Here is a 41,148-nt window from a genome sequence, read left to right on the forward strand (position 1 = left end):
CAGTGCAGCGCATGGATGAGATCTCGTCCTGCTGGACGATGACCGGCGACCACGATTTCCTGCTGCATGTGATGGTGCCGTCGGTGGACGACCTCAACGCCTTCGTCATGCACCGCCTGATGCGGCTTCCCGGCGTGCGCGACGTCCACACCCAACTCGTCCTGCAAAACATCAAGGGGCCGGGCCACGWGCCGCTCAGCCATCTGCGGCGCTGAGCCGGAGTCGCTGCTAGTTCTCAGCGACGAATCTGAAAACAGGGACAGTTCCGGGCGGTTTGCCGGGTATCAAGGCAAATTCAAGTGCGCGCAATGTTGAGCAGTGACATGTCCGGAGATGGCGCGGCAGCCATAGCGTTGCGCGCTTCTCCTCTCTCGAGCCCGGGAGTCTGGCCCGGCATGTCCGGCGCCCGGCTCGTTGCATGAATTGCGTACCGGATGGCCCTCCTGTGACGGTTCGTGCGATCCGTTTACCGCCGGTTAGCAACATTAGTGTCTTATTATGGATCAGGCTTGCCTTCGTCCTTTCGCGGGGACTTGACGGAATTCGCTCGCTCGAACCGCTCATGCGCAGGACGATCGCCAAGGAGCGTTGCATGCAACTGACGGAGGATGTGGCTCAAAAGGTCACCGAAGCGATTTCACGCCCGCCGTGGAAATCGGCGGATCCGATGCTTTTCGCGCTGCTCCTGCAGAAAAAGGCGGATYAGAATCGCAGGGTTGTCCGCTGGGGCATAGCGGGCGCCGTATTGAGCTATATGGCCTACGGCGCCTTCGACTGGTTCCTCTTTCCGGACGTTGCGGATCGTGTCGTACTGACGCGCGTGACGCTTGGATTTGTCTTCCTTRCGCTTGTCGAAATCGTCGCTCGACGCGGCTTCAGCCTCACCACTCYGCACTACGTTGCAGCCTTCGCGATCGTGACGGGCGCAATCGGATGGCTACTGTCGGCGCTCGGGACAACGCATCAGGAAGCGCTTTCCCATTTCATAGTCTTCGGCACCGTGTTTATTCTCGGGGCCAACCTTTTCTTCAATTTCCGGCTATGGCTCTCAGCGCTGTCGTCCGCGACCGTGACAGTCGCCTTCGTTAGCGCCACGCTGTTCTTCCTCCWGGCCGACTTTGCCACCCGCCTGGTGCTTTCAACCTATTTTGCGAACTGCCTGGTCCTGTCGCTCTATCTTTCGTGGCGCCTCAGCATGGAGCGGTTCCAGACCTTCCTGCATGCGCTTCAGGCGCAGATCCAGGAGCAGGTCGCTGTCGAGAACGGTCAAAAGCTCATCGAGATCGCGGACACGGATCCGCTCACCGGGCTCAAGAACCGCAGGGCGATCACACGGGAATTCGCGGAGTTGTGCAAGGAATGGGGCAGGGACAATGACGAAATAGGCGTCATCCTCATGGATGTGGACTATTTCAAGCGGTTCAACGACCGGCTCGGCCATCAGGCCGGAGACGACTGCCTTATCGAACTTGCCCGTACGTTCGACGAGACCGCGGCTGTCAACAATGCCATCRCGGGACGTTACGGCGGCGAGGAATTCGTCGTGCTGTGCAAGGTCGCCGGACGAGACCATCTCCGCGAGATAACCCATCAATTCTGCAGGGCCGTCGAGAAGTTGAAAATCTCCCACCCTGACCGGGACGACAAACTCAACATCGTCACGATCAGCGCCGGCGCCTCGTTGACGCGCGCCGATCAGAGCATAGAACTTCGCATCCTGCTGCAGGAGGCTGACCGCGCGCTCTATGCGTCCAAGTTCTCGGGCCGCGCGACCCTCACGATCTATGACGCGCAGGCCGTCGACCAGAAGCGGGCCAGCCAGAATCTTTCGGAGCTGCTCAAGCACGCTGTTTCGGAGGGACTTGTTTCAGTCGTCTATCARCCGATCCGCGACGCGGCCTCCGGCCAGGTGCTCGGCCATGAGTCGCTGATGCGACTGCGCGACTTCGACGGCAGCGTGATCAGCCCGTCCGTGTTCATACCCGTCGCCGAGYAGACTGGCGGGATCGAGGAGCTCGGACTGTGGCTGATCGATCGGGCCTGCGCCGACATGGTCGAGCATGGATTGGGGGCGGTCGTGTCGGCGAACGTGTCGGTCGTTCAGCTCAAGGCTCCAAATTTCCCGCTGCATATCACCGAGATCCTCGGCCGGCACGGCATGGCGCCTCAGAAGCTGGCGCTCGAGGTCACTGAGGGCAGCGATATTTCCCTCGAGGCGCAGGCCGCCAGAAGCATCGAGCAGCTTCGAGCCCTGGGCGTTCAAATCTGGCTGGAWGATTTCGGAACCGGATTTGYGGGTCTCGCCTGRCTGCGTCGCTTCAAGTTCGACGTCGTCAAGATCGATCGGAGTTTCTTGCACGATTGCCAGACGGTTCGCGGCCTGAGCCTGCTGCAGGACATGGTCAGGCTTCTGYGCAATTTGGGCCACTCGGTGCTTGTCGAGGGCGTCGAGACGAAAGAGCAGCAGAATTTGCTGCAGCACATGGGCATTCAGTCGATCCAGGGCTTCCTCACCGGGCGTCCCGTTCMGATCGAACAGATCGAGCGCACCAGGCAGGAACTCGTCGCCTAGCACGTGTCCCCAAATCCACGCCAAGTTTTGGGGAAGGAATGCATCAAAACAAAGATTTACAGCGCATCGCCTGAATCCGGTTCAGGCGACGCGCTTTGGAGCAATTTCCGGGATATGCCGAACGGCACTATCGCAGCATACGCGCTCCATCCAAAAATCGGGCCACTGTCCGGCCCGACCRCAAATCGAAATGGATTGGTGAGGCTACTATCGCCTACGCCTGCCTTCCGAGATCCGCACGCTTGCGGATCCAGCCGTAAACGATGTTCCTGTTTGATCCGTAATAGACTTCGGCGTCAACGCGGTTCTTGTCCACCGCGGCATTGATGATGTCCCACATATCGCTGGCCGAACGCAGGATGAGCGGCCAGTCCATGAAGGTCTCCATATACCCGTCGGTGGTGATCTCGTCGCTGAAGTTGGCAAAGAGGAATTCGCCGTCCGGCTTGACCAGTTCCATGGCCCGCTGAAGCAGGCGCGCGCCGACCGGGAGCGGCAGATAGTCGTACAGGCCGGACGCATAGACGAGATCGAATGTGCCAAGCGGGTAGGCGCGCCGCAAAAGGCCGCGCACGGACCCGTCCACGGCCTCCACTACGGTACCGGCGAGGTCTCGATTGACCGTGCCGACGCTCATCGGGTCCTGGTCAAGACCGATCCAGCGCTTCAATCTTTTCCCGGCAAGGGCCTCCGAGAGCTCGGCTTCCCGCAGGTGGCCGCAGGCGATTGCCAGCACTTCCGCATTCTCCACCCGCGCCGCCGTTTCGTCGACGGTCTTGGCCAGTACGGCGCGACGTTCGCGCCCCGCCACCGAACTTGCCGCGTCGCTCGTATAAGCAAAGATCTCGCGGCCAAGCTCGCTCGATGAAGCGACGATCTCGTWKGCSSTCKKMTGCTTGWAAWARAWRWCCAGCAGCGTCGCGTCGCCCGAATAGCCGCGCGGCTTTTCGAAGGACCAGCGCGTGAACGGATCCTGTTTCAGGTAGCTCGCCACGCGGTGCTGCTGAGCAATCGGAATCAGCTCCTGCCACAGAGCGGGGGCGACATCGCGGCGCAATTCATGCAATCGCCCCGCCAAGCGTTCGACGATTTGTCCCGCTGGATCATTCCGCACAAAGCCCTGGTAGGCCAGGTCCAGCACGAGAGCGAGTTGGGCAGTTCTCGCCCTGAGCTCGACAGCGTCGASCGTCTCCGCGGACGCCGCCTTGTGCTTCTTGATCAACGTTGATGTAATGAGGCTTGCTTCATCAAGTTTCAGGTCAGGCTTAAGCGCCATATGGGCATTCCTTTTGGTTTCCCAGCAATGATTATAGATGGATAGAGTTTTAATAAAAGTTTAGGCGAAAGTGTATTAGAGATCGCTAAGATATCGCTTTAATGATTTGCGGAAGACCTCGACGCCTACGTTATGCGGCGGCTTCCCGGCATGCGCGACGGGAACGGCGCGCCCGTCAAATCTGTGTGAAAGCTGCGCCGAAACTGCTGAACCGCGCCAAGGCGTATTCGACATCGGCGGCTAGCACCGGCGGACCGGCAAGGAGGTCCGCCCATGAACATCGTCCTGATCAACCTGCCTCACACGRCCATCGGCAGCCGTGTGCCCGACGATCATCTGCCGCCTCTCGGCCTGCTGGCGATCGGCGGTCCGCTGCTCGATGCCGGCCACCGGGTGCGCCTGGTCGATGCCGAATTCGGCCCTATGCCGCTTTCGACGCTGGTCGACGAAGGCCTGGCCGGCGATCCGGATCTCGTCCTTATCGGCCATTCCGGCTCGACCTCGGCGCATCCGACGGCCTTGCGGATCGCGCAAATGTTGAAGGCCCGCGCGCCCGGGGTCATCATCGTGTATGGCGGCGTCTTCCCGACCTATCACTGGCGCGACATCCTGGCCAAAACCGAGGCCTTCGACTTCATTGTGCGCGGCGAGGGCGAGGCGACCGCGGTGGCACTGGTCGAGGCGCTGGAAAGGCGCCGGCCTGCGTCAGGCGTCGCCGGAATAGCCTATCGCGACGATCTCGGCCGGCCCTTGGCCACCCGGGCCGCGATGACGATTGCCGACCTCGACGCGTATCGCGTCGGCTGGGAGCTGATCGACCATCGCCGCTACAGCTATTGGGGCGGCAAGCGCGCGGTGGTCATGCAGTTCTCACGCGGCTGCCCGCATCTGTGCAACTATTGCGGCCAGCGCGGCTTTTGGACCCGCTGGCGGCATCGCGATCCGGTCAGCTTCGCCAAGGAGATCGCCTGGCTGCATCGCGAACACGGCGTCGAGCTGGTCAACCTGGCGGACGAGAATCCGACCTCCTCGAAGAAAGCCTGGCGTGCCTTTCTGGAGGCCATGATCGCGCAGAACGTGCCTGTGCTTATCGTCGGTTCGACTCGTGCCGACGACATCGTGCGCGATGCCGATATCCTGCATCTTTAWCGCAAGGCGGGCGTCATCCGCTGGCTGCTCGGCATGGAGAACACCGATGAGGCCACACTTTCATTGATCCGCAAGGGCGGCAGCACGGCGTCCGACCGCGAGGCGATCCGGCTGCTTCGCCAGCACGGCATCCTGTCGATGGCGACCTGGGTCGCCGGTTTCGAGGACGAGGRCCTCGGCGATCTCTGGCGCGGCTTTCGCCAGCTCATCGCCTACGATCCCGACCAGATCCAGGCGCTTTATGTGACGCCGCATCGCTGGACGCCTTTCTTCCGCATCGCCAAGGACCGCAAGGTCATCCAGCGGGACGTCCGCCTCTGGGACTACAAGCACCAGGTGCTGCATATGACCCGGCTGAAACCCTGGATGCTGTTCTTCGCCGTCAAGCTGATCGAGCTTGCGGTGCAGTCGCGGCCAAAGGCACTGGCGCRCATTCTCTTTCATCCCGATCCCGAGCAGCGGCATTCGATGCGCTGGTACACGAAGATGGGGCGGCGCGTCTGGTTTCGCGAGGTCTGGGGTTTCCTGGTCCGCGACCGCCCCGTGAAAGACGGACCGACGCTTGCCGATTTCTGGGGCGAGCCGCAGGACGCCGAAGAGAATTCGATGATTTTTCAGCGCCCGCCGCGCAGGCCGGCCGTCCCTGCCATCGAAGGGCGTCAGGCATTTGGATAGAAAATGTTAGCCGGATTCCGATCTTTACGGCACGATCAGCGTGCCGGCGCCGTGTTCGGTGAAGAGCTCGAGCAGCACCGAATGCGGCGTCTTGCCGTTGAGGATGACGACGCCCTCGACGCCGCGCTCGATCGCCTCGATGCAGGTCTCGACCTTCGGGATCATGCCGCCCGACACCGTGCCGTCCTTGATCAGCGCCTTGGCCTCGGCCACCGTCAGCTCGTCGATCAGCTTCTTGTTCTTGTCGAGCACGCCGGGAACGTCGGTGAGGAAGAGCAGGCGCGAGGCGCGGCAGGCGCCGGCAATGGCGCCGGCGAAAGTGTCGGCGTTGATGTTGTAAGTGTGGCCGTCGCGGCCGGGCGCCACCGGCGCCAGCACCGGGATCATCTCCGAGCGCGCGAGCAGGTCGAGCAGCGTGCGGTCGACCTCGACCGRCTCGCCGACGAAGCCGAGATCGAGCACCCGCTCGATGTTGGAATCCGGATCGACCATGGTCTTGCGCGCCYTTTCGGCGAACACCATGTTGCCGTCCTTGCCGCACAGCCCGATCGCCCATTCGCCCTCGGCGTTGATCAGCGCCACGATTTCCTTGTTGATCGAGCCGGCCAGCACCATCTCGACAATCTCGACCGTCTTCTGGTCGGTGACGCGCAGGCCGCCCTCGAACTTGGATTCGATGCCCATCTTGTTGAGCATGGCGCCGATCTGCGGCCCGCCGCCGTGAACGACGATCGGGTTGACGCCGGACTGTTTCAGCAGCGCGATGTCGCGGGCGAAGGCCTTACCCAGAGTGTTGTCGCCCATGGCATGGCCGCCATACTTCACCACCACGGTCTTGTTCTCGTAGCGCTGCATGTAGGGCAGCGCTCTGGAAAGCAGCGCGGCCTGCATTTCGGCGGTGGCGGCGATGTCCGTCATCAGTGCGTTCCCCAAGCGGCAAGGATCGCGGCCTCTTAGCGGGAATTGCCGCCGGTCGCAAACGGCTTTGCGGTCACAATAGCGAAATCGTGCTTGGTCTCTAAGCGGGTATCTTGAGCGGCGCGCGCCGCTTCAGCCATCCGGAAAGCTTCTCCATCTGCGCGGCGAGCGACAAAAGCGTCTCCTCGTCGCCCGGCCGCCCGGCGGCCTGGATGCCGAGCGGCAAGCCGCCCGCCGTGACATGAACCGGCAGCGCGATCGAGGGCTGGCCGCTGACATTGTGGATCGCTGGCCAGGGAGTGAACCAAAGGCTCTTGTCCATCAGCTGCCCGAAAAAGGATTTGTTCCTGAGCAGTCCCGTGAGCTGTAATTTGTCGAGCAGGTTCTCGATGAGCTCGTCCGCGCCCTTCGGATCCATGGAACCACAGGCGAGCGGCGGGTGGGCGATGATCGGCATCAGCACGGCATCGAAGCGCGCGGTTTCCCCAATCATCTGCCGCGCGGTGGCGTTAAGCCGCTGCACCGCGTCATAGACCTCGCCGGCGGACAGCAATTCGCCGAGGCGGCCTAGCACGCGTGTCGCGCGCTCGACCTCGCCGGTGACCGGATGGCCGACGCGTTGCGCCTCGGCGCGCATCATGCCTGCAACGGCGGAGGCGACGCTCCGGCAGAAATCGGCGATGAAATCGCGGCCGATATAGGGCAGGTCGATCTCTTCCACCGTGTGCCCGCCCTCGCGCGCCAGCGCCACCGCCGCGTCCAGCGCTTGCAGCGTTTCGACCGAGATCGGCAGGCCAAGGGGCGACTTGCGGTAGACGGCGAGGCCGAGCTTGCCCGGATCGCGCGCCGCGGCGGCCGCAAAGGAGCCCCTCGGCGGCGGCGCCGCATAGGGCGAAAGCGGATCGGCGCCGTGCGTCAGGTCGAGCAGGAGCGCGGTGTCGCGCACCGAGCGGCTGACCGCGTGGTCGACGACCATGCCGTACCAGCTTTCGCTGGTGAGCGGCGTCAGCGGCACCCTCCCGCGCGAGGTCTTCAATCCGACCAGCCCGCTGCAGGCCGAGGGCACGCGGATCGAGCCGCCGCCGTCGGAGGCGTGCGCCGCCGGCACCACACCCGCCGCGACCAGCGCCGCCGATCCGCCCGACGAGCCGCCGGTGGTGTGGCCTGTATTCCAGGGGTTGCGTGTGATGCCGAAGCGCACCGATTCCGTCATCAGCCGCAGCCCGTGCTCGGGCGACGTGCTGGTGGCGATCGGGATCAGGCCGGCGGCCAGATAGCGTTCGACCATCACCGAGTTGAAATCGGCGGTGAAGGCGGGAATGCGGCTGCCGCCATGGATCGGCACGCCCTTGATGCCGATGCCGAGATCCTTGAGCGCGAAGGGCACGCCGGCGAGCGGCAGCTTGCGGTCGATCGCCTTCGCCCGCACCCTGGCGGTGTCATAGAGCGGCGTGGCTATGGCATTGATATCGGGCCGTGTCGCCTCGGCGCGCCCGATCGCCGCGTCGACCAGCTCCTGCGGCGAGACTTCCCCCTTGTGCACGAGCCCGGYAAGGCCGGTCGCATCCTGTTCCCAAAGCACGCGTTCGATCGACATCGCCGTCCTCTCTTTTGCCGAAGGCTATCGCACGAATCTGCAAATCGAAATCGCGATTAGTTTCCTCGACCTGCTATTCAGCAAGATGACCGGATGTGCTGACGTTGCGGAAACCGTTGGTGGACAACACCGCCAGYGCCGTTGCAAATAGATCGCAATCTTCTAATTTGCCTGCATGGGGCCRCAGGACATCAGCAAACTGATCGTCCGGACTTCGATGAAGGACCGGGCTGCGTTCGATCTGCTCTACAARCAGACAAGTGGGAAACTTTTCGGCGTCTGCCTTCGTGTCTTGAGGGACAGGGGAGACGCGGAAGARGCGCTGCAGGAGGTCTTCGTCAAGATCTGGACGAAGGCGGATCGTTTCGCCGTTTCCGATCTGAGCCCGATTTCCTGGCTGGTGGCCATTGCGCGCAACCATGCGATCGACCGCATCAGGGCGCGKCGCGTTCCTTCCGCCGACATCGATGCAGCCCTCGACGTTGCCGATCCGACGCCGGGGCCCGAGGCCATGGCTGTCGCGGGCGGCGAGACCGAACGCATCCACCATTGCCTCGACGAATTGGAGAAAGACCGGGCCGCGGCGGTCCGGGGCGCCTATCTGAACGGCGAAAGCTATGCCGAACTGGCGGAGCGCCACAAGGTTCCGCTGAATACGATGCGGACTWGGCTGCGGCGAAGCCTGCTCAAGCTTAGAGAATGTCTGGAAAGATGACGCTGGGAGAAGACAACGGACCGGAACGCGGAGGCGACGACCTGCTCGCTGCCGAATACGTTCTCGGCGTTCTGACAGCCGACGAACGCCGGATCGCCTCCCGCCGCATCGACACAGAACCGGACTTCGCTCGCCTGGTCGACACCTGGGAGGCGCACTTTGCGCCTATGGCGGGCGCCTATGCCGCGGTCGAGCCCCCGATCTCGGTGAAGGCAGCGATTGACCGGCGCCTGTTTGCCTCGTCCGCGGCCACCTCTGCCGAGCCGCGCGCCGGCCTGTGGTCGAGCCTTGCCTTCTGGCGCGGCCTCGCAGTCGCCGCGATTGCCGCCTTGGCCGTCTATGTCGCGTTGCCCTTGATCAATCCGCCGGCGCCGCGGCCCGAGACCAGGCTGGTCGCCTCGCTCGCCGCCGAAAACAGCAATGTCAAATATCTCGCCGTCTATGACGCGGCCCGCCGCGAGGTCGGCCTCTCGCTCGTTTCCGGCGAGCGCGCCGCCGGCAAGGACTTCGAGCTGTGGATGATCGAGGGCAAGAACGCGCCGGTCTCCATGGGCGTCATCCCGGCCGGGCAGACCGCGCGCATGGCCGTCTCGCCGGCCGTCCAGCAGAAGCTGGCGCAAGGCGCCGTGCTCGCCGTCAGCCTCGAGCCGGCCGGCGGCTCGCCGACCGGCCAGCCGACCGGCCCCGTCGTCGCCGCGGGCGACCTGAAGGGCATCTGATCGTTCTCGCCCGAAACGGCCCCGTGAGGGCGCCGCAGGTCTATCTCCCTATATGCGCACCTGGGATTTTCCTGCACCGGAGAATGATGCGGCTCGAATTCGACTGCCGAACAAAAATCCTGGGCGGCGCGCGAAACTAAGTTTTTTCACGTCCGTATCTCTTCGCGTTCCCAACGACGGGAAAAAACCAGCCCGAGGAGACTGACACCATGCGTAAACTCGCCACCCTTTTGCTCGCCTCAACCATCGGCCTTTCCGCGCTCGGCGCCGTTGCCTATGCCGCCAATCCGATGGTCGGCGGCGCGCCGATGTATGCGAAGAAGAACATCRTCGAGAATGCCGTCAATTCGAAGGACCACACGACGCTGGTCGCAGCCGTCAAGGCCGCCGGCCTGGTCGACACGCTGCAGGGCGCCGGTCCGTTCACCGTCTTCGCRCCCACCAACGAGGCGTTTGCCGCGCTGCCGGCCGGCACGGTCGAAACGCTGCTCAAGCCGGAAAACAAGGACAAGCTGACCAAGATACTCACCTGCCACGTCATCRCCGCCAGGGCGCTTGCCGCCGACGTCGCCAAGATGGCCAAGGCCGACGGCGGCGCGCATCAGGTCAAGACAGTCGGCGGCTGCGCGCTGACACTGAAGTCGCAGAAGGGCAAGGTCACGGTGACCGACGAAAACGGCAACGTCGCCCATGTCACGATCGCCGACGTGCGCCAGTCGAACGGCGTCATCCATGTCGTCGACAAGGTTCTTCTGCCGAAGATGTAACAAAGCGGGTGCGGCCGGCGAAATGAGGTTTGTCCCCGCCGGCCGCACGGTCTCCCTCCCGCGATCCGTGCTGTCGACAAGCGCCGCTCCGCATCGCCAGGGCTTGGGTCGATGCGGGGTGGCGCAGGCGGGCCGTCACCGGCTTTTGATTTTCCGGCGGCGCCACAGTTTGTAAGATCACGTCAGGAGGAACGGTCATGAACCGTCGCGAAATTCTCTGGAGCGGTGCCGCCGTCACCGCACTGATCCTCGGCACCGGAGCGGCGTTGCGCATGGGGGGCACCAAGCCGGCGCTCGCCGGCGAAACCTTCGAGGTCACCAAGACCGACGCCGAGTGGCATGCCATTCTTTCGGACGCCGCCTTCGACGTGCTGCGCAAGCAGGGCACCGAATATCCGGGCACCAGCCCGCTGCTCAACGAGCATCGCAAGGGCATCTTCGCCTGCGCCGGCTGCGACCTGCCGGTCTATCCGTCGGAGACCAAGTTCGATTCCGGCACCGGCTGGCCGAGCTTCTGGCAGGAGATCCCCAACGCCATCGGCAAGACCGAGGACCGCTCGCTCGGCATGATCCGCACCGAGGTGCATTGCCGGCGCTGCGGCGGCCATCTCGGCCATGTCTTCGACGACGGCCCGCCGCCCACCGGGCTGCGCCACTGCATCAACGGCGTGGCGCTGAGCTTCAAGCCGGCAGCGGCCTGAGCGATCTTTCTGTGCTTGCCGCCATCGGGCACAGGCACGCAATGCCTTCGATCTTTCCCGAAAAAATGACCCCGAAAATCGTTGCCGATTTCCGGGGTCGCGTTGAGGACGCCAGGCGGGGGTTCCGGCTTCCTCAATGGCCTCCGCCGCCACCGCCGCCTTGCTCGGCCGGCTTGTTGATGAACAGCACGAACAGCCCGAGCGTGGCGAACAGYGCCGTCAGCATGAAGAACACGTCCATGAAGGACAGCAGCGATGCCTGCTGGTGCACCATGCCCGACAGTTTCGAGATCGCGGCGTTGCCCGCGTCGAGGCCGGCGGTCTGCTGGAAGTTCAGCGTCATGTTCTGCAGCTTGGCCTGGGCGGCCTGGCTTCCCCATTCCACATGCTCGGAGAGGCGTGCATAGTGGAAGGCGTTACGGTCGATCAGTACCGTGTTGATGATTGCCAAGCCGACGGCGCCGCCGAGGTTGCGGGTCAGGTTGAACAGGCCCGACGCATTCTTCAGCCGCTCCGGCGGCAGTGTGCCGAGCGCGATGTTGTTGATCGGCACCATGCACAGCATCATCGAGCAGCCGCGCAGGATCTGCGGGATGAGCAACTCGTAGAAATCCCAGTCGGCGGTCAGATGCGTCATCCACCACGTACCGGTGGCGAAGCCGAAGAAGCCGATCATCATCATCAGCCTCAGGTCCATCTTGCGCGACAGGATGCCGGAGATGGGCGCGGTGAAGAACATCGCCAGGCCGGAGACGAACAGCGCCTCGCCGATCATCATCGAATCGTAGCCGCGGATGCGCCCCAGGAACACCGGATAGAGATAGGTGAGCCCATAGAGGCCGATGCCGATGACGAAGGAGAACATCGAGCCGAAGGCGAAGTTGACGTTGCTGAAGGCGCGAAGGTCGACGATCGGCTCCTCGGCGGTGAAGACGCGCCAGAAGAACWCCACCGCGCCGATGGTCATGATGATGGCGCAGATGAACACCGCCTGRTCCTGCAGCCAGTCATTGTTCGGGCCTTCCTCCARCACATATTCCATGCAGCCGAGGAAGGCGGCCATGCCGGCCAGTCCCCACCAGTCGAACTTGCTGAACAGCTTCAGGTTCGGCTTGTCGAAATCGATCAGCGACCAGGCGGCCGTCGTCACCAGTATGCCCGGCACAACATTGACCAGGAACAGCCAGTGCCAGGACATGGCGTGGCTGATGTAGCCGCCGACGGTCGGGCCGATGGTCGGGGCAAGCGTCGCCACCAGGCCGATCATCGGCGAAACGACGGCGCGGCGCGAGGGCGGGAAGATGGTGAAGGCGGCCGCAAAGACGCTCGGGATCATGCCGCCACCGATGAAGCCCTGGATGGCGCGGTAGACGATCATCTGGTCGATGTTGGTCGCCGTCGCGGCGAGCGCGCTGGCCGCGGTGAAGCCGGCGGCGGCGATCGTGAACAGGACGCGYGTCGACAGCATCCGGCTGAGGAAGCCGGACAGCGGGATCATCACCACTTCGGCGATCAGGTAGGCGGTCTGCACCCACGGAATCTCGTCGGAGCTGGCGCTGAGGCCAGCCTGGATTTCGGCAAGCGATGCCGAGACGATCTGGATGTCGAGGATCGCCATGAACATGCCGAACACCATCGCCAGGAAGGCGATGACGCGGCGGGCCGGCATATGGTCGGCGCTCGCGGCGGCCGCCGGCCGTGCCGGCGCCGATCCTGCGGTAATGGTTGCGGTTGCCATGACATGGCCTCCTGGAAAAAGCGGGGGCGGCGGCTGGGCCGCTCCTGTGCCTAGTTCGTCGCGGCAGGCGCGGTGCGGCTATCGGCGGCGACGACGACGCTCAGGCCCGCGCGCAGCTTGCCGGTCTTCAAGACATCGGCCGGCACGTCGATGCGCACGGGCACGCGCTGCACCACCTTGGTGAAGTTGCCGGTGGCGTTTTCCGGCGGCAGCAGCGAGAACACCGCCCCCGAGGCCGGCGCCAGCGACGACACCTTGCCCTCGAAGGTCTGGCCGTCGATCGCGTYGACGGTGATGCGGACCTTCTCGCCGGGCAGCAGCCGGCCAAGCTGCGTCTCCTTGAAGTTTCCGACGATGTAGAGCTTGTCCATCGGCACCACGACGGCGAGCTTCTGGCCGGGGCTGACGAGGTCGCCCTGCTCGACCGAGCGGTTGCCGACGACGCCGTCATAGGGCGCCTTGAGCACGGTGAAGGACAGGTCGCGCTGCGCCTTGTCGCGCGTGAGCTGCAGCGAGGCGAGCGTGCTGGCCTGCTCCGCCCGCTGGGCTTCCAGCACGCCGATATTGGCTTGCGCCGCGGTGATCTGCGCATCCGCACCGGCAAGCGCTGCCTTGGCCTGGTCGAGCGCCGTCTGGGCGTCGTCCAGCTGGGCCTGCGTGCCGACATGGGTCTTGAGCAATTGCGCGGCGCGTTCCTGGGCGCGTTGGGCATTGTCGGCGGCGGCCTGGTCGGCGGTCTTCTGCGCCTCGGCCTGCGCCAGCGAGGCGTGCGCGGCCTTGGTCTGGGCGTCGATGCGGTCGAGCGTCTTCGACAGCGTRGCGATCTGCGCCTYGGCCTGGGCGACCGCGATCTTGTAGTCGCCGTCATCGATGATGAACAGCGGATCACCGGCCTTGACGTGCTGGTTCTCGCTCACCAGGACCTTGTCGACATAGCCGGATATTTTCGGCGACACGAACGACATGTCGGCCTGGACATAGGCATCGTCGGTGGAGATCATGAACCGGCCGTCGGYCCAGTAGTTGTAACCGTACCAGGAACCGGCGCCGAGGAGGCCGAGCCCGATGATCGGCAGAAGGAGCGAGCGGACCGAACGCTTCTTCTTGGCCGGGGCTTCGACAGGCGCCGCGGGAGCGGGTTGAACGGGCACTTCCGGGGCTTCGGTCGACGGTTGGACCTTGGCGTTGGGAAACGTGCGGACTTCAGCGGTGGCGGACGCGTTCGAAGACATGATAATCTCTCTGGGGTAAGTCAGTCATACTGAACCGTTCGGTTCGAATTGGTGATTGACATAGCGCGGAAAGAGGCCCATATCAAGAGCAAATCGAACCGCGTGGTTCGAAATATTTCGTGAGGTGTGACTTTAATGGTCGAAACGACAGGCGATAGCGATCTGCTCGACCTGCGCAAAGGCCGTCCGGCGGCGGGACAGGATCCGGTCAAGCGGGCCCAGATCATCGAAGGCGCGCGCCGCGTCTTCATTGACAAGGGCTTCGAGGCCGCCTCGATGAACGACATCACGCGCGAGGCCGGCGTCTCGAAGGGCACCATCTACGTCTATTTCGCCAACAAGGAAGAGCTGTTCGAGGCTCTCATCGAGGAAGAGCGCGGCACCATCTTCAAGAACATGTATGATGTTCTGGATCATGCTGACGACCTGCGCGAGACGCTGGTGAAGTTCGGCAAGGTGCTCGTCATGAAGATCACCTCGGCCAAGGTCATCCAGGCGCAGCGCACGGTGATCGGCGCGTCAGACCGGATTCCCGAGCTTGGCGCGCGCTTTTACGAACGCGGCCCGAAGCGCGGCCACGACAAGTTCGTGGTCTTCCTCAACGCCGCCATCGAACGCGGCCTGCTTGCAATCGACGACGTCGACCTCGCCGCCTACCAGTTCACGGACCTTTGCCTCGCCGGCCTGTTCCGCCAGTGCATCTTTTCCTATCGCAGCAAGGCGCCGACGCAGGCCGAGATCGACCATGTCGTGCGCTCCGGTGTGAACGTCTTCATCAAGGCCTACGGCACCGCGACGCTTGCCGCCGAGGAGCAGGCGTCGACGTCGGCCTGACCTAGGCGCCTGCCACGTCGTCACCCCCGGGCGGGCAAGGAGCGAAGCGACGCGGCGCAGACTCCAGGATTGATCTCACTGCAGCTCAGAAATCCGAAACGCTGGCGGGACAGCACCCCCTCTGTCCTGCCGGACATCTCGCCCGCAAGGGGGAGATTTGGCAGCTTAGGCGCCGCCTCCTTCTTTCGAAGTCGACAATTTGCGAAAGCCGCCCGACATCTAATCTCCACGCTTGCGGGGGAGATGGCCGGCAGGCCAGAGGGGGTGCGAAGGAACGCGGCGCTCTTCCAGCTTGACCATCGGTCAGTCTCTTCGCGGAGCTTGTCGGAAGGTCTTGTTAACCATCAGTTCCTATGTCTCGGGACAGGTTTGTTCGACGAGTCTCGAGTATGACATCCATGCGTTTTCCCCGTGCCAATCTTTCCGGTGCTTCCGGCTACGGCAACRACGACTACACTCGTCCGGAGGAGGCTCGGCATCCTGGCGCGGCCCCGGTGCCGCAGGGGCAAACGGGGCAGGTCGTTACGCTGCGAGCTCCGATGGAAAGCGAGTCGAACGCCRCCTCGTTCGATTCGGTCGGCGGTGGTGAGTTCAGCCGTCCGGCCTGGCAGCAATATTTCTTCCTCGCGCCGAATGTGCGTTTCACGCGCACGCCGGATTCCGACAAGCGGCCTGCACCACAGCCGGATGAAGCGCCGGCCAGGACGGCGGCTCCCCAAGGCGATTCCACACGCCCCGCACCGCCGGCGCCTGCGGCGGCCAATCCGGTCCGGYCGATCCCTGCTGCAGCTCCTGCCGCGCCGCGGCGGGCCGGCGCCACGCCGCCGGCCGACGCCACAACCCCGGTGCAGGCTGCCGCTACCGCGCAGAAGCAGAACCCGCCGAAGTTCCGCTGGTCCTATCTTTCCGATGACGCGTTTTTCGAATTCAGCATGCCCTTGCTCGCCGAGCGCCTGGCGCGCGCACGCCTGAACGATCCGCCGCGGCCCGTCGCTCCCGCGCCGGCGCATGTCGTGGGAGCACAGCCGAGCCGTCCCGCCTCCATCGGCGAAGCAACGTCCTTCTACCGCGTCATCGAATGGCGCGCGAATGGGCTGGCCGCAAGCCCTGCCTCGGTTACGGCGCCGACCGTCACGCCCGCCGCCCGACCCGCGACAGGGGAGCCCGCCCCGGCGGATATCGAACCGCCGCAAGCGGCAGCCGCGGCACCGGGTTCCGAGGCAAGGAGTGCCCGGGCCGCAAGGCCCATGCCCTCCCTGCCCGTCGCCGGCAAGGTCGCGCCGCCCTCCGCCACTGCCGGCTACGAGCTTCCTTCGGAGGAACTGCTGCAGTTGCCCCCGGAAGGCCAGGGCTTCTACATGTCGCAGGAGCGGATGGAACAGAATGCCGACCTRCTCGAAAGCGTGCTGGAAGATTTCGGCGTCAAGGGCGAGATCATCCACGTCCGGCCGGGTCCGGTCGTCACGCTTTACGAGTTCGAACCGGCTCCGGGCGTGAAATCCAGCCGTGTGATCGGATTGGCCGACGACATCGCCCGCTCCATGTCGGCCATCTCGGCGCGCGTCGCCGTCGTGCCGGGCCGCAAYGTCATCGGCATCGAGCTGCCCAACGAAACGCGTGAGACTGTCTATTTCCGGGAACTGACCGAATCGGCCGGCTTCCGCAACACGTCCTGCAAGCTGGCGCTGGGCCTCGGCAAGACGATCGGCGGCGAGCCGGTCATCGCCGACCTGGCCAAGATGCCGCATCTGCTGGTTGCCGGCACCACCGGCTCCGGCAAGTCGGTCGCCATCAACACCATGATATTGTCGCTGCTCTACCGGATGAAGCCGGAGGAATGCCGCCTCATCATGGTCGACCCCAAGATGCTGGAACTGTCCGTCTATGACGGCATCCCGCATCTGCTGACACCCGTCGTCACCGATTCCAAGAAGGCTGTCACCGCGCTGAAATGGGCGGTGCGCGAGATGGAGGACCGCTATCGCAAGATGGCGCGCCTCGGCGTGCGCAACATCGACGGCTACAACCAGCGCGCCGCGACAGCCCGCGACAAGGGCGAGACCGTCGTCATGCAGGTGCAGGTCGGCTTCGAGAAGGGCACGGGCGAGCCGCTGTTCGAGGAGCAGGAGATCGACCTCGCGCCGATGCCCTACATCGTCATCATCGTCGRCGAGATGGCCGACCTGATGATGGTGGCCGGCAAGGAGATCGAGGGTGCCATCCAGCGGCTGGCGCAGATGGCGCGCGCCGCCGGCATCCACCTGATCATGGCCACGCAGCGCCCGTCGGTCGACGTCATCACCGGCACCATCAAGGCGAATTTCCCCACGCGCATCTCCTTCCAGGTGACCTCGAAGATCGACAGCCGCACGATCCTCGGCGAGCAGGGCGCCGAGCAGCTGCTCGGTCAGGGCGACATGCTGCATATGGCCGGCGGCGGACGCATCGCGCGCGTGCACGGCCCCTTCGTCTCCGACCTGGAGGTGGAACACGTCGTGGCGCATCTGAAGGCGCAGGGACGCCCGGAATATCTCGATACGGTGACCGCCGACGAGGAAGAGGAAGAAGAGGAAGCCGACACCGGTCCGGTCTTCGACAAGGGCTCCGTCGACGCCGAGGATGGCGACGCGCTCTACGAGGAAGCCGTCAAGGTGGTCAAGCGCGACAAGAAATGCTCGACCTCCTATATCCAGCGCCGCCTCGGCATCGGCTACAACCGCGCCGCATCGCTGGTGGAGCGCATGGAGAAGGAAGGCCTGGTCGGTGCCCCCAACCATGTCGGCAAGCGCGAGATCCTAGCTGGCCGGCGCGACCATGCGCCGGAACGTGACGAGACGGATTGAGTGGGGCGCCAGCGCCGGCAATCTCCTCTCCCCTCGGGGAGAGGTCAGYCGAGCGAAGCGGAGGCTGGGTGAGGGGGAGCGCCACACGCGCCTGCCCCGCTTCAAGACGAGAGCGGCCTCAGCCGCCGCTCGCCACCAGCGCGATTGCCGCGCGCAGCTCGTCCAGGCCGGCGCTCTTTTCCGATGACGTCGCCAACACGGCCGGGAACGCCGCCGGCCGTTTCTTGATCTTGGCCAATGTTTCCTCGATCAGCTTCGGCACGCCGGCCGCCTTGATCTTGTCTGTCTTGGTCAGCACCACCTGGTAGGACACCGCCGCCTTGTCGAGCAGCGACAGCACTTCCTCGTCCTTGGCCTTGATGCCGTGGCGAGCGTCGATCAGCACATAGACGCGCTTCAGCGTCACGCGCCCTTGCAGATATTCGAAGATCAGTTTCGTCCAGGCGTCGACCTTGTCCTTCGGCGCGCTGGCGTAGCCGTAGCCCGGCATGTCGACCAGCGCCATCGGCGGCAGGTCGGCGCCCTCGCCGGAGAACCCGTCCGGCACGAAATAGTTGAGCTCTTGCGTCCGCCCTGGTGTGTTGGAGGTGCGCGCCAGGCCTTTCTGGCCGACCAGCGCGTTGATCAGCGACGACTTGCCGACATTGGAGCGGCCGGCAAAGGCGATCTCCGGCGGCCCCTCCGGCGGCAGGAACTTCATCGACGGCACGCCGCGAATGAAGATCCACCCGCGGGTGAACAGTTCCGGACTTATTGCAGTTTCGCTCATGGTCTTGTCCGGCGCGTTCAAACCGCGGCCTCCAGTCTGGAAATGTCGGCGCCGCGGATGGCGTTGAGGTTGCGGCTGATCTTGTCGACCGRCCAGTCCCACCAAGCCGCTTTCAGAAGCCGCCGCACCGTGAACTCGTCGAAGCGCATTTTTACCACCCTGGCCGCATTGCCCGCGACGATCGCATAGGGCGGCACGTCGTGCGTGACAACTGATTTCGCGGCGACRATCGCGCCATGGCCGATCTTGATGCCGGGCATGATCACCGCGTCCATGCCGATCCAGACGTCGTTGCTCACGATCGTGTCGCCGCGGATCTCCTTCGACCAGGTCTCCTGGTCGAAACCTTCCTCCCAACCATGGCCGAAGATGTTGAACGGATAGGTCGAGAAGCCGGACAGCGCATGGTTGGCGCCGTTCATGATGAAGCGCGCCCCCTCGGCTATGGCGCAGAACTTGCCGATGACGAGTTTGTCGCCGATGAAGGGGTAATGGTGCAGCACGCATTTCTCGGCGAATTTGTCCGGCCCTTCCGGGTCGTCATAATAGGAGAAATCGCCGATCTCGATGTTCGGCGCATTGACCAGCGGCCTCAGAAAGCCGACGCGCGGATGCATCGCAATGGGATGCTTGATGTTGGGATTGGGTCCGGTCATGGGCTGGCTCCGTCCACCCTTGCAGAGACGGCAGCTTATATGGACACGCGCCGGCGCGGTCTACCCGCGGCCGGGGCCCCGTCGCGGGACCCCGGCCTGCCGGACAGCCTCCCAAGCACCGGCGTCGCTGCGCCGGAAGCCATCCGGCTCGTTGGGGAGGACCGGATAGCTACGAGGCAGGCCGCGCCGGAGTTTCGCGAACAAATGCGAATCCCAGGGTGCGAGGTTTCCGTCCGGCACGTCGAAGCACAGCCATCAACAAAAAACCCCGGACGGGCCGGGGCTTTTTTCGTTTCAGGTCTGGCGCCGGCTATTCCGCCGGCGATGGTTTCTTGCGGAACATCGCCGCCAGATTGTCCCACAATTCGATCTTGGCGCCCTGGCGCTTCATGATCACGCCCTGCTGCAGGATCGAGAGAAGGTTGTTCCAGGCCCAGTAGATGACGAGGCCGGCAGGGAAGCTGCCCATCATGAAGGTGAAGATCACCGGCATCCAGGTGAACACCGCGGCCTGCGTCGGGTCTGGCGGCGCCGGGTTCATGCGCATCTGCAGGAACATGGTGATGCCCATGACGACCGCCCAGGCGCCCATATGCGGCAGGAAAGCCGGCGGGGCGAAAGGCAGCAGGCCGAACAGGTTGAAGATCGACGTCGGATCGGGCGCCGCAAGGTCATGGATCCAGCCGAAGAACGGCGMGTGCCGCATCTCGATGGTGATGTAGAGCACCTTATAGAGCGAGAAGAAGACCGGGATCTGCAGCGCAACGGGCCAGCAGCCGGCCAGCGGATTGATCTTCTCGGTCTTGTAGAGCTCCATCATCGCCTGCTGCTGCTTCATCTTGTCGTCCGCGTATTTCTCGCGGATCTCCAGCATCTTCGGCTRCACCTTCTTCATGTTCGCCATCGACRCATAGGACTTGTTGGCGAGCGGGAAGAAGACGGCTTTGACGAGGACGGTGGTGGCGAGGATCGCCAGCCCAAAATTGCCGAAGAATTTGTACAGCGTGTCGATCAGCCAGAACATCGGCTTGGTGATGAAGTGGAACCAGCCCCAGTCGATCAGCAGGTCGAAGCGCTTGATGTGGCGGTCTTCCTCGTAGGCATTGATCTTGGCGACTTCCTTGGCGCCGGCGAAGACCTCGGTCTCGACGGTCGCCGACTGGCCGGCCGCGACATTGATCGGGTCGGTCAGGAAGTCGGACTGATAACGGTGGCGGCCATCCTCGAAATAGGCATAGCGCGGCTGGAACGGCTGCTTTTCGGTCGGCACCAGCGTCACCGCCCAGTATTTGTCGGTGATGCCGAGCCAGCCGTCGGTCGACTTGCCCGGCTGGTACTGCTTGTCCTTCTCGACCGCCGCGTATTTGTGCTCCTGCAGGCCTTCGCTGCCGGTATAGCCGATCRGGCCCTCATGCAGCACATAGGTGCTGGCAACGGTCGGCTTATCGTAGCGGGTGACGCGGCCGTAGTTGAACAGCGAGACGGGGGCGCTGCCCGAATTCTGCACGGTGTCGGAGACCGTGAACATATAGTCGCTGTCGACCGAGAAGGTGCGCTTGAAGGTCAGGCCCTTGTCGTTGGTGTAGGTGAGCGTCACCGGTGTCGTCGGCGTCAGCGTCGGGTTGCCCTCGACGCTCCACACCGTGTCCGCGCCCGGTACCGCTCCGGTCTTGTCGTTGCCGACGAAGCCGATCTCGGCGAAATAGCCAGTGGGCAGCGACGAGGGGTTGAGCAGCTGGATTTCGGGCGAGTTCTTGTCGACCGTCTCGGTGTAGTGCTTGAGCTTCAGGTCGTCGAGGCGCGCGCCGGTGAGGTTGATCGAGCCTTCCAGGCTCGGCGTGTCGATCTTGACGCGCTTCGACGCTGCAATCGCCTGGTCGCGGCTGGCCGCTGTCACGGTCTCGCCGCCCGGCGCGTTGGGAATGGTGCCCGGCGCCGGAGCCTGCGTGCCTGCCGCGCCGGAATTGGCGGCGCCGCCCGCTTCCTTCTTCTGCGCTTCGGCGCGCTGCTGCTCGATACGGGCCTGCTCGCGCTGCTGCTCCATGCGCGGGTTCATGTAGAACACCTGCCACAGCGTCAGGATCAGCACCGACAGCGCGATGGTGATGAAGAAATTCCGGTTGTTTTCCATCGAAAGCCTTGGCCTATCGTGTTCCGCGCAGCCGGCGGGAAAGTTCGGCCTTCAGCTGGCCGAACGGAATGGCAAGCACGTCTTCGCGCCCGACGATGACATAGTCATTGCCAGGCGCCATGTCATCGGCGGCATGCGTGCGCACGGCTTCCCTGAGCCGCCGCCGGACGCGGTTGCGCACCACGGCGTTGCCGATCTTCTTGGTGACAGTATAGCCGACGCGTGGCGCACCATCGTCGCCACGGTCGAGAACCTCGACGAGAAAAAGCCGCCCGCGGCGCTTTTCGCCGCCGCGCACAGCCAGGAAATCCGCGCGTTTCAGAAGCCGCCCGGGAGTTTGTCCCTTTGGCTTGCCGGTTGCGGGCAACGATCTCGTCTTTCGTTCAGGCGCTGAGCCGCTTGCGGCCGCGGTTGCGGCGGGCGGCAACGACGCCGCGACCACCCTTGGTGGCCATGCGGGCGCGGAAACCGTGCCGGCGCTTGCGGACGAGTTTGGACGGTTGGTAGGTACGCTTCATTTGTTTTAATACCGCGGCGTGCGGCCCTTCTTGATTCTGTCACTCTGTAACAGGAGCTTTGYCGGGCCGGTTTTAGGCGCGATYGAAACCGCGCCGGGACGAATGGCCCGAGCGTGAGCGGGCTTATAGAAAGAAGGTTTTTGGAAGTCAATCCGGGCCCGCCGCGGGGCATTTTTTCACGCGGCCGGGGACGAAATTGGCAAAAAAGCCGCAAATCGCATAACCTTGTCCGATCAAGCCTTCGTGAAGACTGCGTCATGACGAATGAAGTCCTGTCCACGGATGAAAAGGCACGCCCGGCCGCGGTGAGTTCGCCGCGCCGGGTGCCGCTGTCGCGCGGCCTGTCGACGAAGCTGCTCTTCCTCACCATCGTCTTCGTGCTGCTCGCCGAAGTCCTGATCTTCCTGCCTTGGATCGCCAGCTACCGTGTGAGCTGGCTGAAGGAGCGGCTGAGCACGGCCGCCGCAGTGTCGATCGTCTTGTTGCAGGGCGAGCCCAATTCGCTGTCGCACACCGCCCAGAACGACGTGCTGATGGCGATCGGCGCCAAGGCGATCGCGGTCCGCGACGGCGGCGTCTCGCGGCTGCTTGTCGTGGCCGACATGCCGCCGCAGGTCGACAAGCATATCGACATCGCCAATGTCGGGCTGGTCAGCGGCATGACCGGCGCGCTGGACACGCTGTTCTTCGGTGGCAAGCGCATGCTGCGCGTCTTCGGCCCGGTCGGCGAGAGCGACAAGGAATTCGAGCTGATCATGCCGGACCGCAGCCTGCGCGATGCGATGCTGCGCTATTCGCGCAACGTCGCCGTCGTCTCGCTGCTGATCTCGCTCGTCACCGCCATGCTYGTCTACGCGGCGATCGACCTCATCATGATCGGCCCGATCCGCACCATGACGCGCTCGATCCTGTCTTTCTCCGAAGCGCCCGACGACCCCGGTCGCATCATCCGCCCCGCCGATCGCGCCGACGAGATCGGCGTTGCCGAACGCGAGCTGTCGCAGATGCAGGAGCGGCTGCAGAAGATGCTCACGGAGCAGAAGCATCTCGCCGACCTCGGGCTCGCCGTGTCGAAGATCAACCACGACATGCGCAACATCCTCGCCTCCGCGCAGCTGATGTCGGACCGCCTGCGCCAGGTGAAGGACCCGACCGTGCAGGCCTTCGCGCCGAAGCTTTTGCGCGCGCTCGACCGCGCTGTCGCCTATTCGGAAGGCGTGCTCGCCTATGGCCGCACGCAGGAGCCGGCACCCTCGCGCCGCCGCCTCAGGCTGCGCCAGCTCGTCGACGACGTGCACGGATTGCTCGACATCGAGGAAGGCATCGAGTTCATCAATGCCGTCGATCACGCCTTCGAGGTCGACGCGGATTCCGACCAGCTCTTCCGCGTGCTCAGCAATCTCTGCCGCAACGCGGTTCAGGCGATGGCCGCCGATACGGAGAGCGCAGTGGTGCGCCGGCTGGCCGTCTCGGCCGAGCGCCAGGGCAGCGTCAGCCGCATCACCGTCACCGACACCGGCCCCGGCCTGCCGCCCAAGGCGCGCGAGAACCTGTTCGCGGCCTTCCGCGGCTCGGCGCGCAGCGGCGGAACCGGCCTTGGCCTGGCGATCGCCTATGAGCTGATCCGCGCCCATGGCGGCACGGTCGAGCTGGTCGAATCGATCGGCGGCCGCACGGTCTTCGCCGTCACCATCCCCGACCAGCCGGTGCGGCTCGACCAGGCGCGTGGAAATTTGCGCCGACCGGCCTGATCGCGCGGTTATAGCAAGGCGGCTCCCATGAGGGATTCCGCGGTAAGGAGCCCGGCCGGAAGGTCTGCCTGAAACACCTGCGACAAAACTTTTGCCGGATCGGCTTGCTTTTCCGAAATTCAGTCGTTAGGGAACACTCCACATTTCGCGGCCGGTCGCCTCGACCAGGTCGCGGGGCCATGTTGCACACGRCCTGATGCGCGCCCGTAGCTCAGCTGGATAGAGCACCAGACTACGAATCTGGGGGTCAGGAGTTCGAATCTCTTCGGGCGCGCCATTCATCCCTGCATCAAATGAAAACCGGGCTTTGACGCCAGAACCTGCCGCTCGCGCATGGGGCACAATAGCCGCGCCCTAACCCTCAGCGTTGCGGCCGAAACTGGGGATACGCTCGGCGACCGCCGGCAGCGGCGCGAACGGTTTGTGCGGCTCGGCCTGGTACCAGAAGGCGACCGACGAGATGTCGTCGGAACGTCGGTTGGCGTRGCCGTGCTCGATGCTGACGCGGATGYGTTGGCGGAAGATCACCGGGTCCTCGATATGCCAGCGATAGAGCGTGACCGGCTCGCTCCAGTTCGTGCCTCCCGCCGCGATGACGCCGTGATAGGGCGCCGAATAGTCCTGCGTGGGGCACCAGGCGGTGTTGAAATAGTCCTCCGTGCCGGTGCCGTGCAGCGTCGGCGGCCAGGCATCATTGGCACCCGGCGCGCTCTCGTCGCGCGRCTCGATGAACGCCACCTCCTGGCCGATGCGCCGGTCCGGCCTGCGGTCGAACACCGAGAGGCCGGGCTCGCCGTCGATGAAGATCATGTCGTCGCCCTCGCCGTACCAGTCCCACTGCGTGGAGCGCCGGCGCGAGCAGACGCTGAACAGCACGCCRACATAGTGGCCGCGGCCCTCGGCCTCGAGGATCGTATAATTGTCCTTGCCGTCCGTGTTCTCGCCGGCGAAGAGGAACTGCTCGTTGGTGAGGCCGGTCTCCRCCATGCCTTCGGGCCGCGCCTGGCGGTACTGTGYGTGGAAGCGGCCGAGATCGTCCTCCAGCCCGTCATGCAGTTCGAGGTCGATATAGTAGTAGAGCACCAGCTCGTGCTCGGCCTCGTTGGTCACCGTCATCTTCATGCCGGTCGCGAAGGGCATCGGGAAATAGCAGTTGAAGCCCTTGCCGTCCTCGGGGCTTGCCTGCACGGGAAGGCTGGCGAAGTTCTTCGTGCGGGCGTGGCCGATGCCGAAGAAGTCGCCGATCGGCGTCTCCACGCTGGGCTGGTCCTCGCCGTCCCAGTAGGCGCGCAGCACGATCTTGCGCAGAAAGCTATCGCTGTCGCACGCCAGCGTCGCCCAGATATGGGTGACGATGCCGGCGCCTTCATATTCGGCGATGACGACGGTCTCGCCCGGCTCGATGTGCAGGCGGTCGTCGTTACCGCCGGTGCGGTCGTAGCTCGAGAAGCGTCGCGTCCTGGCATCGCGCAGCTTGGCGAGGCCGCGCAGCGGTGAGAGTCCGGCTTGGTTCATTGATTGCTCCTTTATGTGTATCCCCTCTCACTTGGGGCCGCCGCCCGATTCGGCAATCTGCCGCTCGAAGAACGGGACGAGCGCGGGCAGCGCTTCAATCGCAATTTCCAGGAAAGCGCGCAGCGGCTTCCGTTCGGAAGCCAGCCGCCTAGCTGGATGGAGCCGCCATCGGCTGTGGAAGGCGGCTGATCCGGTGGAATGACCAGAGAAGGAGAGGACAGAGAAGGAGGGCGGCAGCGCCGAAATCGAGCGCGACGGTCGCGGTCCCGGCCCACGTCGCAAGTTTGCCGCCGATCGCCGGCGCGGCCAGCATGCCGGCATAGTAGACGGTGTAGAACACTCCCATGCCGACCGATCGCGTCCTCTGATCGAGCACGCGGGTGGGCAAGCTCATGATCGCGCCGGCAGGCAGGCCGCATACGATTCCGATCGCAATGGCGAGGGYCAGCGCCGGTCCGCTTCGCGACAGAAGGATGATCAGGAAGGCGAAGCCGACACAGCCGGCGGCGAGAACCGCGCCGCTGCGWTTGGTGCGATCCGTCAGCAAGCCGCCCAGCGGGACCGAAAGCGTGGTCAGCCAAAGCACGACGCTGATCGTCGATCCGGCCGCCGCGTTCGACCACCCGCGCTCGACGAGCATCGACGGACCGAAGCTGAAGACCATTGCGAAGCCGACATTGTAGAAACACCAGATCAGGCCGGCGGTGATAAGGGCACAGGATGTCCTGGCCGAAATGCCCGAGCGCTCGACGCTACCGGCGGGCGGTAGCTCCGGGGCGCGATAGATGAAGTGCACAAGGCCGATGCTGACGACAACCGGGACCGAAACGGCGATACCGACAGCGGTCATCCCGAACATCGTTCCGATTGCCGGCAGCAGCATGAGCGCGATAGCGATGCCCGCCGGCCACGAGTTGATGTAGATGGCCATGGCGGTTGCGATTTCCCGGCCGGCAAACCAGTCGGCGACCATCTTGGTCATCAGGACGTTCAGCAGAACGCCGCCGGTGCCACCAATCAGTCGGCCGCCGATCTGCAGGCCCCAGAACGTCGACACCATCATCAGCATTTCGCCCGCGAGCATCATCAGGAGACCGGCGAGAACAGTTGCCTTGTCGCCAAAGCGCTTGCCGATGGTCGCGCCGGGCAGGGCCAATGCGACCCCAGGTGCAAGGTAAAGGCCGATCAGAATGCCGATGTCGGCAAGGCTCGCACCGAGCCGATCGCTGACAAGGGGCGCGACGGCGGCAACGCTCTGAAACTGAAACGCCATTGCGGCGCGGGCGGCGAAGAGCACAGCAAGGATCGTCCAGCGACTGCGCACGGTGCCCCCACGATTGCAAATTATCCAGGCCGGATATTCTGGTTCAATCGGAAGAAATTGGTCGGGTCGTATTGCGTCTTGATGGCGGCGAGGCGGGCATAATTTCCGCCGTAAGCATCACGCACGCGCTCGTCACCCTCATCGCCGAGATTGTTGGCATAGACACCGCCGGTGGAAAATGGTCTGACTGCATTCCACAGTTCGCGCGCCCAGYGGATATTTGCTTCGTCGTCGGCCGGATTGTCCCAGATGGCGATCGGGAAGCAGTCGAAGGCCGCATCGCGATTGGCATAGGGCGAGTGCGACGCGGGCACGCGGGCGATTGCCCCGCCGACCTGCTGGAAAACCAGTAGGGACGAGTAGTTGGGAGCCCTCGCATAACTGTCGAGCAGCGCCTCGATCGCACCATCGCTGATCTCGTGCAGGAACTGCGCCTTCCAGTAATAGCGTCGTCCGCGTGGAAAGAGACTGTCGCCCGCCGACTGGATCTGGAGATAGGGAACGGCTTGAAGGCGGCTTTCGATAGGAGATCCGAACTTCAGCAGCGGTGCGATGACGGATTCGCCCGCTTCGGGGGACCCGATATAGCAAGCCGAGATGCTGAAGGCACGCTCGCCCGAGGGCAGTGTGACGAGCGCGGCGTCGACGCTCACCTCGTCCGAAGCGTCACGCGAGAATTTGTTGTAAAACCGCATGGCCTCGCGCGCCTGGTCGTAGGCGTGAAGCACCGAGCCCACGAGAAGGGCCGAACCGAGCGGGTGCAGCCGGTATTCGAACGCCGTCACGATGCCGAAATTGCCGCCGCCGCCGCGCAAGGCCCAGAACAGGTCGGGATGCTCGCCGGCGCTTATTCGCAACAGCCGTCCGTCGGCCGTGACAATTTCAGCCGCGATCAGATTATCGCAGCTCAGGCCGTGCTTTCGCCCGAGCTTGCCGAAGCCTCCTCCGAGTGTGAGGCCGGCAATACCCGTGTCGCTGTTGACGCCCATGGTCGTCGCAAGACCGTGGGCCTGTGTGGCTGCGTCGAACTCGCCGAGATTCAGGCCAGCTTCTGCCCGGGCGATGCGGCGCACAGGATCGACCGCGATCTTCTTCATGCGGGACAGGTCGATCACCAGCCCGTCGTYGCAGACGGACAGGCCGGCGACGTTATGGCCGCCGCTGCGAACCGCCACGAGAGAGCCTTGCGACCTGGCACAGGTCACGGCGCGGATGACGTCATCGGCATCGGCGCAAAAGACGATTGCGGCAGGGCGTTTGTCTATCGCCCCGTTCCAGACCGCGCGCGCCTGGTCATAGGCAGCGTCCGTCGGCAATACCACTTCGCCTCGCAAACTCTGCCGCAGCTCTTCGATCGCCACGCTCGAAGAATGGGATCGGCCCAATAGCGCATCGGTCTGTCGTGGAAGCTCCATCGACGTCGCCCTCCGTTCCGGCATGACCATGGTCTCACGGGAGGGCGAGCTTCTGCAAAAGCGAAATTCTTAGCTGCTGGATGAGAGGAATTCATCTACGCTGCCGGGATGAAAACCCGCCCGCCGCTCCGCGCTTTGCATGCCTTCGAGGCTGCCGCGCGGCACARCAGCTTCAAGGCCGCAGCGGCGGAGCTCGGCGTGACGCCAACGGCGATCAGCCACCAGGTTCGCCTGCTGGAAGAGATATGCGGCTGCAAGCTGTTCCAGCGCCGGCCGCGCCCGCTGGTGCTGACGGGGGCAGGAGCGCGGCTGTTTCCCATCCTGCGCAACGGCTTTGATCTTCTCGCCGGCTCCCTTGCCGCGGTGGCCGAGCCGGATGTTCAAGCGCCATTGCGGGTGACAAGCCCGAACGCCTTCGCCAGCAGATGGTTGGTGCCCCGCTTGCCGAAATGGCGAGAGGCCAACCCCTCCGTGCCGCTGGAGATCATCGGGACGGACGCGCTGCTCGATCTGCGCGCCGGCGCGGCCGATGTGGCGATCCGCTACACGCGACGCCCGCCTGTGGGCTTTGCCGCGCAGGAGCTGTGCCGCGATTCCTTCTTTCCCGTTTGCAGTCCCCGATTGCTGGCAGGCGATGGGCGAGCGATCGAGCGTGCCGCGGATCTCCTGCGTTATCCGCTGATCCATTTTGACTGGATGAACCGGGATCCGGACGCTCCTACCTGGGGCCGGTGGCTGGCGACGGCCCGCTCGATCGATCCGGACCTGATCCCGGACAAAGCCTGGGATTTGARCTTCCGCGAGGAACTGCATGCGATCGACGCGGTTGTCGCCGGGCAAGGCATTGCGATCTGTAGCGACGTTGTGGTCGGACGTGAACTGGAAAGCGGCACGCTCGTCAAAGCGCATCCATTGTCCTTGCCGGGCTACAGCTTTTATGTCGTATGGATGCACCACAGCCCGCGATCCGCGGTCATAGAGACCTTCCTGGCGTGGATGAGAACCGTCATTTGAGACTGTCGCGGCGCCGGGCAGGCGCTCAGCGCGCCTATACCGTATAAGCCAGCGCCAGGATTCTGGCCCGGATGGTGAAGCGCACGGTCAAACGATTGCCGAATGAAGTGACCRCCTCGCCCGTGGTGAAATCGACGGCGATGTCCTCAAAGCCCAGCACTCGGCCGTCGAGCGGAAACGACGCCTTGTAGACCGCCTCCTTGGCCGCAAACAGAATGCGGCTGGCTAAGCCGGTATCGAGATCGCCCAGCCGGTCTTGCGGCGTGGCCACCATGGCTCGGAGGTCGTGCGGCAAGGGCAGGGCAGGCTCGATGTCGACGCCCACGCTTCTCATCGCGCCGGATCGCGCGGCGACCGCTACGGCGAGTTCGTCATCATGCGCGATCGAACCTGCGATGCCTGCAGGCCAGATCGGGTTTCCCAGTTGGCCCCGCAAGACGGCGAGATCCGCGCACCCCAGGCGCCGCAGCAATTCATGCGCGACCCAACGGCCTGCCCCRCTGGCGGCGCGCGCCCTGCGTTCACGTGTGGCGATGGAAGCGCCTTCCGCCGGCAGGAGGTATTGCTCGTCGCCGGTGCGAATAAGGCGGCAGCCGACGATCAAGCCGGACGGCGTGAGGCCGGCCAGTGCCTGCTCGACGGCGCTCTCGATGTCTGGTTGCGCTCCTTCCGACGAGGTACTCACTTGCTATCGGCCCAGTTCGAGCACGGCGATCATCTCGCCATCCTCGTCCGAGCCCTGCTCGACGAAGCCGAAGCCGGCATAGAGCCGGCGCGCGGCCTTGTTTTGCGGTTCGTAGCAGATCGAGACGCGGCGTATGTGGCCGAGATGCGTAATCTCCTCCAGCGCCTTGGCAACCGCGGCACGGCCGAGGCCCTTGCCCTGTTCGCGGCGGTCGATCATGAAACGGTAGATGATCGCCTCGTCATCGTCCTCGGGCGCGCTGTACATGAGGAATCCGACGACGCGCCCTGCGGCGACAATGGCGCGGGCGATGGCCTCGTCATCCTCCCCGGCCTCCTCCAGCGAGTCAGCATTGGAGGCGACGAAGCCTTGCTGCTCAGGCATTAGCTCGAGCGCCAGGATCGCCGCTCGGTTGTCCTCGCCGACAGGCCGCAGGACAACCAGGCGGTCGCGCGTCCGCGCTTCGGCGGAATGCGTCACTGTTCCTGCCCGATCTTGATCGCGCGCGCGTCGATCGGCGTCACCACGCCATAAAGCTTCGCCGGGTTGCCGCGCCACACCGTGTTCGGCTCTAGCACCTCGCCCTTCATGACGAAGCAGTCGAGGTCCGCCACGGATCCTTCGCCCATTACCACCGCGTAGTGGATGAAGGCGGACGGGGCGAGCGTGCAGCCGTTGCCGATGCGGATGTAGTCGGACTTGAACGCGCCTTCCTCCAGCGAATGCGCCTGGATGACGCAGCCCTCGTTGAGCGTTGCGTCGTCGCCGATCTCCACCAGCGACCGCTCGGTGATGATGCTTCCCCCGTCATAGACACGCCGGCCCACCTTCAYGCCYACCAGACRCAGGATCAGCGGCCTGAACGGGGTGCCGGTGAACAGGCCCATGATCGGCGAATCGGACAATTTCCAATGGCGTTCGTGGCGCCAGAAGGCTGGATCGTAGATCGTGGCCATCCTGGGCCTCAGCCGGCGGAAACCAAGGCTGACCCGTTCCAGGAAGATGTAGTACGGAATCGCGATCGCGGACGTCAGCACCACGGCCAGGAACAGAGCCGTCTGCGCCCATTCGGTATAGTAGTTGAGCGCCCGGTCCCAGATGGCGAGCGTCAGGAACAGGATCAGCCACTGCGCGGCCACGAACAGCAGCGCGGTGAGCAGATTGTGGAGGTTCTTCAGCGGCAGGCGGCGGTGGCGCTCCTCGTCGGAGATCAATCCGAGAAGCTCCTTGTCGCGATTGACCATGCGCGGGATTTCAAAAGGCGGCGATCCCAGCAGCCCGACATTCTCGCGCACAGGACCATCCACCGGGACGTGGACCTTCGTTCCGAGCAGGCAATTGTCGCCGGTGCGGGAATCCGGCGAATAGATGATGTTGTTGCCGAAGAAGTTGCGCTCGCCGACCCGCGTGTGCTCGAGGCGGAAGGAGTTGGCCGACTTCTKCATGTTGACCATGAACAGGCCGTCAGACACCATCGTCTCGGAGCCGATTTCGCTGAGCTGCGGATTCTCGTGCCGCTGGTTGGTGCCGAAATTCGAGCCGGTCTGGTTTACCTTGTTCAGCCGCCAGCCGATGGCGCGCAAATAGTAGACGATGGCCGAGCTGTCGCCGAACAGGACGTTCAGCAAGCGCACGTTGCTGACCAGCTCCAGCATCGATTGCAGCCAGTAATGGAAGCCGTAGAGCGAATAGTCTCGGCCGGGCTTGAGCATGAGATTGAACAGCCGCGGCACGATTGCCGCCAGCAGCACCCCGCCGATGACGAAGCCCGCCACCGTGACCGTGGTGCCGATCGCCACGACGCCGATCGTCTCCTGGTAATCGTCGCCGAGATTTTCCCAGTAGGTATGGAACAGAAGCGGGAACGGCGTGACGATGGCAAAGAGGATGAAGAGCTGGAACGTCTCGTAGATTATCCGGCGCAGCCTCGACAGCGGCACATTGGGAACCGTGCAATAATCCGCCTCGGTCGGAATCGCCGGYGATCCGTGCCAGCGCTCGCCGGCARGGATCGCCTGTCCGCGATGCAGCGACGAAGCGTGGCCGAGCTGGGCGCCGTCGCCGATGCGGGTGTCGATGTCCAACGTTGAGCCGACGCCGACGAAAGCGTTGTGGCCGATGTCGAGCGGGCCGGTGTGGATGTAGCCCGCCTGGGCGCGGAAGCCCAGGATCATCGAATCCTTGCGCAGGATCGAGTTGTCGCCGATTCGGATCAGGTCGGTGCAGACCGGAACGGAGCGGCACTCGATAACCGTGCGGCTGCCGAGCCGTGCGCCGAGCAGGCGCAGGTAGAGGCTGTAGAGCGGACTGCCGCGGAACAGCACCACCGGCGCGCTGCGCACCAGCGTCTTGACAACCCAGAAGCGATAATAGCGCCAGCCCCAGATCGGGAACGTCTCGGCCTTCCAGCGGCCGACCAGCAACCATTTGGCGATGATGGCAAAGCCGCTGAGCCCGAAGAATACGCTGGCGGACAAGAGAACGCAGCGCAGATAGAGCTGCGCCGGGTCGTCCAGCGCGTCATAGACCCAGTCGAGTCCGTCATTGATCGCCCAGAGCGAGACATAGCTGTAGAGCGCATAAAACAGCAGCTGCCCGAAGCCCGTGCTCCAATAAGCAAAATTGGAGGCCCGATGCGTCAGCATCGGCTCGCTCGCGGCAACCGCAGCCACCTGCGGCGCACGCAAGTGCTCGGCGAGCTTCGCGACCGTGGGATGCAGGTAGATGTCGCGCATCGAGGTCGTCGACCAGGCCTTGCGGGAGCGGATGCGCGCGCAGAACCTCGCCATCAACAGCGAGTTCGCGCCGAGGTCGTCGAAGAAGTGGTCTTCGATGGAGACGTCCTCGAATTTCAGCACATCCTGCAGCGTGTCGACCAGGAACCTCTCGTCGTCGTTGCGCGGGTCGATCATCGCATGGCCGGCCGCGACGCGCGCGCTGGTCGGCTTTGGCAGTTTCCTCAGGTCGACCTTGTTGGAGACGGTCATCGGGATCGCGGGCAGCTGCTCCAGATAGGCCGGAACCATGTAGTCGGGCAGCCGCCGCTTGAGCTCCTGGACGAGCAGGGTGCGGTCCACATCGTTTCCGCCGCTCCTGGGCGCATAATAGGCGACCAGTTCCGTGCGCTCGGGCTCGATCTCCCACGTCGTGACCGCCGCCTGCGCGATGCCCGGCTGTTCCAGCAGGACGGCCTCGATCTCGCCAAGCTCGATGCGGTAGCCGCGGATCTTCACCTGCGTATCGATGCGGCCGTGATACTCGATCTCGCCCTTGTCGTTGATGCGGCCGAGATCGCCTGTCCGGTAGATGCGGCCGCTGGGATTGTTCGGCAGGCCGATGAAATCCTTGATGAATCGCTGTTCGGTGAGCTCCGGCCGGTTGAGGTAGCCGACCGCCACGCCCATGCCGCCGATGCAAATCTCGCCCAGCTGGTCGCCGGTCAGCACCTGCGGCTTTTCCGGGTCGAGAATGGCGATCGAATAGGTAGCCAGTGGCTTGCCGATCGTCACCGGCTCGTCCGGGGTCAGCAAGGCCATGGTGGCGGTGACCGTCGCCTCGGTCGGGCCATAGGTGTTCAGGATCTGCCGGCCGGGCTTCGCCCAGCGCACCACGAGCTTTTGCGAGCAGGCTTCGCCGCCGACCAGGATCGCGCGCAGGCTAGGCGCGTCGCTTTCGATCGACGACAAAAGGGTCGGGCTGCAGGCCATACAGGTGATGTGATGCTCGCGCAGGAAACTGGCCAGTTCCTCGCCCACGAGCGGCTGCTGGCCGGGCGCCGGCACGACTGTGGCGCCCGCGGCAAAGGGTACCCAGATCTCCTCCGAGGAGAAGTCGAAGGCGATGGTCATGCCCTGGTACACGCGGTCGCCCGGCTGGTAACCGTAGGATGCCGCGGCGACGCGGATGAAGTTGCAGAAGCTCTGGTGCGTGATGACCACGCCCTTCGGCTTGCCCGTGGTGCCGGACGTGTAGAGGATGTAGYAGGTCTGGTCCTGGCTGCCCTCCGGCAGGGGCACCGTCTCGGGCTTGAGAGCGATCTCGGACTCAGCCGAGTCGATCGAGATATGCGGAACCGGCAGGCGTGCCACGCGCGCCGCGTAACCGGAGACGCTGATCACCATCGTGACATCGGCGTCCTCGATGATCATCACCATGCGATCTTCGGGGAAGGCGGTGGCGAGCGGGACGAAGGCCGCCCCGGCCTTCATCACGGCAAGGATGGCGATATAGGTTTCGGCGGAGCGGTCCAGCAAAAGGCCCACCCTGTCGCCCGGCTTCACGCCGCGCTCGATCAAGAGATGCGCGAACTGGTTGGCGCGGCTGTTCAGCTCCCGGTATGACCAGGGCCGGCCGCCGGAAATCACCGCCGGTGCTGCGTCGAAGCGGCTCGCCAGATCGCCGAAGAAGCGGTCGAGCCTCTCATGCGGCTCGCCCTTGTGGATGAAATCAGGGCCGATCAGGATCTGATCGAGGGGTGGCGTTTTCGCCACTACTTTGGCTTTGGCCGCGTTTTTCTTCGCGGGCTTGCTTGCTTCATTCAGAGACATTGGAGGACCCGCGAGCTGGTGATCGCTCGCACTATGCCGTGATTGGCGAAAAGACAATTACTTGATGATGACGGGCCAGTTGATTTGCCTTTGCGGCGAATTTGAGATGTGGCGGTGCACCTCGACGTTCACGATGATTTGACACGCGATCGCCGGCCGGTTAGCGGCCGGGCACGCTCAATCAGTAAGGAAGCGGATATCGGCGTCGGCGACGCAATAGGGCGCATAGCGGAAATCGCGAATGCGGACGACCTCATCGCCGCGCCAGTCGACCAGCATGAAGCCGCGCACCGCATTATCTGCCTGCGGGTTGCGGATCAGGATCGCCGGCTGGTGATCGACAAAGCCGAGCGACAGCGCCCAGTCGTTGACGCGGTCGTAATTGCCGAAATAGGTCGAGGCCTCCTTCTTGCCGCTGAGCCGGGTGCGGTTGACCACCTCGAGCTGGATATCCTCGGCGATCAGCGCCCTGACGGCATCGAAGTCGCGCGCGTTGAACAGGTCGATGTAAAGGCGCAGCCGCCGCTCTTCTTGCGGATCGAGCTTCGGCGCCGGCACTTCATCCGCCGCCGATGCCAGCGCCTTCAGCTCGGCGCGGCCGCGGTGCAGCGCCGCCTTGGTGGCGGCGAGCGTCGCGCCGGTCACCGCGCAGGTTTCAAGCAGGCTGAGGCCGAGCACATCGACCAGGATCACCGCGCTGCGCTGCGCCAGCGTGAGCTGCATGAAGCTGCGCAGGCTCGCCGCGGCCGCCAACCGCGCCTCCGCGCTGGCGGAGAGGTCCGCAACTGTTGTCATGTCGGCCTCGGTCATGCGCGAGCGCTCCCGCTGGCGGCGGCGCAGATGATCCTGCGCCGCGTTGTGCGCAATGCGGAACAGCCACTGCTCGGGGCGCTCGATTGCGGCGCCGCCATTATGCGCGGCAAGCGCTTTCACCACGGCCTCCTGAACAATGTCCTCGCCCTCGATCGCCGAGCCGGCCATGCGCGCCGCATAGCGATGCAATTTCGGCCGCAGGCCGACGAGCATCGCGTCAAGCGCCGCGCGGTCGAATTTCGCTATGCTCATCGCCCTTATTCCCGCATTGGTGGCTCGCCCGATCAGGCTGGCACAACTTGGTCGGCCTCAGCCAGCATCTGATAGTTGCCGATGATCTTTGAGGCCGACCTGGCAAGCGGTGTCGAGCGCCTGCCGGCGTGATCGGCGCCGAAGGCCTTGAACGCGTCGAGCTCAGTGAGCGCCGAACTGTCCTTGTCGTAGCCGACGAGATGGACGAATTCGCCATCCTCCAACTCGAGCACAAGATAGCGCACGGATTGCGGTTTTGTTTCATCCAGGGCCTCGAACACCTTTGCCACCAGCGTCCGGTTCTCGGCGATGCCGGCGCCCTTCACGCCGTAGCGGATGAGGTTGTAGTTCATCTGTCATCTCCTGTTTGACGTGTCTGCGTGAGGAAGACGCTTCGCGCCGCCGAAAAGATTCTCTTCGGACGCGAATCTTTTTGCCTCGGGCAAACGTCTTTCGCGTGTAGGGCCGCGCCTGCGGCCGCGATGAGGAGTGAGATCATGCATATCCAGTTTGCCGAACTGCCCGTATCCGACCAGGACCGCGCCAAGGCGTTCTATACCGAAAACCTTGCGTGCCAGGTGATAGCCGACCAGTCGATGAGCGATGGCGGCTGGCGCTGGGTGGAGCTGGCGTTCCCCCATGCGGTCACAAACCTGCATTTCATCCGGCGCGCCGATGCGGCCCCGAGCGCCGAGCCAGTGCTTGTTCTGGTCGACGGCGACGTCGAGGCAAGGGTCACGGCGCTCAGGGCGAAAGGCGTCGAAATCGTCACCGAGCCGCGGGAAGCGCCATGGCAGCCGGGTCGCATCGTCGCCGAATTCCGCGACAGCGAAGGCAACCGCATGATGCTGGCCAGCTGCTAGCAACATCACCTCGCGGTCGCCCGCCCATGGCGTCAGCCAACCGCCTTCGCAGCCGCCCTTCCGGCGCTTCGCCCCGAGAAGATGCAGCCGCCGAGGAAGGTGCCTTCGAGCGCCGCATAGCCGTGCACGCCGCCGCCGCCGAAGCCCGCCACCTCGCCGGCCGCATAGAGCCCCGGAACCGGCTCGCCGTCGGCACCGAGCACGCGGCTGTCGAGGTCGGTCTGCAGGCCGCCCAGCGTCTTGCGGGTGAGTACGTTGAGGCGCACCGCAATCAGCGGGCCCTTCTGCGGATCGAGCATCTTGTGCGGCCTGGCGGTGCGGACAAGCCTGTCGCCGAGATAGGCGCGCGCGCCGCGCAGCGCCGTGATTTGCGCATCCTTGGAGAAGGGGTTGTCGAGCTGCCGGTCGCGGGCGCGGATCTCGCGCTCGACCTGGGCAAGCTCCAGCAGCGGCTCGCCGCCGGCCAGTGCGTTCATGCGCGCGACCAGCTTCGGCAGCTCGGCCTCGACGATGAAATCCTCGCCCTTTTCCATGAAGGCCTTGACCGGGCCGGGAATGCCGGACGTGACCCGGCCGAGCACCTGGCGCCAGCTTTTTCCCGTCAGGTCGGGATTCTGTTCCGAGCCCGACAGCGCGAACTCCTTTTGGATGATCTTGTTCGTCAGGATGAACCAGGAATGGTCGTAGCCGGTGCTCATGATGTGGCTGAGCGTGGCAAGCGTGTCGAAGCCCGGATAGAGCGGCGCCGGCAGCCGCCTGCCGCGCGCATCGAGCCAGAGCGACGATGGCCCTGGCAGGATGCGGATCCCGTGATCGGTCCAGATCGGCGCCCAGTTCTTGATGCCCTCGACATAGTGCCACATGCGGTCGCGGTTGATGACCCTGCCGCCGGCCGCTTCGGTGATCGCCAGCATGCGGCCGTCGACATGGTCGGGCACGCCGGTGATCATGTGCTTCGGCGGTGAGCCCAGCCGCTGCGGCCAGTTCCTGCGCACCAGCTCGTGGTTGCCGCCGATGCCGCCGGCAGCGACGATCACCGCCCGCGCGTGGAATTCGAAATCGCCGGTCACGTTGCGCGAGCTCTTGCGGCCGCGTTCGACCGTGCTTGGCTCGAGCACGTCGCCGCGCACCCCGGTCACCGTCTTGCCCGTCCGCGTGATCTCGTTGACGCGGTGGCGGAATTTGAACCGGACGTGCCCGCGCTTTTCCGCCTCGCGCACGCGCAGGACGAAAGGTTCGAGYACGCCGGGCCCGGTGCCCCATGTGACGTGGAAGCGCGGCACCGAATTGCCGTGGCCGAAGGCGTTRCCGCCGCCGCGCTCGGCCCAGCCGACAACGGGGAAGAATTTCAGCCCGCGCTCGATCAGCCAGGAACGCTTCTCGCCGGCGGCAAAGCCGACATAGGCTTCCACCCATTGGCGCGGCCAGAAATCTTCCGGACGGTCGAAGGCGGCGGTGCCCATCCAGTCTTCGAGCGCGAGATCGTGCGAATCGCGGATGCGCATGCGGCGCTGTTCCGGCGAGTCGACCAGGAAAAGCCCGCCGAACGACCAGAAGGCCTGGCCACCCAGCGACTGCTCCGGCTCCTGGTCGACGATGATGATTGTCTTGCCGGCCTCGGCCAACTCGGCGGCGGCGACGAGGCCCGCCAGCCCCGCGCCGACAATGATCACGTCGGCGTCGTCAGCCATATGTCCTCCCGCAAACGGCCGTACGCGACGTATCAGACCGGTTCCCAGCCGTCCTTGTTGCCGGCGCGGAAGATGGCGTCGATGACCTTCTGGTTGAGCACCGATTCCTCGAGCGTGAAGACGCGGTCCTTACCGCCCTGGGCCGCGCGTACGAAGGCCGCGACCTCCAGCCGGTACTGCTGCGTGCCGGGGAAGCGGAACACCTGCGCCTCGGTGTGGTTCTGGTTGTGCAGCTCGATGCGATGGTGGWCGTAGAGCCCGGCATTGAACGGCGAGGATACCTCGATGAAACCCTTCTCGCCGTGGAACACCATCACCTGGCGCGCCGCCATCTGCGTCGAGAGGTAGAAGGACAGTTCGAAGTCGCCGAAATCGGCGCGCACCGAGGAGTAGATATCGGTGCCGAAGGTTTTGTCGCGCTCGATATTGGCCTGGACGCGGATCGGCTCCCTGCCGGTCGAGAACCGCGTCGACACCGTCGGATAGACGCCGATGTCGGGCAGTGCGCCACCGCCGAGGTCGAGCTGGTTGCGCATGTTCCTGGGGTCGACATTGTAGTAGGAAAACGCGCCCTGCACGTGGCGCAGCCGGCCGATGGCGCCGCCGGCGATGAGGTCGCGCACCTTGATCCACTGCGGATGGTAGACGACCATGAAGGCTTCGCAGACCAGCACCTTCTTCTGATCGCGCTGCTTGATCAGCGGCGGGATATCCTTGGCGTCGAGCRCCAGCGGCTTCTCGACCAGCACATGTTTTCCCGCTTCGATCGCCTTCGCCGTCCACTCGACATGTTGCGAGGTGGGCAACGGGATGTAGACGCCGTCGACCTCCTTGGAAGCAAGCAAGTCCTCATAGGAACCGAAAGCGTGCGGCGCACCGAAACGATCGGCCAGCGCGCGGGCCTTCGACAGATCGCGGCTGGCGATGGCCGACAGCACGCCGTTCTCCGAATCCACGATCGCCGGCAAAAGCTGCTCGCGGCCGATCTTGGCCGTCGACAGAACACCCCATCGGAACATTGTGCTTCTCCATGTCGCTTACATCGATGGAGGTGTGCCCCAATTCCAGGGAAAAGCCAATGCGAGAGAAGCTCCATTGCGGGGGCGAGGAACTAACCCCGTCTCCCCGTCAGCGTCATGTCGAAGTCGACGACGTTGGAATAAAGCGGCGTGCCGACATCCATGCCGTAGCGCGATCTGAGCACCTTGCCGGTGACATGGAATTTGATCGTCCCCGACTTCAGTCCGTCGAGCTCGGCCGTGAACTTTTCCGGAAACGTCTTGCCGCGCGCCGTCAGCTGGCCGGCGATGACCGCCGTGGTGGCGCCGGTGCGGCTCACACTGGTCGAATGGAACTGGATTTGCGGGTTATTGGCGGCGTCGAACACCGCGTCGGAACGCAAGAAGGCGTCGATGCGGTTCTGACCGGTGCCGACACTTTCGGGAAAGATGGTGATGTTGACCCGCGAGCGCTCGACATCGCTGCTGTCGATGCGGATATTTCCCTTGAAGCGGGCAAAGGCACCGTCGAACCCGCCGCCGCCCGCCTTGCCGACGGTGAAGCGGATGCTGGAAGCCGCCGGACTGATCGTGTAGCTGCCGGCGGCGTCGCCGAGCGAGACCGCCGCAGCGGCGGGCACGACAAGGCAGGCGGCAACAGCCACCAATCCGAGGATGCGCGTATACATTGGGATGGTCCTTTTGCTGAGCCAGCGCATTGCTGTCCCTTCGTCCTATCAACGAATGGCCGACCCGCCCTATTCCCCGTCTGACGAAGGTTTGATGATACGCGTGAGAACGCTGTCGCGCAGCAGGAAATGGTGGCGGAGCGCCGCCGCCATATGCAACACGACCAGCGCGATGCCAGCATAGGCGAGATACCAGTGCACGGCGGACCAGAGGCTTTCCGCGGCGTCGGATTCCGCCAGCGGCAGGTTGGGCATCACGAACTGGTTGAACGGCATGGTCGGGATTTCCAGCGTCGAGACCGAGACCAGCGCCCAGCCGGACAGGGGCAGGGCGATCTGGAAGACATAGAGGCCGAAATGCACCAGCGGCGCCATCCGCCGCTCCAGCGCTCCGACCGAAGCCGGCAAGGCCGGCACCGTATTGCCGAGCCGCCAGGCAATGCGCAGGATGATCAGCCCAAGCAGCAGAAAGCCGAAGGACTTGTGCAGCTGGATCAGCTCGAAAGAGGTGCGCTGGCTCGACACCCTCACCATGATGACGCCGAGCACRAACTGGCCGATGAAGATCGCGCCGATCAGCCAATGAAGGATGATCATCGCCCAGCCATAGCGGGTCGCGGTGTTGGTGATAGGTGATTGCATGGCCGAAGAACGCTGATGGGTCCCGGTTTCTTCCGGCAGGCTCAGGTTACTCGCCGTCCTCCAACTTGCACCGAAGATGAACGGCTGTCGACATTGGCGCTGCCCCTCATTGCCCTGCCGGGCATTTCTCCCCGTATAGTGGCGGGGAGAAAGAGGCCCGCGCCAGATGGTTTCGCCAATCCTCGAAGTCGCAAGCAGGGCGCCAGCGTTGCGGTCAGCCCCTTCTCCACGTTCTACGGGGAGAAGATGCCGGCCGGCAGATGAGGGGCAGCGCCGACCTCGATAACGGCCCGAAGGCCAAGTTGAAGTGATCCGTCTTCGTAGGCCCGATCRCTGCGGCTACCCGCTCACCCTGAAGAAGTCGACGAAGGCCCTGAGCGCCGGGCGCATCTGGCGGCGGCTCGGATAGTAGACGAAGAAGCCGTCGAAGGTCGGGCACCAGTCCTCCAGCACGCGGATCAGCCTGCCGTCGCYGAGGGGCGCCCGCACATAGTCCTCGAACACGAAAGCGAGCCCGGCGCCGTCCACCGCCGCGCGGGCGATCAAATGGTCCTCGTCGAGGATCAGCGGCCCCTCGACTGCCATCTCGATTTCCTCGCCCTCCTTCTCGAACTCCCAGCGATAGAGGATGCCGCTGGAAAAGCGGAAGCGGATGCAACGATGGCCGGCCAGCTCGCGCGGGTGGCGCGGCCGGGGCATGGTTTCGAAATAGGACGGCGCGCCAACCACCGCGCCGCGAATGTTGGGGCCGATGCGCGCCGCTATCATGTCGCGCTGCAGGCTTTCGCCAAGCCTGACACCAGCGTCGAACCCACCTTCGACCACGTCGGTGAAACGGTCCTCGATGACGATCTCCAGCACGATGTCCGGATAGGCGGCGGCAAAGGCGCCGAGCCGCGGCGTCAGCACCAGATGCGCGGCGGTGCGCGGGACGCTGAGTCTCAGATTGCCGGCCGGCCGGTCGCGCGCCTCGACCGCCGTCTCCAGCGCCAGGTCGATTTCGGACAGTGCCGGCCGCAGCCGTTCCAGGAGCTGCGCGCCTTCCTCGGTCGGTGCCACGCTGCGCGTGCTGCGCGCCAGCAGCCGCACGCCGAGCCGCGCTTCCAGGCTCGCCACCGCATGGCTCACCGCCGACGGCG

The 41,148-nt window shown here is 64.5% G+C and carries 34 protein-coding genes, 1 tRNA gene and 1 pseudogene; 13 read left to right on the forward strand and 23 right to left on the reverse strand.

The genetic code is table 11. The features are described 5' to 3' along the window. On the forward strand, positions 1 to 215 hold a 215-nt coding region (locus ORS3428_RS24685), incomplete at its 5' end, for an Lrp/AsnC ligand binding domain-containing protein (RefSeq protein ID WP_131802945.1). Between the two features lie 377 nt (positions 216 to 592). Further along, positions 593 to 2,572, forward strand: coding sequence for a putative bifunctional diguanylate cyclase/phosphodiesterase (locus tag ORS3428_RS24690; protein WP_071100913.1), 1,980 nt, complete (start codon positions 593 to 595; stop codon positions 2,570 to 2,572). 214 nt (positions 2,573 to 2,786) lie between these two features. On the opposite strand, the pseudogene ORS3428_RS24695 reads toward ORS3428_RS24690, so the two are convergent. Beyond that, a pseudogene (locus ORS3428_RS24695) lies at positions 2,787 to 3,848 on the reverse strand (class I SAM-dependent methyltransferase). A 273-nt stretch (positions 3,849 to 4,121) separates the two neighbouring features. Between ORS3428_RS24695 and bchE the strand changes: the two are divergent. Next, a complete protein-coding gene (gene bchE / locus ORS3428_RS24700) occupies positions 4,122 to 5,672 on the forward strand; it encodes a magnesium-protoporphyrin IX monomethyl ester anaerobic oxidative cyclase (RefSeq protein ID WP_071100914.1) in 1,551 nt (516 codons plus the stop codon). Positions 5,673 to 5,696: 24 nt separating this feature from the next. Here the strand turns inward: bchE and argB are convergent, their stop codons facing one another. Beyond that, positions 5,697 to 6,590: an acetylglutamate kinase gene (argB, locus tag ORS3428_RS24705; RefSeq protein ID WP_071100915.1), complete on the reverse strand. Its 894-nt coding sequence runs from the start codon at positions 6,588 to 6,590 to the stop codon at positions 5,697 to 5,699. A gap of 100 nt (positions 6,591 to 6,690) precedes the next feature. Then, positions 6,691 to 8,187, reverse strand: a complete 1,497-nt coding sequence (locus tag ORS3428_RS24710; protein ID WP_071100916.1) for an amidase — start codon at positions 8,185 to 8,187, stop codon at positions 6,691 to 6,693. A gap of 175 nt (positions 8,188 to 8,362) precedes the next feature. Here ORS3428_RS24710 and ORS3428_RS24715 point away from each other — a divergent pair, with 175 nt between their 5' ends. The 4 genes from ORS3428_RS24715 to msrB all read left to right on the forward strand — a co-directional run bounded on the left by ORS3428_RS24715 (position 8,363) and on the right by msrB (position 11,089). Continuing rightward, positions 8,363 to 8,902: a sigma-70 family RNA polymerase sigma factor gene (locus tag ORS3428_RS24715; protein ID WP_071100917.1), complete on the forward strand. Its 540-nt coding sequence runs from the start codon at positions 8,363 to 8,365 to the stop codon at positions 8,900 to 8,902. Continuing rightward, complete coding sequence (locus ORS3428_RS24720) at positions 8,899 to 9,621, forward strand: anti-sigma factor (RefSeq protein ID WP_108723170.1); 723 nt, start codon at positions 8,899 to 8,901, stop codon at positions 9,619 to 9,621. Before ORS3428_RS24715 ends, ORS3428_RS24720 begins: the two co-directional genes overlap by 4 nt. Positions 9,622 to 9,830: 209 nt before the next feature. Next, entirely contained in the window at positions 9,831 to 10,388 is a 558-nt protein-coding gene (locus tag ORS3428_RS24725; RefSeq protein WP_071100919.1) for a fasciclin domain-containing protein, read from the forward strand. Between the two features lie 197 nt (positions 10,389 to 10,585). Further along, on the forward strand, positions 10,586 to 11,089 hold the full coding sequence (msrB, locus tag ORS3428_RS24730) for a peptide-methionine (R)-S-oxide reductase MsrB (RefSeq protein ID WP_071100920.1): 504 nt from the start codon (positions 10,586 to 10,588) through the stop codon (positions 11,087 to 11,089). Positions 11,090 to 11,222: 133 nt separating this feature from the next. On the opposite strand, the gene ORS3428_RS24735 is transcribed toward msrB, so the two are convergent. Further along, positions 11,223 to 12,827, reverse strand: coding sequence for a DHA2 family efflux MFS transporter permease subunit (locus ORS3428_RS24735; protein ID WP_071100921.1), 1,605 nt, complete (start codon positions 12,825 to 12,827; stop codon positions 11,223 to 11,225). A gap of 50 nt (positions 12,828 to 12,877) precedes the next feature. Further along, on the reverse strand, positions 12,878 to 14,059 hold the full coding sequence (locus tag ORS3428_RS24740; RefSeq protein ID WP_071100922.1) for an HlyD family secretion protein: 1,182 nt from the start codon (positions 14,057 to 14,059) through the stop codon (positions 12,878 to 12,880). 135 nt (positions 14,060 to 14,194) lie between these two features. Here ORS3428_RS24740 and ORS3428_RS24745 point away from each other — a divergent pair, with 135 nt between their 5' ends. Both ORS3428_RS24745 and ORS3428_RS24750 read left to right on the forward strand, forming a co-directional pair. Further along, a complete protein-coding gene (locus tag ORS3428_RS24745; RefSeq protein WP_071100923.1) occupies positions 14,195 to 14,893 on the forward strand; it encodes a TetR/AcrR family transcriptional regulator in 699 nt (232 codons plus the stop codon). A gap of 539 nt (positions 14,894 to 15,432) precedes the next feature. Continuing rightward, positions 15,433 to 17,736, forward strand: a complete 2,304-nt coding sequence (locus tag ORS3428_RS24750; RefSeq protein WP_443136875.1) for a DNA translocase FtsK — start codon at positions 15,433 to 15,435, stop codon at positions 17,734 to 17,736. 118 nt (positions 17,737 to 17,854) lie between these two features. Here ORS3428_RS24750 and yihA read toward each other — a convergent pair whose 3' ends face one another. The 5 genes from yihA to rpmH form a co-directional block, all read right to left on the reverse strand. Next, the gene (gene yihA / locus ORS3428_RS24755; RefSeq protein ID WP_071100939.1) at positions 17,855 to 18,505 is read right to left on the reverse strand and encodes a ribosome biogenesis GTP-binding protein YihA/YsxC; all 651 of its coding nucleotides are present in this window, start codon (positions 18,503 to 18,505) and stop codon (positions 17,855 to 17,857) included. 17 nt (positions 18,506 to 18,522) lie between these two features. After that, a complete protein-coding gene (locus ORS3428_RS24760) occupies positions 18,523 to 19,161 on the reverse strand; it encodes a CatB-related O-acetyltransferase (RefSeq protein WP_071100925.1) in 639 nt (212 codons plus the stop codon). Between the two features lie 310 nt (positions 19,162 to 19,471). Continuing rightward, positions 19,472 to 21,292: a membrane protein insertase YidC gene (gene yidC / locus ORS3428_RS24765; protein ID WP_071100926.1), complete on the reverse strand. Its 1,821-nt coding sequence runs from the start codon at positions 21,290 to 21,292 to the stop codon at positions 19,472 to 19,474. Positions 21,293 to 21,305: 13 nt separating this feature from the next. Continuing rightward, positions 21,306 to 21,659: a ribonuclease P protein component gene (gene rnpA, locus ORS3428_RS24770; RefSeq protein WP_071100927.1), complete on the reverse strand. Its 354-nt coding sequence runs from the start codon at positions 21,657 to 21,659 to the stop codon at positions 21,306 to 21,308. Positions 21,660 to 21,675: 16 nt separating this feature from the next. Continuing rightward, positions 21,676 to 21,810 carry a 50S ribosomal protein L34 gene (gene rpmH / locus ORS3428_RS24775; protein WP_008833937.1) on the reverse strand — a complete coding sequence of 45 codons (135 nt, stop codon included), beginning with the start codon at positions 21,808 to 21,810 and terminating at the stop codon, positions 21,676 to 21,678. A 257-nt stretch (positions 21,811 to 22,067) separates the two neighbouring features. Between rpmH and ORS3428_RS24780 the strand changes: the two genes are divergently transcribed. Together ORS3428_RS24780 and ORS3428_RS24785 are read left to right on the forward strand one after the other, a co-directional pair. Beyond that, the gene (locus ORS3428_RS24780) at positions 22,068 to 23,561 is read left to right on the forward strand and encodes a sensor histidine kinase (protein WP_071100928.1); all 1,494 of its coding nucleotides are present in this window, start codon (positions 22,068 to 22,070) and stop codon (positions 23,559 to 23,561) included. A gap of 200 nt (positions 23,562 to 23,761) precedes the next feature. Further along, positions 23,762 to 23,838: transfer RNA gene (locus ORS3428_RS24785), tRNA-Arg, on the forward strand. A 77-nt stretch (positions 23,839 to 23,915) separates the two neighbouring features. Here ORS3428_RS24785 and ORS3428_RS24790 read toward each other — a convergent pair. The 3 genes from ORS3428_RS24790 to ORS3428_RS24800 form a co-directional block, all read right to left on the reverse strand. Then, entirely contained in the window at positions 23,916 to 25,076 is a 1,161-nt protein-coding gene (locus tag ORS3428_RS24790) for a glycoside hydrolase family 172 protein (protein ID WP_071100929.1), read from the reverse strand. 148 nt (positions 25,077 to 25,224) lie between these two features. Further along, positions 25,225 to 26,400, reverse strand: a complete 1,176-nt coding sequence (locus ORS3428_RS24795; RefSeq protein ID WP_071100930.1) for an MFS transporter — start codon at positions 26,398 to 26,400, stop codon at positions 25,225 to 25,227. A 20-nt stretch (positions 26,401 to 26,420) separates the two neighbouring features. After that, positions 26,421 to 27,722, reverse strand: a complete 1,302-nt coding sequence (locus tag ORS3428_RS24800; protein ID WP_244508089.1) for an FAD-binding oxidoreductase — start codon at positions 27,720 to 27,722, stop codon at positions 26,421 to 26,423. A 201-nt stretch (positions 27,723 to 27,923) separates the two neighbouring features. Between ORS3428_RS24800 and ORS3428_RS24805 the strand changes: the two genes are divergently transcribed. Beyond that, the gene (locus ORS3428_RS24805) at positions 27,924 to 28,829 is read left to right on the forward strand and encodes a LysR substrate-binding domain-containing protein (RefSeq protein WP_071100931.1); all 906 of its coding nucleotides are present in this window, start codon (positions 27,924 to 27,926) and stop codon (positions 28,827 to 28,829) included. Between the two features lie 34 nt (positions 28,830 to 28,863). Here ORS3428_RS24805 and ORS3428_RS24810 read toward each other — a convergent pair whose 3' ends face one another. From ORS3428_RS24810 to ORS3428_RS24830, 5 genes are all read right to left on the reverse strand, one after another. Beyond that, positions 28,864 to 29,433, reverse strand: a complete 570-nt coding sequence (locus tag ORS3428_RS24810; RefSeq protein ID WP_244508090.1) for a 4'-phosphopantetheinyl transferase family protein — start codon at positions 29,431 to 29,433, stop codon at positions 28,864 to 28,866. Between the two features lie 84 nt (positions 29,434 to 29,517). Then, positions 29,518 to 29,994 (reverse strand): GNAT family N-acetyltransferase, encoded by a 477-nt coding sequence (locus ORS3428_RS24815; protein ID WP_338011956.1) that lies wholly within the window; start codon positions 29,992 to 29,994, stop codon positions 29,518 to 29,520. Then, a complete protein-coding gene (locus tag ORS3428_RS24820; protein WP_083355280.1) occupies positions 29,991 to 34,061 on the reverse strand; it encodes a Pls/PosA family non-ribosomal peptide synthetase in 4,071 nt (1,356 codons plus the stop codon). Before ORS3428_RS24820 ends, ORS3428_RS24815 begins: the two co-directional genes overlap by 4 nt. A gap of 177 nt (positions 34,062 to 34,238) precedes the next feature. Continuing rightward, the gene (locus ORS3428_RS24825; RefSeq protein ID WP_071100933.1) at positions 34,239 to 35,126 is read right to left on the reverse strand and encodes an RNA polymerase sigma factor; all 888 of its coding nucleotides are present in this window, start codon (positions 35,124 to 35,126) and stop codon (positions 34,239 to 34,241) included. Between the two features lie 32 nt (positions 35,127 to 35,158). Continuing rightward, positions 35,159 to 35,479 (reverse strand): hypothetical protein, encoded by a 321-nt coding sequence (locus tag ORS3428_RS24830; protein WP_071100934.1) that lies wholly within the window; start codon positions 35,477 to 35,479, stop codon positions 35,159 to 35,161. A gap of 144 nt (positions 35,480 to 35,623) precedes the next feature. Here ORS3428_RS24830 and ORS3428_RS24835 point away from each other — a divergent pair, with 144 nt between their 5' ends. Continuing rightward, positions 35,624 to 35,989 carry a VOC family protein gene (locus ORS3428_RS24835; RefSeq protein ID WP_071100943.1) on the forward strand — a complete coding sequence of 122 codons (366 nt, stop codon included), beginning with the start codon at positions 35,624 to 35,626 and terminating at the stop codon, positions 35,987 to 35,989. 32 nt (positions 35,990 to 36,021) lie between these two features. On the opposite strand, the gene ORS3428_RS24840 is transcribed toward ORS3428_RS24835, so the two are convergent. The 5 genes from ORS3428_RS24840 to ORS3428_RS24860 all read right to left on the reverse strand — a co-directional run. After that, the gene (locus ORS3428_RS24840; protein ID WP_071100935.1) at positions 36,022 to 37,680 is read right to left on the reverse strand and encodes an FAD-binding dehydrogenase; all 1,659 of its coding nucleotides are present in this window, start codon (positions 37,678 to 37,680) and stop codon (positions 36,022 to 36,024) included. A gap of 32 nt (positions 37,681 to 37,712) precedes the next feature. After that, on the reverse strand, positions 37,713 to 38,699 hold the full coding sequence (locus tag ORS3428_RS24845; RefSeq protein ID WP_071100936.1) for a Gfo/Idh/MocA family protein: 987 nt from the start codon (positions 38,697 to 38,699) through the stop codon (positions 37,713 to 37,715). 92 nt (positions 38,700 to 38,791) lie between these two features. Continuing rightward, the gene (locus ORS3428_RS24850; RefSeq protein WP_071100937.1) at positions 38,792 to 39,367 is read right to left on the reverse strand and encodes a YceI family protein; all 576 of its coding nucleotides are present in this window, start codon (positions 39,365 to 39,367) and stop codon (positions 38,792 to 38,794) included. Between the two features lie 69 nt (positions 39,368 to 39,436). Further along, a complete protein-coding gene (locus ORS3428_RS24855; protein WP_071100938.1) occupies positions 39,437 to 40,009 on the reverse strand; it encodes a cytochrome b in 573 nt (190 codons plus the stop codon). 339 nt (positions 40,010 to 40,348) lie between these two features. Next, the coding region (locus ORS3428_RS24860) for a LysR family transcriptional regulator (protein WP_071100944.1) at positions 40,349 to 41,148 on the reverse strand (800 nt) is incomplete at its 5' end.

The organism is Mesorhizobium sp. ORS 3428 (assembly GCF_001854785.1).
Taxonomy (GTDB): Bacteria; Pseudomonadota; Alphaproteobacteria; order Rhizobiales; family Rhizobiaceae; genus Mesorhizobium.

Excerpts from the sequence above, each read along its gene's own strand:
- ORS3428_RS24720 (WP_108723170.1), top strand. The coding sequence starts at position 8,899 with ATGACGCTGGGAGAAGACAACGGACCGGAACGCGGAGGCGACGACCTG.
- msrB (WP_071100920.1), top strand. The coding sequence starts at position 10,586 with ATGAACCGTCGCGAAATTCTCTGGAGCGGTGCCGCCGTCACCGCACTG.
- ORS3428_RS24745 (WP_071100923.1), top strand. The coding sequence starts at position 14,195 with ATGGTCGAAACGACAGGCGATAGCGATCTGCTCGACCTGCGCAAAGGC.
- yihA (WP_071100939.1), bottom strand. The coding sequence starts at position 18,505 with ATGAGCGAAACTGCAATAAGTCCGGAACTGTTCACCCGCGGGTGGATC.
- rpmH (WP_008833937.1), bottom strand. The coding sequence starts at position 21,810 with ATGAAGCGTACCTACCAACCGTCCAAACTCGTCCGCAAGCGCCGGCAC.
- ORS3428_RS24825 (WP_071100933.1), bottom strand. The coding sequence starts at position 35,126 with ATGAGCATAGCGAAATTCGACCGCGCGGCGCTTGACGCGATGCTCGTC.
- ORS3428_RS24830 (WP_071100934.1), bottom strand. The coding sequence starts at position 35,479 with ATGAACTACAACCTCATCCGCTACGGCGTGAAGGGCGCCGGCATCGCC.
- ORS3428_RS24835 (WP_071100943.1), top strand. The coding sequence starts at position 35,624 with ATGCATATCCAGTTTGCCGAACTGCCCGTATCCGACCAGGACCGCGCC.
- ORS3428_RS24850 (WP_071100937.1), bottom strand. The coding sequence starts at position 39,367 with ATGTATACGCGCATCCTCGGATTGGTGGCTGTTGCCGCCTGCCTTGTC.